The sequence below is a fragment of the Streptomyces sp. SID13726 genome (assembly GCF_010548375.1).
GTDB lineage: Bacteria > Actinomycetota > Actinomycetes > Streptomycetales > Streptomycetaceae > Streptomyces.
In genome coordinates, this window is sequence record NZ_JAAGLY010000001.1 from 172,346 (window position 1) to 226,924 (window position 54,579).

The window sequence follows — 54,579 nt, forward strand, 5'->3', positions numbered from 1 at the left end:
CGGTCAGCAGTTCTTGCAAATCGGATTCCCTGAGGTCACCGACGAGGTACTGACGGCACTGTTGGGCCGGGTCGTTGACGACGCCGCGGGGGAAGGGCAAGCCCGCCGGGGGAGCAGAGATGCCCGTCAACTCGTCTTGAAGGGTGTCGAGGCTGCCGTCGCGCCCAAAGGCTTCTGCGTGACGGTGCTCAAGCCGGACATCGGGCTGGCCGTGGAGCGGGTCCGGGTGGCGCAGACCAAGGACATCTTCTCCGGGGGGCAGATTCTCACTGCCGCCATCGTCTTGTACTGCACGATGGCCGCGCTCCGAGCCAACGATCGGGGGCAGGTACGTCACCAGTACTCCGGGGTGCTCTTTCTTGACAACCCGATCGGCCGGGCCTCGGCCCTCTACCTGCTCCGCCTACAGCAAGCCGTGGCCAAGGCGCTCGGCGTCCAGTTGATCTACACCACTGGCCTGTACGACAAGGCTGCCTTGGACGTCTTTCCGCTCGTCATCAGGATGCGCAACGACGCCGACCTCAGAGCACGGCGCCGGTACCTCTCGGTGGCGGACCGGTTCGTGGGACGGCACATCGCCTCCCTACGGGACGGAGCCGGGGGCGACATCACAGCCGTCCGCTATTTCCAGCGCCCGTCCAGCGAAGCGACGGTCGTGTGATGTCGGGATTAGAGCGTCTGTCCGAAGACCTGCTGGAGAGTCTTCACCGGTGGGCCGAGACGAGAAAGTGGAACGGCTATCGAGCGAAGCAGGTCCGAGTGCCGGAGCTGCTCGAAGCTCTTCGAGCCGTCTATCGGGCAGGGCCTGACAGCGACCCGGAGGAGGAGACACTGCGCCGGTGCCTGGCTGTCCTCGCCTCCTCCGGACGTGTCCGGCTCATGCGCGAGAAGGCGGGAGAGCCGACGGGGATCCACCTGCTTCCCGTGCGCGCGGCGCCGGAACACAGAGGGAGCCGACGGCCCCTGCATCACCCCTCGCTCCATGCGCTGATCAAGGAACAGCGAAAGGCCACTCCGAGACAGGAGACGGCCTACAGGGCCATCAGTAACTGGTTGCACGCGCTGCATGGCCCGGTGCTGAAGGTGCCGCTGAGGGAACGTGCGCTGGAGATCTTCGGGAGGCGTGAGTACACCGCGGAGTTCCCAGAACCTGAGAAATGTCTGGACCACAAGGGGTTTGGTGGTCCGTTGTTCGAGAAGAGTGCTGACTTCTATGAGTTGATCTGTGCTTTCCCTACCGACCCGCCTCTTCTCAACGCCCGTTTTTCCAGGTTCAGTCCGGACGCTCAGAGCACGTCGCTGAGCAGCGGTGACATCCTGCTCGTCGTCGAGAATTCGGCCACGTACACGTCACTCGTACGTCGGCTGCGCGAGCTTGAGCACCAGCACTGCATTGGCTGTGTGGCCTGGGGAGTCGGCCGCTCCTTTACGGCCTCGGTGCGCAGCATCTCGACCCACCATGGTGCCGATGGGCACGCCAGAGAGCGGTTCAGGGAGATCCGCTACTTCGGGGACCTCGACGTCAGCGGTCTGGAGATCCCACTCAAGGCGACGGACGCAGCCATGGACCTGGGCCTGAGGCTGGTTCCCACGCGTGTGCTCTACCAGGACCTGATCACCATGGGCACTCCCCTCCCAGGCAAGGAGTGCAGCCGTACGCGTGAGGAGGCGGAGACGCTGGTGAATTGGCTCGGCAAAAGCCATCACTTCGAACCAGTTGTTGACGTTCTCATGAAGGGGGAGCGATGGGCTCAGGAAGGCGTCGGGCTGCGTCATCTGAGCTCCACCAATGACTGGTTGGCGGACATGCGATGACTGCGGGGGAGCCCGAGTGAGTAATGAGACTGCCGCCCTGCGGGCACGTATTCCTGAACCGGGGCCGGGACGTGGACCGGGCGTTGTACCGCCACGCAATCCGCGTTTCTGGGGGCGACGGCACCACTTGGCCGTGCTGGATCGGCGCCTGTCCCAGGCTCCATGGGGGACGACCGTGCTCGTCGGCCCGTTCGGTGTCGGCAAGCGCCACATCGCCGCTGAGTGGGCGCACCTCAACGCCTCACGGTTCGGATCCGTGCACTGGATCAGTGCCAGGGACGGCAAGCTGGCCCATGAGGACTCAGCGGCGGAGGCAGAGAGCGCACCGGATGTCGGCAGAAGGCCCGCACTGGTGGTGATCGACGGCCTGCGCGGCTGGGCCGACTACGACCGATTCCAGGGAGGTGACACAGCCGGACATGTATTGATCACATCCTCCGGATCGGCGGCCGAGTGGGGTGGATGGGCGGAGGTCGTGCCCGTCGGCCCTTGGGACAGACAGGAGGCGATCGACTATCTCCGTACGAACATCGGCTCGCTCGGTACCGAGGATGCCGGGCGAATCGCGGCTGCCCTCGGCAACCTCCCCTTGGCACTTGCGTACGCGGAAGCCTGGCTCAAGCGCGGCTGCACAGTCGACGGTTTCCTGAATGCGCTGCGTGACCACCCGCGGGCCATCCTCGGGGGAGCCGGCCCTGACCGCTACCCCGGATCTCTCGTCGCCAGAATCGAAGAGGCACGCAACTCCCTGGCGTCTACGGACCGATGGACAGTCCATCTACTGGACGCGGCAGCCTTGCTCGGCCCCACCCCCTTGCCCGCCCGCTCCATCGGCCCGCGCCCGCTGTACCGCCCCGACGATGACACGCTCAGTACGGAGATCGCTCTCCATCCAGCCGAGCTGAGCAAGGCGTTTCCCGTCCTGGGCAAGTGCGGCCTGAGCACGTTTGATGACGCTCTTCTGCACGTCAGCCCGGTGTACTGCACTACCGTTCGAGGGCTCCTTGCACAGGAAGAGAAGCGCAAGGCCGCACGTTGGGCCGATGTCCTGCTAGTGGCGTTGGACCCCCGTGATTCTGTGCCGGACCGGGGTCGCGCGAGGGAGCGATGGCAGCTCGTGCTGCCGTCTTTCCTCGCCTGCCATCCCCAAGAGCTCGTCACTCGTGAGGCCCTGACCGTGCTGGCCGCGGCATACGACCACATGTCCGACCTGGGGCGCTGGCAGGCGATCATGGCTCGGGTTGAGGTGCTGTACCGACGCGGGATGGAGCTCTTTACGCAGGATGATGCGGCTGTGCTGCGCGTCGGTGATGTCCTCCTGCGCGCGTACACATCCGCCCACCGTTATGCCGATGCGGTGAAGCTGGGGGCGGTGTTGAGAGAGCGCCGCATCTCGGTGTGTGGACCCACGGGGCTCGACACGCTGAGGTGCACCTCTGCCATGATCATCCCGCTGGGAAGCTGCGGACACGTCGCGGACGCTGTGGAACTTGCCCAGGAAACGCTCGTCGTGCAGACCACCCGGCTCGGCGCCGATCATCAGGACACTTTGCTCACCAAGAGTCGTCGTGCTGTTGCCGAACGCGTGGCGGGGTGTTGCCGGGACGCCGTGGCGACGGGCGAAGCTGTACTCGCAGCGCAGCAGTACGTCCTGGGGCGGGCGCATCCTGACGTCCTCTCCACCGCCTACGAACTGGCCTGCGCCTACCACGAGTCAGGAGTGCACACGAAAGAGGCACTCGATCTCTTCGCTGAGACACTTCCTTTGCAAGGGCGGGTGTTAGGTGACGACCACCCCGCAACTGCTCGCACGGCGGCAGGCTTGGAACTGGTGCACTTCGAGGCGTACGGGACGTTGCAGAGTGCTGAGCGCTGCTGGGTTGCGTTGGATCGACTCAGGCAGGAGTTCGGAGTGCGGGACAGAGATGTGTATCGGCTCGAGCAGGCTTGCCAGGCGTTGTGAATGAGCTGGTGAAGGAACCTCTGCTAGCGCAGGGCGCCGCCGGCGGGTGCACCATGGCCGCGGCCCGCCTCCTCGCGGCGGTGCTTGGAGGGCACCTCGCGCGGCCGTACGGGGTGCCAGGGACTCCCCATGCCAAGAAGGGTTCACGATGTGTGGGCTTCAGGCGGCCCTCACAGCGTGTTCCCTTCGTCGCGAGTTCCACGAGTTGCGCTTTGGGTGCCTGTCATTGAGTGTCCGGTTCGTCTGATTCATTGAGAAGCTGGGCTGCGAGATCGTCGGCCCATTCCAGAGCCCACGCTCGGAGAGCAGAGATCGCGGCGTCGCTGAGACCGTAGGCAGCGAAGGCTTCGTCGTCAGTCCACTCGGCTCCGGCGAGGTTTGCCTGCAGGTCTTCGAGCTCGAAGCGGCCGCGGGCGTGCCTTCTGCCGAATTCATGGAGATCAGCAGTGTTCCAGCGGCGGGACGCTGCGAACACATCGATGAGGTCGCGCGGCGCGCCACGGTCGGCAAGCGCACGGACCTTGGTCCCGACCACATCCTCCTCCGCCAGGACGGGTCCGTACCGGCTTTGGGTGACTGGCCGCCAGAAGACTTCCTTGAGGATGTCGACCTCGCACTCCTGCCCGGTGGCTGGGTCGGACACTGTGAAGCGGGCGGACAATGGGGCGGTCTCCAGTGCCTGCACCTGCCAGCCCCGGGCTTCCAGACCGGCGCGAACCACGGCCGCGATGTCGGCCATCGGCGCCGGGTTCTCGGTGGCGACATCGAGGTCCTGGCTCGGGCGGTTCACGAGGCGGTGCGCCCGCACGGCGTATCCGCCGGTGAGAACAAGGGGATACGGGGAGCCGAGCGCGATCACATCCGCCAGGAGCCGCGTGTGCAGCTCCGGCATGTCCGTCACGCGGCTGCTCGGGCGCGGGAGGCGAGCTGGGGGAAGGCGTCTTCCCATACGGTGCGCACGGTGCGGCCGACGAGGGTGCGTAGCACCGGCCACAAATGGAGAAGTAGGTCCTGGTTGAGGTAGCGAGGCAGGTCGTCGTCCAGGCCCTCGTGCAGGACGGTGCGGTACAGGCCCATACACTGGCGTGGTTTGCCCAGGTCGTATGAGGTCATCCCGGACCAGGCCATGTGCAGCGGCAGCTCCACGACACCGTGGGTCGGCCCGTGCAGTTCGTCCAGCGACTCCGGCAGGCGGCGGCGGAACTTCTCCCGGTACAGTGCGAAGTCCTCGGCGTCCGTGCCCGAGACGTCCCTCGGGGTGCGTACGGGGTGCTGTGGGCTGGAGCGCATGACTCCATTATGGAGGCCGAAGACTTGGCGCGGGTCATGATGAGCGAGCTGGTGTCTGGAGTGAGCGAGGCGGAGCCTGCTGGATGCTTGTTGTGGCAGCTCGGTCTGCCACGAGTCGGCGGAACGGGCCATCGGCTGTGACGCTCTGGGTGCCCGCACGCAGGGCAGCGGGCCGATAAACCGGCTCTGACCTGGTCGTTTCTGTGACTTGTCCAGGCTGATCCCTTTCCTATGACTCATCATGTGGAGTGTGTGGCGATTCTGGAGCCTGCGACAAAGGGCACCTGACCTGCGGCTTTCTTAGGCCTACGGCTGCTCGCGCCCCGTCCGTCATGCCCGTCGGCCGTGTTGCCTTCCGCTCATCGACTCATCGACACGGAGGGCCATGCCACCGGGACCTCCCACTGCTCCTTGGATGCGACATCCACGAGCTGTTCATGAGGTCCCTGCGGTGAACGTCGATGAAGGTGGCTGGAGGGACGGAGCTTGAGTCTCTCCCCGCGGGAGGGTTCAGGCTCGCGGTCATGAGCAGAGCTGATTTCGACGGATGCTCCGGCGTGGTGGCGGGCGCGAGCAAGGGACTCGGGGTGGCGACGGCGCGCCGGCTCGGTGACGCCGAGGCGTGGGGCGTCGCCATCGCGCGTACGCCGCCGCGGACCGCGGACCCCCTCTTCGTCCGGGCCGACCTGAGCAGCCGCGATGGTGTCGCGCGGCGGCTGCGGCGGTGGGTGAGCTGGTCGGGGTCCCGGATGTCGTGGGCAGCTGCCGTTCCCCGGCCGGTGGGGATGGTGGCGCGCGGGTCGGGCGGCGTCGTCCACGTCACATCCATCCAGCGCCGTATGCCGCTGCACCACTCGACGCTGGCGTACGCCGTGACCAAGAGCGCCCTGGCCACCTACAGGAAGGGACTTGCGAACGAGGTCGCCCCGGCCGGTGTCCGGGTGAACTCGGTCGTGCCCGGGTTCATCCGCGTCGATGGTGCCGAGCACCTGCTCGCGCGCGGGATGAGCGAGCACGGCGTCTCCCGGTGGGCCGCCCTCGATGAGCTGATGCGGGTCCTCGGCGGCATCCCGCCGGTCCGGCCCGCCGAGCCCGAAGAAGTGGCCGAGGTGATCGCGTTTCTCGCCGCGGACCGGGCGAGCGCGGTCACCGGCACCGAACACGTCGTCGACGGCGGCACCATACGGACCCTCTGATTCCCTCCCCGGTACCCCAGCACAGGAGAAGACCATGCAGGACATCCAGGGCTTTGCCGAGGAGTACTTCCAAGCGGCGGTCGACCCCGACCGCGAGCGCTACTTCTCGCTCTTCGGCGACGATGTCGTCGTACACGACGACGGCCGCAGCCACCACGGGCTCACGGCAGTGCGCCGCTGGCGCGCAGAGGTCCCTTCCGTGCGCTATGACATGCGTGAGGTCACCGGCACCTCCACCGAGTGCAAGGCTGTGGCGGAGGTCTTCGGCGACTTCCCCGGCAGCCCGGTCACCCTCCGCTTCGCCTTCACTCGCGACGCGCAGGGGAAGATCACCCAGCTGGACATCGCCCCCTGACACCGAGAGGGCACCCGTCCGGAGGCGGACACCAGGAGGACACCGTGACCGAGCGACTGACCATCGGAGAGTTCTCCCGCATCACGCACCTGAGCATCCGTGCCCTGCGCCGCTACCACGAGCAGGGACTCCTGCTCCCCGCGGAGGTCGACCCGGCCACGGGTTACCGCTACTACACGCCGGCTCAGGCGCGGCCCGCGCTGACCATCAGACGGCTGCGTGAACTCGACCTCCCGCTGGCGGACCTGCGGCGCTTCCTCGATGCCGAGGCCGAGTCCGCCGGTGGGGACGCGATGGGCCAAGGCGCGGCGCAAGAGATCGTCGCGGCCCATCTGCGCCGGCTCGAAGACCGGCTCGGTCGCACCCAGCGAGCGGTCCAGGCACTGCGGGAGCTTCTCGACCCGCAGGCTCAACGGGCCGTGGGCCTTGAGGTTCTGCCCCCTCAGCGCGTCCTCGCCGTCTCCCTGGACGTTCCGCCCGGAGCCGGACTCAGCTGGTACGACGCCGCGATGCGTGATCTCGACGGGGCCGTCGGCAGACGTCCGGTGCTCCCGCCCGGTGGCCGCTACGAACATACGCTCCTCACCGAGGGCCACGGCCGTGCCACCGTCTATCTCCCCGCCGAGCCACCGCCGCTGCCCGGAGCGGCCGTCTCCGTGCGGGAGCTCCATCTGCCGCTGCGGAGCGCCGCCGTCGCCACCCACCGCGGCCCGCACGACGACCTCGACCTCACCTACGCCGCTGTGGGTTCCTTCGTCGCCCGGAACGGTCTGCGCTCCGCCGATCTCGTCGAGGAGGTCTATCTCGTCGGGCCGCGCGACACCGATCAGCCCGATCGCTGGCGCACCCTCGTGGCGTGGTTGCTGACCTCAGACAGCGCTCGACCGTCGGCGTAGAGGCCGTGCGGAGAAACGGGAGAAATGAGAGAAAGGGGGAGGGGAGCGTCTGTTCGGCAGACGCACCCCTCCCCGGGATCGGCAGCCTCGGTCAGCTGCCGGCCTCCGTCGATGCGGCGACGGGGGAGGCGAAGTCCGGCTGAGCTTCGCGCCGGTCGGCTGGATGATGCCGGCCGGTGTTTCGAACGGCCCGCCGAAGGTGCCCTCGATGGTCAGCTCGACGCCCACGATGGTGCCCATCACAGGGAACCGGTGGAGTTCCCGGTGGATGTCGGGCACCACCCGGCTCATCGAGAGGACCGGGTCCCCCAGGCGCTCGCCGCGATAACTCTCCCCGGCCACGACGTTGTTGAACACGCCGTCCTCGGCGAACAGGTCCTTGAAACCCTGGACGTCCAGGACGTCGCCCTTGGCCGCTACGTGGACCGCTTTCGCGCTGGTCAGGGGTCGACTGCGGGGTACCCGTGGAACGCTCCGGCCGCCACTGGGGTCAGCTGTCGCTCGACCTCCTCGGTGGGCATGGCGGCCAACTCGGCACCGATGGGCGCCAACGCGAGCCAGTTCGGCATGCCGGCGGCGCATCGCGTCCGGAAGATCAGTTCCTGCTCGTCGGCTCCCGGAAGGTCCGCCGTCAGCACCCGCACGGCATCCTGGCGGGCCTGGCCGAACTCGCCGACCAGTCGCCCCCACCCCTCGACCAGCCGCCCCCCTCGACCAGTCGCCCCCACCCCTCGGGCGGATCGATTCCGACGCGCGCCACGGTCCGCATCACCGCCAGATCCCGCCCACCGGCCCTCAGCGCACGCAGCACCAGCCGGGCGAACGCGTCCGCCAGCTCGTCCAGCGTCGACGTGACACCCAGGGACTCGACGGCCAGGACCGCGCGTCCAGATGCTGTTGCATCACCCGCTCGATCGCCGACTCGCACAGCCCCTTCAGCGACCCGAAGTGGTAACTCACCGCGGCGACAACGGCGTCGGCCCGGTCCGTGATCTCGCGGAGCGTCAAGCTCTCCTGTCCCCGTTGCGCGAGCAGTTCCAAGGTGGCCGTCAGCAGGCCAAGCAGTGCCGTCGAGGCTCTCGGAAGGCATGCACCGGACGTCGAGCCGCGAAGCTGTGAGCCGACACGGTGTCGGCGCGGTCGCGGTCGGCGCGGTTCCGCACGGCCCGCTCGTGCCCGCCGTTCTCGACTCAGCTCGGATCAGAACGTCCCGTCATCGCGGGTGTAGTTGGAGCTGAGATCCAGCAACGCGGAGACCGCCGGGCTCGGAGCACGTCCCGCGCGCACCGCGAACGACAGCGTGAGCGCGAGCCCCGAGCCGGACAGCGGCCTGACCGTCACTCCCGTCATGTCCGTCGCCTCGAAGCGCGGTATGACGGCCGCGCCGTCGATGGCCCGCACATACGAAACAGCCGTCGCGATGTCCGTTATCTCAACCGATACGCGGCGATTGATGCCGAGTTCACCGAACGCCCGGTCTATGGCGGTGCGGCTGCCGAAGCCGACTGCCCCGTCGACGAAGTTCTCGTGCGCCAGGTCCCTGAGGGTGATGCTCTCCTGCCGCGCCAGTGGATGCCCCGAGGGCACGATCACCGTGTACGGGACGGTGGCGATGTGCCGCAGGTCCAGGTCGTGGGCCTCACCGGGGCCCAGGGCCACGACGCCGACGTCGAGTCGACCGCGTCGCACGTCCTCGGCGATGCCGCCGGACCCGGTGCCGGAGACCTGGATCCGGATGTCGACCAGCGGATGACGCTGCCGGAAGGCTCCGACCAGGCGCGGCAGATCGAGAGCGGTGATACGGGTCATCGTGCCGATCCGCAGACTGCCCCGCAGCCTCTGTGCCGCTTCGCCGACGACCTCTCCGGCTCTCTCGGCAGCCGCGACAACGGTCTTGGCCTCCGGCAGGAACACCGCTCCGGCCGGAGACAGGGCCACCGTTCTGGTCGAGCGGTCGAAGAGCGAGACCTGAAGTTCCTCCTCCAAGGCGCGGACGGCCGCCGACACGGTCGACTGGGCGGCGAAGAGCCTGGATGCGGCGCGGGTGAAACTGAGTTCTTCGGCCACGGCGACAAAATACCGCAATTGCCTTATCTCCACGCGTCAATAATCGTCAGATCCGATAACAGCTGTCAATACATTTCGTTGGACTCGATAGGGCATCGGCACCAACCTGGTTACCGACAAGGGCACTTGCTTCTTTGGAGGGGAACATCATGACGAGCCAGGTCCTCATCGTCGGCGGCACTTCAGGCATCGGCCGGGAGTTGGCCGCCGCCTACGCCGAGCGCGGCACCCACGTGGTCATCGCCGGCCGCGACAGCGCACGCGCGGAGAAGGTAGCCGCAGACCTCGGTGGCGGGGGCGACGGCGGGCGGGTGCGCGGCATCGCCGTCGATCTCTCCAGGCCCGAGGGCATCGAGAAGGCGCTCGGGGACATCGAGCGGGTGGACTCGGTCGTTCTCGCGGGCATGCGGCGCGACAGCAACACGATCGGCGACTACGACATAGCCGGGGCAACGGAGTTGGCCGTGGCCAAGCTGGTCGGCTACACGACCGTCGTCCATGCCCTGCGCTCACGCATCTCGCCCACCGGCTCGGTGCTGCTGTTCGGCGGTCTGGCCAAGGACATGCCGTACCCCGGGTCCACCACGGTCACCACGGTGAACGCCGGTGTGATGGGCCTGGTGGCCACCCTGTCCCGGGAGTTGGCCCCGATCCGCGTCAACGCCATCCATCCGGGCGTCGTGGGGGACAGCCCTTACTGGGCGGGCAACGAGCCGGTCCTGGAAGGCGCCCGTAAGCGGACTCTGACCGGAGTCCTTCCCACCATGCGGGACATGGTCGACGGATCCTTCTTCCTGCTGCACAACCCGGCGGCGAACGGCGTGAACCTCAGCCTCAACGGGGGCGTCGTATGAGCGATGCCCTGCTGGGGGTGGCCGTGGTGGGCCTCGGCCGCCTCAGCCGCCCCATGGTGGTGCGCCTGCGCCGGGCGGGATACGGCGTGACCGTGACCAACCGTACGAAGGAACGGGCGCTGGACGTCGCGGCCGAGACGGGCGCTCAGGTGGCCGACTCGCCACGGGAGGCGGCGTCGTCCGCCGGCATCGTCCTCGTCTCCCTCACCGACGACACGGCAGTGCGCGAGGTCTACCACGGACCCGACGGTCTCCTCGCCGGCCTTCGCCCCGGTACGACGGTGCTGGAGACCAGCACGATCTCCCCTCGTACGGTGAAGTCGCTCGTGCCCCTGGTCCGGGAACGCGACGCCGTCCTGCTCGACACTCCGGTGTCCGGATCGGTCGAGCTGGCCGAACGCGGTGAACTCACCGTTCTGGCGGGCGGTCCCGAGGAGTCCCTGAACCAAGTGCGCCCCGTCATCGACATCCTGGCCACCCGGGTGCTGCACTTCGGGGGCTCGGGCATGGGCAGCGTCATGAAACTGGCGATCAACTCACTGCTCCTGTCGCTGGGTACGGCCCTCGCCGAGTCCCTGGTGCTCGCGGAGCGTGCCGGTATCGAGCGGTCGGACGCCTACGACGCCTTCACGCAGAGTGCGGCCGCGGCCCCCTTCGTGCTGTACAACCGGGAGAACTTCGTACGGCCGCGGGAAGCCGTGACCCACATGACGCTGACTCTGGTGGCCAAGGACCTGTCGCTGATCGACGCGTTGGCCTCATCCGTGGGAGCGCCAATGGCCCAGCTGGCAGCGAGCCGCGGACTCATCGACCAAGCCCTGGCGGCGGGCCTGGGAGACCAGGACGGCTCCGTGCTGGCCGAGTTCCTGCGGCACACGGCGGCGGCGCAGGCAGGCTGATCACCCGAGCGGGCAGCCGGTCGCCGAGAGCCGATGGCTGTCCCGTCCGCGGATCCCGCCTCGGCCGGCGGCACCCGCGACGCGAACCTCGGCACCAGGTCCGGGCCGCGCATTCCTTACCGGTGCGGCGCGCAGCACCAGCGATGACATCGCCACGCCCAGAAAGGCAGGACCACGACATGCCCTCGACCACCGGCCACGGTGACACAGACCCCCAGGACTACCCCTTCGCGGGCGCCGACGCCCTCGAACCGCCCGCCCAATGGGCCGAGTTACGCGAGAAATGCCCCGTGACGTGGGTACGCACCCCAGGCGGTGACGAGACCGCGCTGCTGACCCGCTACGAAGACGTCCGCAAGCTGTTCGCCGACCGCAGGTTCCGCCGGAACCTGGCCGCGGAGGACACCACTCGGCTGGACGACTCCGAGGACGGCGGACTGTTCCACCAGCCCGATCCCGACGAGGAAGGCATGGCGGAGGCCGACTTCGACCGCGCCGACCACACCCGCTGGCGCTCCGTCCTCACCCGGGCCCTGACCGGGCGGCGGCTCGACGAACTGCGCCCGCGCATCGCCGCGAAGGCCGACGAGCTCATCGACGCCATGACCGCCCGCCCGGGTCCCGCCGATCTCGTCGGTGCCCTGGCGCGTCCGCTGCCGCTGTGGGTGATCTGCGAGGCTCTCGCCGTCCCGCACCAGGACCAGGAGCGGATTCTGCGGTGGTCGACGGTCCTGCTCAGCCTCACCCGCCACACGCGGAGCGAGATGGACCAGGCCGCAGGCGATTTCTACGCCTACATGATCGCGCACATCGAGAACAGGCGTGCCGCCCCCGGCGACGACGTCATCAGCGAACTCACCGCGATCGTCGACGCGGGCGACGGACGCTTCGACGAGGCCGAACTGGCGAGTGCGGGAATCGGTCTGCTCGTCGCCGGGCACGAGACCACGTCCCAGATGATCGGCAAGATGACCGCGATGCTGCTCGCCGATCGCGATCGGTGGCGCGAACTGCTGGCCGACCCCGGGCTCGTACCCAACGCGGTGGAGGAAGCGCTGCGTTTCGACGCCAACCACGGCTTCGCACTGCCGCGTTACCTCTCCGCCGACATGGATTTCGGCGGTACGACGCTCACCCGAGGCTGCACCGTGATGGCCGAGATCGCCGCGGCCAACCGTGACGGGACCGTCTTCCCGCACCCCGACCGGATGGATCTACGACGCACCCCGAACCCCCATCTCACCTTCGGGTACGGTCCCCAGATCTGCGTGGGCCGGGAATTCGCCCGCAACGAACTGAGGACCGTCCTCGCCACCCTGCTCAAGAGGCTCCCGACCCTCGAACTCGCGGTACCGGCCCACCAGTTGAAGCGCCGGTCAGGGATTCTGGTCGGCGGTCTGGAGGAGCTGCCGGTCCGCTGGTGACGGCCCACGGCGGAGCAGATGCCCACCGACCCGAAGAGTTGAACGTGTTCAAAAAGAAGGGTTACGCTAGAGGCCGGAAGAGACCGAGGGGGTTCGATGAAGGTAGTGCTGCCGGGCGGCACCGGGCAGGTGGGTGCGGTTCTCGATCGGGCGCTGACGGCGGCCGGGCATGAGGTCACGGTCTTGACGCGGCGTCCCGTGCGGGCGCAGGACGTCGGTTGGGACGGAGTCACGCTCGGTCGCTGGGCCGAGGTCGTCGACGGCAGCGATGTGGTGATCAACCTGGCCGGGCGCAGCGTCTCGTGCCGTTATACGGACGAGAACCTGCGGGCCATGATGGATTCCCGGGTGGATTCGGCGCGGGTGGTCGGGGAGGCCATCGCTGCCGCCGCGCGGCCACCGCGGCTCTGGTTGCAGATGAGTACGGCGACGATCTACGCGCACCGCTTCGACGCGGCCCACGACGAGGAGACCGGGGTGATGGGCGGCTCGGAGGCCGGGGTGCCCGACTACTGGGCGTACAGCGTGGAGATCGCGCGGAACTGGGAACGGGCGCAGGCGGAGGCGCGGACGCCCGCGACCCGCAAGGTGGCGCTGCGCTCGGCGATGGTCATGAGCCCGGACCGCGGCGGAGTGTTCGACGTACTGTCCCGGCTGGTGCGACTCGGGCTGGGCGGACCGGTGGCCGGTGGCGCGCAGTACGTCTCCTGGATCCATGACGCGGACTTCGTGCGAGCGGTGGAGTTCCTGATCGGCCGGGACGATGTCGAGGGGCCCGTCAACCTCGCCTCGCCCGGCCCCCTTCCGCACCGCGACTTCATGCGGGCGCTGCGCACCGCCTGGGGTGTCCCGGTGGGTCTGCCGGCGACCCGCTGGATGGCCGAGCTGGGCGCGCTCGCGCTGCGCTCCGACACGGAACTGCTGCTCAAGAGCCGTCGGGTGGTGCCGGGGCGGCTGCGCGCGGCCGGGTTCACCTTCGGGTACCCCGAGTGGGAGCGGAGTGCCGCGTCCCTCGTGCGGCGGGCCAGGCTGGGTCGTACGGCATCAGCGCGGACCGGCGTATCGCGCGGCCGAGTGGGCTGAGGGTCGGCGGTCATCGAGGTGGCCCCGAATGGACCGGTGACCGTGTCGTCGTGCGCGTTGCGGCAGCCCCGGCGTCTCAGTGCTGGAGCAGACCGCCGACCGGGACAGGGGCGACGTGGCCGGTCGGCGGACGGGTCCGGGCCATGGCCAGACCGACGTCGACCAGCGACGACCGGCGCAGGCGGGCGACCTCGGGGAGCGGGGTCCAGACCGACTCGGCGATGTCGCCGTTCGGCTCGGGCCGAAGCCGGCCGCCCGTGATGCGGACCTCGTAGAAGACGCCGACGTTCTGGTGCGCGGTCCCTGCCCGCGCCTCGGCCGCGGGGATCACTCGGGAGTCCACGCCCAGGAGGCGTTCGACCACGGCGTCGTAGCCGGTCTCCTCGGCGACCTCCCGGATCACCGCGTCGAACGGGTCCTCGCCGTGCTCGACCCCACCGCCCGGAAGAGTCCAACCGGGTTCGCCCGTACGCGACATGCAATGACCGAGCAGCACCTGCCCGTCCTTGACGCACACGGCGTACGCGGCCAACCGGAAGCTCATCCCCACACCTCTCACCGGATCCTTGTCCCGCTCATCCTCGCGAAGAAGACGACCCCTTCACCGGAGCCCGCGTCCCCAGCAGATCCTCCAGCGCCCCCGTCATCCGGCCCGCCAGATCGCGGCGCGGGTCGATGAGCCACTGGAGTTGGAGTCCGTCCCAGAGGGCGACGAGGGACTCCGCCATCTCGTGGTGGTTCCTGGTGTTGGAGATGCGGGCTTCGGTCTGATCCCGGTGGATGGCGGTGGCGACGATGGCGACGACTCGTTCGTATCGGTCACGGAACCACTGGTGGGCGGGGTGATCCGGGGCCGATGACTCCGCTGCCATGAGGGCGAGGAGCCGGAGCATCTCGGGGCGGTCGAGGTTCCGGCGGACGTAGCGCATGACGGCGTACGCGACGCCTTCCGCCCTGCTGTCCGAGTCGAAGGAGTCGCCGCCGGCGAAGTCGGCGTTCTCCAGGACGGCCACGAGGAGGTCGCTCTTGCTCGGGAAATGGTGCACGACGGCGGTCAGGCTGAGATCGAGCTGCTTGGCGATCTCCCGCAGGGACCCGCCCCGGTAGCCGCGCGAGGAGAAGACGGCCGTGGCGGAGCCGATGATCTCGGCGCGGCGCCGGGCGCTCTTGGCGTACGGCCCCCGTCGGGCGGCTGGGCGGATCTCTTCGGTCATGGCACCAACCCTAGGGCGACGTGATGGCGGGCCGACTTCGCCCTGTCGAAAGTATGGCACCTGTTCTGTTTTCGCTGTACCGTCTCGCTCACCCCACACCAGACGTGCGCGGAGCCGCTCACGCATTCATCAGGTGGAGAGGAACGGACCATGCTCTTCAGATCACAGGTCGTCAGGACGTTCGTCGTGGGTTCGGTCGCGGCGCTGCTTCTGGCCGGTTGCGGGCGAACCGACACCCGGCAGAGCCCGGGCTCCGCAAGTGCCCCCATCGACAGCTCACCCGCCACCGGCACCCTCACCGTGTGGGCCATGGGCACGGAGGGCGAACTCCTGCCGAAGCTGGCCGCCGGGTTCGAGAAGGCGAACCCCGGCGTGAAGGTGAAGGTCACGGCGGTGCCGTGGCAGGACTACGGCAAGAAGGTCGAGACCGCGATCGCCTCCGGCGACACCCCTGACGCCACTCTGGTGGGAACTGTCGACATCCCGATGTTCGCGACCACGGGAGGGCTGGAGCAGGTCCCGCCCCAGCTCGTGGACGACTCGGCCTTCTACCCGGGGGCCACCCGCAGCAGTTCCTTCGAAGGGGCCACGTACAGCGTGCCCTGGTACGTCGACACCCGCTCCCTCTTCTACCGCAAGGACATGGCGCGGGCCGCCGGAGTGTCCGCGCCGAAGACCTGGGACGAGTACGGCCCGTTCCTCAAGGCCCTCCAGAAGCAGGGCGCCAAGTGGGGCCTGTCGCTGCCCACCGGCGCGGCGCAGAGCTGGCAGGGCGTCCTGCCGTTCATGTGGCAGGCCGGGGCCCGGCTCACCGACGACGACAACTCGGCGTTCACCTTCGACACCCCCGAGGCGCTCAAGGGGCTGGAGTTCTACCGGTCGTTCTTCACCTCGAAGACGGTGAGCCGCAACGGCCCGGTGAGCCTCGGGGAGATCGAGCCGGAGTTCGTCGCCGGGTCCACCGCGGCCCTCATCTCGGGACCGTGGGAGGAGAGCCTGCTGAAGTCGGCCGGCGGTGCCTCCTTCGTCGCGGACAAGGTGGGGATCGCCCCGCTCCCGGCGGGTCCCGTGTCCGACGCCAGCTACATGGGCGGCGGGCAGTGGGCGGTGTTCAAGGACGCCGAGAACCGTGAGGCGGCCTGGAAGTTCATCCGCTGGATGTCCGGCCCCGAACAGCAGAAGGAGTGGTACGCGCTCTCCGGCGACCTGCCCGCCGTGCAGTCCGCATGGAAGGAGGGCAAGCTCGCGACCGACCCGGCCCTGGAGGTCTTCCGCACCCAGCTGGAGACCGCGCAGCCGGGCCCGACCACCACGACCTGGAAGCAGGTCACCGCGGTGGTGGACGCCGAGATCGAGAAGGTCGCCAAGGGAGTCACCTCACCGAAGGCCGCTCTGGAGGAGATCCAGTCCAAGGCGTCGGCGATCGGCACCGGGAACAAGCGATGACCTCGCCCGCCTCCGTCGAAGCCCCGTGCCGCCCCGCACCGGCGCCCCAGCCGACGGCGCCCGCCAAGGCCGTGTCGGGAAGACTGCGCCGCACGCTGATCGCCTGGGGCTTCTGCTCGCCGTTCGTCGCGCTGTTCGCCACCTTCGGACTCTGGCCCGTGCTCTCCTCGCTGTCGATGAGCGTCACCGACATCACCAGCAGGGACGTGCGGACACCGTTCGGCGTGAACTTCGTCGGCCTCGCCAACTACCGTGACCTGTTCGCCGATCCGGTGTTCGTGCGCGCCGTCTTGAACACCCTCTACTTCGTCGCCGTCGGCATCCCGCTGACGATGGTCATCGCCCTGGCGCTCGCCGTCGCGCTCAACTCCGGTATCCAGCGCGGCAAGGCGCTCTTCCGGGTCGCCTACTTCGCCCCCGTGGTGACGAGCGTCGTGGCCATCGCGGTGGTGTGGCGGTACCTCTACAAGCCGGACGGGATGATCAACTCGGCCCTCTCCGCCGTGGGAATCCACGGCCCGGACTGGCTCAACAACCCGCACTGGTCGATGCCCGCGCTCATCCTGATGGCGGTGTGGCGCCACTTCGGCATCCCCATGGTGATCTTCCTGGCGGGACTTCAGGCCGTGCCCGCCGAACTCCACGAGGCGGCCCGCATGGACGGCGCCACCCGCTGGCGCGCCTTCCGCAGCATCACCCTGCCGCTGCTCCGGCCGGCCACCCTGGTCGTCGCGGTGCTGCTGAGCATCAGCTACCTCCAGTTCTTCGAGGAGCCGTTCGTCATGACGAGCGGCGGTCCCTTGGACAGCACGACGTCGATCAGCTACTACGCGTACGAGCAGTTCGGCTTCGGCAACTACGGTGCAGCCGCCGCGGCTTCCTATGTTCTGGTGATCGCGATCGGGCTCCTCAGTCTCCTTCAGTTCCGCGTCTTCCGAGCGAAGGACTGACATGACGAACCGTCGCATCCTTCTCTACGGCGCCCTGACGGCAGGCCTGTTGGCGACGCTCGCGCCGTTCGCCTGGATGTTCCTCGGGTCGGTCAGGCCGACCGGTGACATCGTCGCCCGTCCCAGCAGCTGGCTCCCCGCCGCCCCGACGCTCACCAACTTCGAGCAGCTGCTGTCGAAGCAGAACTTCGGGCTCTACTTCTTCAACAGCACGCTGGTCGCCGTGGCCTGCGTGCTGGGCAACCTGCTGTTCTGCTCGATGGCCGGATACGCCTTCGCCAAGCTGGAGTTCGCCGGCAAACGCCTGCTCTTCGGGCTCGTTCTCACCATGCTGATCATCCCGGGCGTCACCACCTTCGTGCCGCTCTTCGTCCTGGTCAGCAACATGGGGCTGAGCAACTCCTACCTCGGGCTGATCCTGCCCTTCCTGGTGACACCGCTCGGCGTCTTCCTCATGCGCCAGTTCATCCGGGACGTCCCCGACTCCCTTGTGGAGGCGGCCCGTCTGGACGGCGCGGGCGAGGTGCGGACCTTCCTGCGTGTGATCCTGCCGCTGTGCAGGCCCGCTCTGGCGACCCTCGCGATCCTCACCTTCCTCGCCCAATGGAACAACTTCCTCTGGCCGTTGGTGATCGCGCAGACCGAGGACCACTACACCCTGCCCGTCGCGCTCGCCCTGTTCTCGGTGGGCGCCAACGGCACCGACTACGGCCTGCTGCTCGCCGGCGCGGTGACCGTCGTGACGCCGATCATCCTGCTCTTCCTGGCACTTCAGCGGCATTTCATCCAGGGGATCGCGAGCACCGGCATCAAGTGACCTGCCGCGTAACGACCTATCGCGTGACTCCCACGCGAGGAACAGGAGAACCGACGATGCTTCGTCCGCAGGACGGCCCCACCCGTGAACGCCGTTCCCTGAACGGCCTGTGGAGGCTCCGGCTCGACCCGGAGGGAGCGGGCCGCACCGAGGGCTGGTGGCGCGCCCCGCTCGCCGCCGCCGTGGACATCCCGGTACCGGCCAGCTACAACGACATCTTCCCCGACGTGACGGTCCGCGACCACGTCGGCGACGCCTGGTACCAGACGAGCACCTGGGTGCCGGCCCGGTGGGCGGGGGAGCGGATCGTGCTGCGGTTCGACGCGGCCACACACCGGGCCACCGTCTGGGTCGACGACGCCGAGGTCGTCGTACACGAAGGCGGCTACACGCCGTTCGAGGCGGACGTGACCGAGTATCTGCGCCCGGGGGCCGCGAACCGTGTCACCGCCGTGGTCAACAACGAACTGACCTGGGAGTCGATACCCCCGGGCCGGGTCGAGGAGGGCGCGGACGGCCGCCGCAGGCAGCGGTACTTCCACGACTTCTTCAACTACGCGGGCCTGCACCGCCCGGTCTGGCTCCACACCACACCGCACACCCGCATCAGCGACATCACCGTGACCACGACCTTCGACGGCACGACCGGCGTGGTGGCCTACGAGGTGGACAGCACCGGGGAGACGGACACCGCGGTCCTGGTGTCGCTGCACGACGCCTCCGGCACCGAGGTGGCCACCGCCGCCGGAGCGACCGGTGTGCTGCGGGTGTCCGACGTGCATCCCTGGGCGCCGGGCGACGGTTATCTCTACGAACTCCGGGCCACACTGCGGGACTTGGCGGGGGACCTCGTCGACGACTACCGGCAGGCGGTCGGCGTCCGCACGGTGGAGGCGCGGGGCAGGCAGTTCCTGATCAACGGAACTCCCTTCTACTTCAAGGGATTCGGCAAGCACGAGGATGCCGCCGTGCGCGGCAGAGGGCACGACGACGCCCTGATGGTGCACGACTTCGCGCTGATGGAGTGGACCGGCGCGAACTCCTTCAGGACCTCGCACTACCCGTACGCGGAAGAGGTCCTCGACTACGCCGACCGGCACGGCGTGGTCGTGATCGACGAAACCGCGGCGGTCGGCCAGAACCTCAACATCGCCGGGGGAGTCTTCGCGGGCGGCGAGAAGGCGGACACGTTCTCCGCCGGCACCATCGGGGAGGCCGCCCGGCGCACCCATCTCCAGGCGATCCGGGAGCTGGTGGCCCGCGACAAGAACCACCCCAGCGTCGTCCTGTGGTCCCTCGCCAACGAGCCCGACAACGTCCAGCCGGAGGCCCGCGACTACTTCGCCCCGCTCGCCGCCGAGGCCCGCCGCCTGGACCCGACCCGGCCCATCGCCTACGCCAACGCGCTGATGGGAACGCCCGAACAGTGCGCGGTCACCGACCTGTTCGACGTCGTGCTGCTCAACCGGTACTACGGCTGGTACTTCGGCCCCGACGACCTCGCTGCCGCCGAGACCGAGCTGGAGGCCGAACTGCGGCGTTGGGCCCGGCGGCACGACAAGCCCATCGTCATCACCGAGTACGGCGCCGACACCTACCCCGGCCTGCGCAGCGCCGTGCCCAGCCCCTGGACGGAGGAGTACCAGAGCGCCCTGCTCGACGTGTACCACCGGGTGTTCGACCGGGTCGACGCCGTGGTCGGCGAACAGGTCTGGCACTTCGCCGACTTCGCCACCGCGCCCGGCGTCTTCCGCGTCGACGGCAACAAGAAGGGCGTCTTCACCCGCGAACGCCGCCCCAAGAGCGCCGCCTTCACCCTCCGCACCCGCTGGCGCAAGACCGACTGAAGGTCCCGCCCCACCGTGCGCGCGAGGGCCGGAAATCGGTTGGCCGGGGCGTCCGGAGCGGGTGCAATGACTCCATGACTGCTACGGAGAGCGGGGCCGGCCATGTGGCGTTGAACCGGCGGTACTGGGACGAGCAGGCGTCGGCGTGGCACGGTCCGCTCGCCCGTGACCACTGGCGCCGGACCGAGCCGGGCTGGGGGCTGTGGAACACCCCGGAGTCGCGGGTGCGGGTGTTCCCCGACGACATCGCCGGAATGGACGCGGTCGAACTCGGCTGCGGGACCGCGTACGTGTGCGCACGGCTCGCCCGTGCCGGTGCCCGGCCGGTCGGGGTCGATCTCTCGCGCGAGCAGTTGGACACCGCGCGCTCGATGCAGCGGGAGTTCGGCATCGCCTTCCCGCTCGTGCTCGCCGACGCCGAGCGCCTGCCGCTGCGGGATGCGGCCTTCGACCTGGCCGTCAGCGAGTTCGGCGCCTCGCTCTGGTGCGATCCGTACCGGTGGATCCCGGAGGCCGCGCGGGTGCTCAGGCCGGGCGGGCACCTGGTGTTCGTGAGACGGTCGCCGCTGTTCGCGCTGTGCGCCCCGGGCGACGGCCGGGCCGGACCGGCCCTGCTGCGCGCGCAGTTCGGGATGGGCCGACACGGCGACGGGGAGAGGGCCGAGTTCACCGTGGCGCACGGTGAGATGCTGCGGCTGCTCCGGTCGTACGGCTTCGTCGTGGACGATCTGATCGAGATCCAGGCGCCCGAGTCCGCGCACCGCGACTACCCGGAGGTCGCCGCGGCCTGGGCGCGCAGCTGGCCCAGCGAGGAGATCTGGAAGGCCCGGCTGCGGCCCTGAACGCGCCCCCGGTCAGCAGGAGTTGCTGTACGTGCCGGTGCCGGGGTCGTAGTAGGTCTGGTTGGTGACGCCCTCGAAGGGGGCGTTGCTGTACTCCCCGGTGTACGGGTTGTAGTAGATGCAGACCGCCTTCTCCGCGGAGGCGGGCACTGCGGTCACGACGGTCAGGAACGCCGCGGCGGCGAACACCGCGCCTGCGGTCTGGACGAAACGACGGTTCATCGTCTGGTGGCTCCCTCAACGAGGCATGGTTCTTCGGCGGGTCGCGGGGCGGCCCGTGATATTCATCCTAGCTGATATCGGTAGCCCTGCATTCATTTCAGCTGTCGTGGGTGGTTACCCCCTGCTCTACCGCGTCGTACACGCGAATCCGGTGCTCGACGGCTGGGGTCCGGCGCTGACTCCGGGTAAGGACGACGGCTTCGGGGCGTCGGGGGATCCCGCCAGGCTGACCCGCTCCTCCTGAGACCGCCGGACCGTACCGGCGCGTAAGCTAGGGTGGACGGAAGTCCTGGGTTCGTTCCATCAAGGCTGATGCCGTACCGGAGGGGAGGCCGCACGTGAGTGCCGCCGAAGCGTCTTCGCCGACCACCCTCGCGGAGAAGATCGACGCGCTGTTCCGTATCGTACGGCGGCCCAACCGCGAGCAGTTCAGCCATGAGGAGGTCGCCCGGGCGTGCCGCGAGGCCACCGGGGAGAGCTTCTCCGCCACCTATATGTGGCAGTTGCGTACCGGGCGCCGGGACAACCCGACCAAACGGCACCTCGAAGCGCTCGCCCAGTTCTTCGACGTACCGGTCGCCTACTTCTTCGACGACGCCGAGGGCGCCGCCATCGCCAAGGAGCTGGAGCTGCTGGGCGCCCTGCGGGACGCGGGCGTCCGGAGCGTGGCGCTGCGTGCGGTGAACCTCTCTCCCGAGGGCGTGAGTACGATCAGCGACATGATCGACGTCCTCGCGAGGCGGGAAGGCACGGGCGGCGGCACCGGCGGCTGACCCGGCGCGGCGGTGGACGCGCGGCGACCACGGGGACACGGGGAGAGGGGCAGCGCGTGCGGAGCGACAAGCGCCTGTGGCAACGATGTCGGCGACTGGTGGACGACCTCGACCTGCCGACCCCCTTCGACACGGCCCGGTTCATCGACATGCTGGCGCGGACCCGGGGCCGGCCGATCGAGCTCGTGCCCGTCGCCGCCCGGCCCCACCTCCCGTGCGGACTGCTCGTCACCACCGACCACGCGGACCGCATCCTGTACCCCGCCGACACCACCCCCCTGCACCAGCAGCACATCCAACTCCACGAGATCGCCCACCTGTTGTGCGGTCACCACGAGACCTCGCCCGCCGCGTCCTCCGCGGCCCAGGTCCTGCTGCCGCATCTCCCGGCCTCGCTGGTCCAGCGGGTCCTGGGCCGCACCGTCTACACCGAGCCACAGGAGGAGGAGGCCGAGCTCGTGGCCTCCCTCGTCCTGAACCGCGCCGCGCAGCTCGACCGGGCCGACGCCGCCGCACCCGCGCCGGCCGCGCCGGAGGACGTACGACTGCGGTCCCTCTTCGGCTCGCCCGAGCGGCGGAACCCGGGCAGGACGGAAGCCCGGTCGAACCGGGGCGGGCCCGACGCCCGGCAGAACCAGGAAAGGCCCGACGCCCGGCGGAGTCCGTGGAGAACCTGACCGCGTGTCTCGCGGCCCTGGTCTTCCTGGGGTTCGCCGGACACCGGCTCGTGATCGCGCGCGGCGGGGGAGCGGACCCGGCTCAGCGTGACGTGGCCGGGTTCGCGCTCTGCGTGGGAGCGGCGATGCTCCTCAACGCCCCGGCCGTGCTGGACGCCATGGACCGGTTCGTCCCCTCGCCCGACACCGAGCTGCTCCTCACCTCCGAACTCAAGGCGGCCGCGGGCACCTTCCTCACGCTCGTCGCCCTCGCGCTCGATCCGCCGGGGACCAGACCGGTGCGGCTACGGCGCCGGCGGCGGATCGGCGCCGCCGCAGCCGTCCAGGCCGCCGCACTGGGCCTGTTCCTCGCCGCCGACGTCACCGACGACGGCGCGTGGGCCATGGCCGCGCCCGGCCGGGGCTGGGTCCTGGCCGCCTACAACGTGCTCTTCGCCGTCTACCTCGGCTGGTGTCTGTACACATTGGCGCGCGCCCTGCTCCGGCACGAACGACGGACCCCTCCCGGCCCCCTGCGCACCGGACTGCGCCTGGTCGCGCTGGCCACGGCGACCTCGGTGGTGTGGACGCTGTGGACCCTCGACGACGCCGCCGCCAACCTCGCCGACGGGGGCCAGGGCCTGGGCGAGGACCTGCTGTCCACGACGCTCGGCATGGTCACCGCCGTCCTCGTCGCCGCCGGTGCGACCGCCACCTTCTGGGGCGAGCACATCGCGGCTCCGGTACGACGGCTGCGGGCCCTGGGCGCCCACCGGGGCCTGGAACCCCTGTGGACGGCGATCCACGCCGAGCTGCCCGAGATCGCGCTGGACCCGGAGGCCGCACACCGCCGTCCCGGCCTGCGCCAGGCGGAGTTCGCGCGCTATCGCCGGGTGATCGAGATCCGGGACGGCATCCTGGCGCTACGGCCGTACCAGCAGGCGGAACCCCTCGACTGGGCCGTACGGGCACTGGACCGCACCGGCCTCCCGGCGGGCGACCGGGAGGCGGTCCTCGAAGCCGCGCGGATCGCCGCGGCGCTGGAGAACAAGCGGGCCGGACGGGCGTACGGCGACACACCCGGCCGCAGGACCGCGGAGCAGGCCGCGGCTCCCTCGGCGCGGCTGGAGACCGTCGACGACGAGGCCGCCTGGCTGGTGCGGGTCGCGCGGGAGTTCAGCCGGTCCGGCGTGGTGCGCGACATCCGGGACCGGGTGCGCGCCCAGGTCGCGGCGGACTGAACCGTGCCGGTCACATGCCGGCGAGGCGCTTGACCCCGGAGATCCTGCACGTGACGTTCGAGGAGACCTGGGCCGACCCGCCGGCCGTCTCCTTCGCCCGCTGGTTCGCCGACACGCTGTTCGCGATGGCGGCGCCCTCCGCCACCCTCGTCCCGCCGCCGTCGACGAACTCGACCTTGATGGTGTAAGTGGCCGTGTCGCTGCCGTGGTTGGTCACCGTGAGTTCGGCCTCGGGGATCTTCGTGGCGGTGTCGATCGCGCAGGAGTCGAGCGTCACGTCGGGCGAGACCTGCTTGGCCTTGGCGACGGTGGCCGTCGGGGGAAACGCGGTCGGGGTGCTCTTGTCGCCGCCGGTGAAGGCGGGACCGTCGCCGGACGAGCACGCGGTGAGGGCGGACAGGGCGGCCACGGCGAGCAGGGCCGCGGTGGACATCGTCCTCGTACGGATGCGCAACGGTTCTTCTCTTTCTCTGAGTCCGGGACTTCTGAGTGCGGGGATCTCTGGGTGCGGGACGTCCGAGTGCGGGGACGGAGTGCTACCTGGGCTTGGCCGAGAGCCTGGGGTCCGGTTTCGCGCCGGTCAGCACCGGGCCGAGGTCCCCGACCGCCCACTCGTCGAACAGCACGCGCGGCGAACCGGTGGGCCGCGCGGTCAGCCGTACGACGTGGGAGGCGCCGCCGACGACTTCGGCCCGCGGCCGGGTGAGGAGCTTGGACCAGGGCTCGCCGGCCCTGGCGGACATCGTCGACTTCACCCGCCCCGGCCAGCCCGACGCGAGCGCCTGTGCCGCGCCCTCGCTCTCCGTCGTGACGCAGGCGACCTCGGTGGCGTCGGCGTCGGACCCGGACGGCCGCAGGACACCGACGCCCAGCGGGGTGTCGGAGATGTTCACGTCGAAGCCGATCTGCGCGGCCTCGACCTGGCCGAGGCAGTCCGCGATCCCGCCGACCTCCTCGTTGTCGGACAGGGACCTGGCGCCCGAGAGCGTCTTGTCGATGTCGGCGGTCGCCCCCGCGTGGACGATCCGCTTCGACGAGACCCGTACGACGTTCAGGGCGGTGAGGATGCCGAGCTGCGCGAGCGGGTCCTTCTGGTCGATCTGGTGGTGGTCGCGGATGATCCAGCTGGTCTCGCCACCGGCGAGGGCGTGCTCCTTGTACCCGAGCTTCCGCAGCTTCGCGCCGATCTCCGTCGTGTTGAAGGAGCCGTACAGCACGCCGACCTGGTCGGGTGGGTAGCCGAGCGTGAGGGCGGTCCGGGCCGCGAACGGATCGATGCCGGTCAGCCCGGGGAGCAGGGCCGCGGCGTCGGCCAGCTTCTGTTCGCCGTATCCGAGCAGCGGGTCCCGTGGCGAGGCGGACCCGGCGCCGCTCCGGGCGCGGACCCCGGCCACGTCGCCGAACTCGATCCAGTCCTGCGTCAGATGGGTGTCCTTCACCTGGCTCAGCGCGGTGATCAACGGGGTGTGCGGTCGCTCGACGTGGTCGTCCCCGGCCGTGTCGCTGTTCCCGCAGCCGCTCATGACGACGACGGAGAGGAGCGCGCACGCTCCGCTCGCGCAGCGCGCCGCGCGGGATCGTCCTGCCTTCAAGAGTCTGCCCCCGACTGTGATGATGTGAGCTGAGATTCAAGAGACTACATCATCCATTCATTTCAGCTGACGGAGGTCGCTGTGTGACCGATGAACGACGGTCTTGCTTTGGCTATCGAGTTTCGATAGATTTCCATCGCAACTCGATGGAAGGATGAAGCGTGGGCAAGCTGACTGTGGGTGCCTTGCGTGCCGTGCTCGCGATGGTGCTCGTCGGCACCGTGTGCGTGCAGGTGCTGATGGTGTGGGTGCTGATCAGCGGGAACGATCCGGAGGACGGGTCGATGCCGCTGACCGCGCTGCGGGTCGTCACCGTCCTCGGGATGGGGGCGGTCCAGGTCGCCGCGGTCTGCGTGTGGCGGCTGGTGGCGATGGTCCGACGCGGGACCGTGTTCTCCCCGGCCGCCTTCCGGTACGTGGACGGCGTGATCGGGGCGATCGTCGCGGTCGCGGTGCTGTGGTTCGTGGTCACCGCCGTCAACGCGCCGGGGCAGCGCGACGATCCGGGGGTCACCGTCATCATGGCCGGCATCGGCGTGGCGATCCTGGGGGTCGCGCTCATCGTGCTCGTGCTGCGGATGCTCCTCGCCCAGGCCGTCGCCCGTGATGTCGAAGCGACGCAGATGCAGGCCGAGTTGGACGAGGTGATCTGATGCCGATCGCCGTCGACATCGACGTGATGCTGGCCAAGCGGAAGATGTCCGTGGGCGAACTCGCGGACCGCGTGGGCATCACCCCGGCCAACCTGGCGGTGCTCAAGAACGGCCGCGCCAAGGCGGTACGTTTCGCGACCCTCGCCGCGCTGTGCGAGGTGCTGGAGTGCCAGCCCGGGGATCTGCTGCGGTGGGAGGCGGAGGACGCGGTGGTCGGGTGACGTGTCCCCGGGTCCCTGCTCTGCCTCCCGGTCGCTCGCCCGGGCCGCGCCACCGCCTCGCGGCACTCTCCCTCGCGCTCGGTGAGAATCCAGGCATGGACATCCGGCAGCTGAGGTACTTCCTCGCGATCGTGGACCACGGCGGCTTCAACCGGGCGGCCACGGCCCTGTACGTCTCACAGCCGGCGCTGTCGCAGACGGTCCGGTCACTGGAACGGGACCTGGGTACCGAGCTGTTCCACCGGATCGGCAAGCGAGTCGTCCTCACCGAGGCGGGGACGGCGCTGATCGAACCCGCCCGCGCGGCCGTACGCGGCGTGGAGACCGCGCGGGCGAGCGTCGACGCCGTACGGGACCTGCGCAGCGGCCGGCTCGACATCGCGGCGATGCCGTCCCCGGCCGTCGAACCGCTGACCTCCATGGTCCGCGACTTCACCGGCCGCCATCCCGGGGTGCGGGTGTGCGTCCGCGCCGCCTTCACCCCGCGGGACGTCGTCGACATGGTGCGCACGGGCGCCGGTGAGCTGGGGCTGCTGACCACGCCCGGTCCGCTGCCGGAGAAGGAGGTCGTGTCCTACCCCGTCGGCGTGCAGGGGCTCGCGCTGCTGACCCCGCCCGACGGGCCGTTCCCGGCGGGCCGGGCGGTGACCGGCGCGGAGCTGGCCGGGCACCGGCTGATCATCGTGCAGCGGGGCACCGCTGCCCGGGCCTACGTCGACGAACTCCGAGAACAGGGCGTGGAGTTCACCGTCGCCGCCGAGACCGAGCACCGGGTGTCGGTGCTGCCGCTCGTCCTGGCGGCCGTCGGCCTCGCGGTGGTCACCGACTCCTGGCGCGAGACGGCGGAACGGACCGGGGCGCGGGTCCTCGACCTGGACCCGAACCCCGTGCTGCGCATCGGGCTGATCAGCCGCAAGGGCCAACTGTCGCCCGCGGCCCGGGCGTTCCTGGACAGCGCGCTGGAAGGGGCGTGCGTGTAGCGCCTCATGTGGCCCGAGGGCCTTATAGGGGCGGCTTATCAACGAGATCGGGATCATGTCTTGGACGCGAACCCCGCCCCGCTGCTGCAATCGGCCCCATGACGAACCGGAACCACCGCATCGCCCTCATCCCCGGTGACGGCATCGGCGCCGAGGTCCTCCCGCCCGCCCGGCGGGTCCTGGACGCGGTCGGCCGCCGCCACGGGATCGACTTCTCCTACACCTCGTACGACTGGTCCTGCGAACGCTATCTGCGCGAGGGCGCGATGATGCCCGAGGACGGACTGGACCGTCTGCGCGAGGCGGACGCGATCCTGCTGGGCGCCGTCGGCTACCCCGGTGTCCCCGACCACGTCTCCCTGTGGGGGCTGCTGATCCCCATCCGCCGGACCTTCCGCCAGTACGTCAACCTGCGGCCGATCCGCGTCTTCGAGGGCGTCCCCAGCCCCCTGCGCGCGGCCGTCGCGGGCGAGGTCGATCTGGTCGTCGTCCGGGAGAACGTCGAGGGCGAGTACAGCGAGATCGGCGGCCGGCTGAACCGGGGGACACCCGAGGAACTCGCCGTCCAGGAAGCCGTGTTCACCCGGGCCGGGGTCACCAGGATCGTCGACTACGCCTTCTCGCTCGCCGCCCGCCGCCGGGGCAGGCTGACCTCCGCCACCAAGTCCAACGGCATCATCCACACCATGCCGTTCTGGGACGAGCTGGTCGCCGAACGGGCCCTCCGGCAGCCCGAGGTCGACTGGGACCAGGAGCACATCGACGCGCTGGCCGCCAAGTTCGTCCTCGACCCCGCGCGCTTCGACGTGGTCGTCGCCTCCAACCTCTTCGGCGACATCCTCAGCGACCTCGCGGCCGCCGTGGCCGGCTCCATCGGCATCGCCCCCTCCGCGAGCCTCAACCCCGAGCGGACCCACCCCTCGATGTTCGAGCCGGTGCACGGTTCCGCCCCCGACATCGCGGGCCAGGGCCTGGCCAACCCGCTGGGCGCGATCGGCTCGGCGGCGCTGATGCTGGACCACCTCGGCCACCCCGAGGCGGCCCGGGACGTCGACGCCGCCATCGCCGCCGTGCTGGCCGGGTCGGACGTCCGCACCCGTGACCTGGGCGGTACGGCGACGACCGAGGAGTTCACGGAGAAGCTGCTCGCGCTCCTCTGAGGGCCGTCACGGGCGAAGGGCCGGCCTTGGCCGGTGCTGCTCCGCGCCGACCGCTCAGCCCGCCGATCAGCCTGCGGTGCCGATCAGCCTGCTGTGCGCAGGAGTTCGGAGAGGGTGAGGCGCGAGGTCACGTCGAGCTTGCGGTAGATGCGGGAGAGGTGGGTCTCGACCGTGCGGGGGCTGAGGAAGAGGCGCTCGGCGATCTGCCGGGTGCGCAGGCCGGTCGCCGCCAGTTCGGCGATCTCCCGTTCGCGGTCGCTGAGCAGTCCGAGAGGGTGTGGGGTCCCGTCGCCCTCGGGCAGTTCGGCCCGCAGCCGGGCGGCCTGCTCCAGGACAAGCCCTGCCGTGGCGGCGCGCGCGACCGCCTCGGCCGTGTCGAGACGGCGGAGGGCGGTGGCCGGTCCATGGGCCTCGTGGAAGGAACGGGCACCGCTCGTGAGGGTCCAGGCGTACTCCACCGGCATGTCGGCGGACCGGAAGGCCTCGGCGGCGAGGTCGAAGTGCTTGGCGGCGTCGGGGTGTTGGCCGTCGGCCTGGTGAAGTCGGGCGCGGGCGCACCGTACGTACGCCTCCTGGACCGGCAGTCCGAGCCGTCCCGCCTCGGTCTCCGCGATCCGGACCAGCCGTCCCGCCTCCTCGCGGTCGCCGCACTCCAGGGTGGCCGTGGCGAGCAGCGCGAGCAGGAAGGGGCGGGAGAACGGCCGTACCCGCGGCAGCCGTTCGCCGCCCCCGCTGGTCAGCAGGGTCCGTCGGCACCCGGCGGCGTCACCGGCGAGCAGCCGGGCGTGGGCCAGCAGCCCGGTCGCCGAGGCAGCCCACCAACCGTGACTGGTGGCGGTGGTGCCGGCCACCTCCTCGACGAGCGCGACGGCCTCCTCGGCGTACGACGTTCCCCGCGCCCACACCAGAGTCGTCGCGCTGATCGCCTGCGCGAGGGCGATCGCGGGCTCGGCGCCCAAGCTGCGGGCCAGGGCCTCGGCCTCCCGCGCATGCTTCCGGGAGTCCTCCAGACGGCCGGTCCATTGCTCGGCCATCGCGAGTCCGAGCAACCGGTGCAGCAGGATGGGCCGTTGGGGTCCGGCGTCGACGGTCTCGATACCCCGGCTCAGATGGCGGGCCGCGTCCGTGAAGCGCTCCAGATAGAGCTCCGCGCTGCCGAGCAGGGCGAGGGTCTCCGGGGTCCGCCCGGCCAGCGGGTCCGGCAGGGCGTCGACCAACTGGGCGCAGCGGACCGCCTCGTCCACCGCCTCTTGGAGATCTCCCGCGTGCGTGGCGCACAGGAGGTCGAGCACCCGCAGCACCGTGCGGTCCGTGGCGTCGATCGCGTCCGCGTCGGCCGGGGCGCGCAGGGTCTTCCGGAGCAGGTCCTGTGCCTGGTCGTGGGTACCGCGCAGGACATGGGTCAGCCCGAACTCGATGATCAGCTCGACCGCTTCACGCGACAACGGATCGGGCAGCAGACCCAGGGCGGCCCCCGTGATGGCCGCCGCCTCGGTGTAGCGGCCGAGTTGGCGTTCGGCGTTGGCGCAGACGGCGTGGGCCTGGAGCAACTGGCTCTGGGGCAGGGGAGGTTGTGGGGTGCCGAGGAGCTGGTGTGCGCGGGTGCGGGCTTCGCGTAGCTGTCCGGAGGCGATGAGGGCTCGGCAGTAGGCGAGTTGGAGGTGGGTGCGGGTGGTGGGGTCGGTTGCGGGGAGGGCCTTAAGGGCGGTGCGCAGCCAGTGGGCGGCGGTGGTGGGGTCGTGGGCCGTGGTTTCCGTGGCGGCTTCGGCGAGGGTGTGGGCGGCGAGGGTGGCGTCGGTGCCGAGGAGGTGGGTGGCGTGGCGGGCGCGTTGGTGGGGGGTGCGGGTGGTGAGGTCGAGGGCGTCGCGGTGGGCGCGCAGTCGGAAGGCGAGGCTGGTGCGTTCGTGGGTGATGTGGCCGATGAGGGGGTGGTGGAAGGTGAGTCCGCCGTTCCAGTCGGCGGGGTGGACGAGGTGGGCTGTTTCGAGTTCGGTGAGGGCGTCGAGCGTGGTGTCGAGGTCGAGGGTGGTGAGGTGGGCGATGTCCTGTGGGCGGAAGGGGTTGCCGAGGACGGCTGCGGCGGAGGCGGTGCGGGTGGCGGGTGTGGTGAGGGCGTCGAGTTCGGCGATCAGGGGTTTGGCTTCGCGCAGGAGGGCGGGGGTGTCGGGGCCGGGGCGTTCGGGCCAGTGCTCGGGCTGCCAGCCGGCGGCGGCGAGCAGGCGGAGGTAGCGGGGGTTGCCCTGGGCGGCCGTGCACAGCAGGGCGGGGTCTGCTGTAGCGGGCAGCTGCCATTGCGTGAGCAGGGCGGTGACCGTGTCCGGGGTGAGGGGTCCGGGTTCGATCCGGGTCACGGTCCCCGCCCGTACCCCGTCCTCCAGTGCTTCGCGCAGTCCGGGCGGGCTCTGCGCGGGCCGGTGGACCAGGACGAGCAGCAGCGGCTCGGGCACGACCGCGCGCAGCAGTCGTACGAGAAGAGCCGTCGTGTCGGGGTCGCTCCAGTGCAGGTCGTCGAGGATCAGGACGCACCCGGCGGCCCACTCGCCGGGATGCTCGACCGCTCCGCCCGGGGCGGGGCGTCGGTGCCACGCGTCCCTGAACACCTGCAACGCGGTGGTGTTCCCGCGTACGGCGTGTGCCCGCACGAGGGGCAGCCCCCGCGCGGCGGCGATCTCGGCGAGCGCGGTGGCCAGCCGGGTCTTCCCGATGCCGGGTTCCCCGCTGATCTCGACCACCGCGCCCCGGCCGCCCACCAGGGCTTGGACGGCTCGTGCGAGTGTGGCGAGTTCGGGTTCCCGGCCTACCGGGCGCTCTCCGGCAGCCGGTATCGGCACGTCGGTCATGAGCGCCGTTCTCCCTCTCCCAGGGCCATGTCACAGCAACCATACAGAAGCAGGACAGGAGGCTCGACTTTCGTTATGGAAGCAAAGCGCGTGCTCAGGTAGTGATTCCAAAAGTCAGGGGATGTCCCAGTCGAACCGGTGGACGTGGATGCCGAAGTAGGGGAAGGACTCCACGGCGCGTACCCCGGGGATGGCGCGGACCCTGTCGTTGATGATCTCGGACAGCTCGTCCATGCTCCGGCAGACGACCTCCGCGAAGAGGTCGTGGGCGCCCGCCGTGGCCACGAGGTAGATCACGCTGTCGATGCGCTCCAGGGTGTCGATGATGTCCCGGAGGCCATGGTCCACCTTGATGCCGAGCAGGGCCATGACGGGCAGTCCCAGTTTCAGCGGGTCCGTGATCGCGGCGAACTCCAGCAGTCCGCTCTCCGTCAGGCGCTGCACCCGTGCCCGTACGGCCGGTGCGGTCAGCCCCACCTCGCGGCCCAGGTCGGCGTACGACGTGCGGGCGTCCTGCTGGAGCCGGCGGATCAGTACCTTGTCGACCGCGTCCAGCTCGATACGGGCCGTCATACGAACCTCACTCCTCGCCCCGGGTGTCCGGACGTGACCGTAGCAACCGGATCATCGCCGGGCCGTAGGCGCGGCGGTCACGGAGGGGAGCGGAGACGGTCATGGGCGCTGTTCCGGCGTCCGATCGCCGGGGCCCCGAACTCGTCTACGACCGGACCGGACCGGGCCCCGGCGCCCCCACCACCCGCCGCACCAGCTCCCTCCACGTGGCCTGGAGCCGTGCGGTCGGGACCCGGAGTTCGTCACGCAGGTGGTCCACGGTCTCGAAGTTGGTGAAGACGAGCAGGGCGTGGGCGAGCATGTCGGTGTCGCCCTCGACCCCCGCCTCCCGCAGCAGAGCGGCGACATGCCGGTGGAAGGCGCGGCCGACGTCCGAGCCGTGCCGCCGTTTGCAGGGGACCTCGCGGGCCAGCGCGGCACCCAGGTCCGCCTCGTCGGCGATGCGGCCGATCAGGGCACAGCCGAACGCGGTCAGCCGTTCCCGGGCCGGTGCGCCCGGTCCGAGCGGCGGGGGACCGCAGGTGTACGCGTCGTGGAAGTCGCCCTCGGCGTCGTGGAGGAGGGCCAGCAGAAGTCCGTCGCGGTCGCCGAAGCACCGGAACAGGGTGGCCTTTCCGACCCCGGCCGCCCGCGCGATCTCGTGTGTCGTCACGTGCTCGGCTCCCCGGTCGGCCACCAGTTCAGCGGCGGCCGCCAGGAGCCGGGCACGGTTGCGGGCGGCGTCGGCCCGCTCCCCGGCAGGGTCGCCCGGGCCCGGGTTCACCGCCGGCTCCGGGGCACGCCATGGACGTACACGCGACCGTCCTCGATCTGCACCGGGTACACGGGGACGGGCCGGGTCGCGGGCGGGTCGAGGGGAGCCCCGGTGCGCAGGTCGAAGCGGGAGCCGTGCAGCCAGCACTCGACGGTGCAGCCCGCCACCTCGCCCTCGGAGAGCGAGACGGCGCTGTGCGAGCACACGTCGTGGATCGCGAACACCTGCTTCTCGGCCAGGACGAGCGTGACGGGCACCCCCTCCGCCTCGAACCGCCGTGGCACGCCCTCCTCCAGCACCTCGGACCGGCACAGGTACGTGTAGCCCTCGCTCGGCATCGCTCTCCTCGCGTGATCGTGACCGTCCGCCCACGCTAGCGACGCGCCCCGCGCCGAACACCGGCCCCGAGCCCGAACCGGACTCGGCCCATCGACCTAGGGCCTGTGTGGTGTTGGTGGTGCGAGCCCACCACACGGTGACCTCTCGATACGCCCGAGTTGTCCGGGCTCCCGCACAGACCGGGGCGGGTCTCAGGTGAGGCGCTTACGGCCCCAGAGGAAGAGGAACACCGTGACGGCGGCCGTCAGGGCCAGCAGGATCGACGCGCCGAACCACTGGATGCCGTTCATCTGGGAGACCGGCAGGTAGTCGACCGACCAGCCGACGACATCGGCCTTCTTCATGCACAGGTCATGCGCCTGTTCCGTCTGCACTTCATTGCAGGTGCTCCAGCCGAGGAGCTTCCCGTCGCCGGTGATGTAGGGAGGGTTCGACCAGTTCACCTGGTGCGCGCCTGGGGGCAGCGTCGGCATCACGTGCTGGAACGAGACGCCCTTGTTCGTCGTGATCGTGGCGACGTCGGCGAGCGACAGCAGGAAGTGGGCCAGGAAGTGCGACCAGACAATCTGGACGACGACGGTGAAACCGAGGGTGACCGCCATGGCCGCCAGCGTGCGGCGCAGCATCACGCCGATCGCCACCCCGCCGAAGACGGAGAGGAGGGCGAGGGCGACGGGCACGGGTCCCGTGTTGTTGAAGACGGGTCCGGAGGTCCACGCCGAGCCCGTGGACTCGTCGTAGAGGTTCCACCACCACCCGAACCCGACCGACAGTGCGACCGTGCTCACCACGACCACCAGCGCGGTCAGGGCCAGTTTCGTGGTCAGCCAGCGGGTCCGGCTCACGGACTGGGTGACGACCAGCTTGGCGGTGCCGTTCTCCAGGTCGCCGGCGAACAGCGGGGCACCGAGGAAGACACCGAGCAGGACCGGCATCAGCCGGAGTCCCGTGGACGTGGCGTCGTACCCGGCGGTATGCAGCTGGGAGCGCTGGAAGACGATGAACGCCACGGCGAGCGCGGAGGCGCCGAGGACGGTCCGGAACGCGGCCCGGTGCTGGTGCCAGACCAGCCAGGTCATGCCCTTGAAGGGCTGGGGGAGTCGGGGGAGTCGGCCGGTGCCCGTGGTGCCCGGGGCCGTGGACCTGGTCGTCGTCGAGGTGCTGGCGAGAGAGCTCATGCTGCCACCGTCCGGGTGTTGTACGCCTGGTCGTGGACCTGGGCGGTGGGGGTGATCAGAGAGGGTGCGTCGGGTGAGCGGAGATAGGCGAGCAGGAGTTCTTCCATGCTCGGGCTGTCCGTCTCCCAGGGGCCGGTGGCCGGGCTGTCGGGGCGGATCAGGGCGGTGAACTGCCGTCCGCTGATCCGGGACTCGACGAGGGGGTGGTGCGCGAGGGAGGCGGGCAGGCCCTCGCCTTCCTTGGTGCCGGTGACCATGGTGTGTACGGACAGCAGCTCGTCCACGTCGCCGGCGAGGCGTACTCCGCCGTCGGCGAGGACGACGAGGTAGTCGCACACGTTCTCCAGTTCGGCCAGGACGTGGGTGGACATCAGGACGGTGGTGCCGTGCTCGGCGGCCTCGGCGAGGAGGGTGCCCATCAGTTCCTGGCGCGCGACCGGGTCGAGGTCCGACATCGGCTCGTCGAGCAGCAGCAGGTCGGGGTGCTTGCCGAGGGCGAGGGCGAGGGCGACGCGGGTGCGCTGGCCGCCGGAGAGGCTGCCGACCTTCGCGTCGAAGGGCACATTGCCCGCGCGGACGATGCCCTCGGCGGCGCGCTGGTCCCAGCCGGGGTTCAGTTCCTGCCCCATCCGCAGGGTCTCGGCCACGGTGAACCGGCGGAACAGGGGCTTCTCCTGGGCGAGGAACGAGGTGCGCCCCGGGTCCACCGAGCCCGGTGCCGCGCCGAACACGCTGAGCCTGCCCTCCGTCGGCTCCAGGACGTGGGCCATGATGCTCAGCAGCGTGGTCTTGCCCGCCCCGTTGGGGCCGACCAGCCCGCAGATCCGTCCCGCCGGGAGCCGGAAGGAACAGTCCTTCAGCACCCACCCCCGCCGGTAGCGCATCCCCAGGCCGTGCGCCTCAAGCGCCGGTTCCCCCGCGTACATGCCGTCACTCACCAGTGCTCCTAGTTGTCGTGGCCGCCGTCTCCGTACCGGCGGCGTACTGCTTCGCCATGGCCGAGGCGACCAACGCGGCCACGTCCTCCTGCTCCAGACCCGCCTCGGCCGCCCGGGACACCCACGCCACCAGCTCCCCGTACAGCGGTGAGTCGGTGCTCGCCGAGGGGCGGGCCAGTGTGCGGCGTACGAACGTGCCCTGGCCGGGGCGCGGTTCGACCAGGCCCTCACGCTCCAGCTCGCGGTACGCCTTGAGGGTGGTGTTCGGGTTGACCGCGCTGACCTCGGCGACGTCCTTGGCGGTCGGCAGCCGGTCGCCCGGCACCAGTACGCCGAGCCGCAGGGCCTGCTTGGTCTGCTGCACGATCTGCTGGAAGGCGGGGACTCCGCTCCGCCTGTTGATACGGAACTCCATGATCGCCACCACCATTTCACTACTCGATTAGTGGAATGATGATGGAGGGGTGCGCGGATGGTTGTCAACAGTGATCGGAGGGGCTTTGTGGACAGGGTTTCGGCCGCCGAGCGCGGCCCTCCGTCACGTCGGCGTCCACTTCGACGCCGTATGCGTCGCGGGGATGCGTGCGTTGACCTGGCCGTTGAAGCAGGAGTCGGCGCCGACGCCCGAAGTGCCGTTCGTGGAGGCGGGGTTGGTGCAGGATCGCTGCGTGAAGCGGCGGGTTTGAGGGGCATCCGCCCCGGCGGATCTCCTTCTCGCTGCCGAGCGGGCCGAACTTGTCGAAGGTGGACGCCCAGTCTGGGAAACGGTCCAGTACCTCCTCGGTCCGGTCCAGAAGAGCGGGCCTTGAAGGGGATCGGCGATTAAGGAACGATTGTTCTTGACTGGTCGTTCCTTAACTGCCTACTGTGGTGGTCATGGGCAGGCCAAGAGCATTCGACGAGGACGAAGCGGTGCGTGCCGCTGTGGACCTGTTCGGTGGACGTGCGTATGACGGTGTGTCCGTCGACGATCTCGTCAGCCACCTCGGCGTGCACCGCAACAGCCTGTACAAGACGTTCGGCAGCAAGCGCGGCCTCTACCTGATCGCTCTGCGCCGCCATCTCACCGACGACGTCCGCCCTTTGCTCGACGCCCTCGCCGGCGCGTCGGATGCCGCGGCGGCGCTGCGGCTCGTCACGTCGGCCGACCTCCGCCTGCTGCTGCTCGCGGCGATCGAACGCGCACCGGCCGACGCGGAGGTCGCCTCCGAGGTGAAGGCCGCGTTGGCCGCCCTCGACCAGGCGATCGCCGACGCCCTCGGCGTTCCCGCCGACCTGGCCGCCGCCCTCACCGCCGCCGCGCTGGGCATCCTCCTGCGCGGCAACCCCGACAACGCCACCACCGCGCTGGCCCGACACCTCGACCCACTCCCCTGAAACGGAGACCGACATGGCACTGATACGTATCGACGGCGACGACCTCGTCGTCGTGATCGAGGGTCTCGACAAGCTCTGGTCCTTCAAGGGCAGCCTGACCATCCCGCTGGCCAACGTCCGTGGCGCGACCGCCGACCCCGGTATCGCCTCCGACCCCAAGGGAATCCGCGCGCCGGGCTCCCACGTACCCCGTGTGATCACCGCCGGCACCTTCCACCAGGACGGCGAAAAGGTCTTCTGGGACGTCAGGGATCCGTCGAAGGCGGTCGTGGTCGAACTCGCCGACGAGACGTACTCACGCCTCGTCCTCCAAGTCGACGACCCCCGCGCGACTGTCGCCCTGGTCGAGAACGCCCTTTCCCGATAGGAGACAGGCCGATGTTTCGCCACTTGGCAGCGGCTTTGATGGCACTGGCCGCCGTCACCGTCACCGTCACCCCGGCCGAGGCGACGCCCGGTCTCGTCCCTGCCGCCGACCGCGAGGTCGTCTTCACGGCCGACGGTACGGTCGTGTACGGCACCCTGCACGTTCCCGAGCATCGTGCCGGGCAACGGCTGCGGGCGGCACTGCTGCTGCCCGGCAGCGGACCCACCGACCGCGACGGCAACCAACCGCCCGGGTCCGCACCGGGCACGCTGGCACAGTTGGCCGACGCGCTCGACGGGGACGGAATCGCCACGCTGCGGTTCGACAAGTACGGCACCGGCCGCACCGGACTCGGCGCCTACCGGGACCACCCGGAAGAACTCGACTACCCGGCTTTCGTCCGCCAGGCACGCGCCGCCTACGAGTCGTTGCGCGACCAGCCGGAGACAGACCCGCACGAACTGCTGCTCGTCGGACACAGCGAGGGCGCGATGACGGCACTGCTGCTGGGCGGCACCGTCCGCCCGCGCCCGGCTGCCCTGGCGCTCCTGCAACCCCAGGCGATCCGCATGCTGGACCTGGTCGCGCTCCAACTCAAGGCCCAGATCGCCGAAGCGACCCGGCAGGGCCAGTTCACCCCGGAGCAGCAACGCACCGTCAACGCGGCCGTCGACGCGGCCGTCACCTCCCTGCGCGAACACCGACCGGTCGACACCACCGACCTGCCCGCCGCGATCGCCCGGCTCTTCGAGGCGTTCCAGGGCCCCAACGCCCGGTTCGTGCTGAGCGATGACGCCGTCTACCCGCCGGACACCGCCGCCGCACTCCGGCCGGGAACCAAGGTGCTGCTGACGTGCGGCACGAACGACGCCCAGGTCCCCTGCGTCACGACGAACGCCCTGACGACCGCCCTGCGTCACGCGCATGCCGGTGGACCGGGCCGAGTGACGCTGCCGGGAGTGGACCATCTGCTGCACGACGCCGACCACCCGGACACCCTCGCGCCGCCTGCACTCGACGCCCTGCGCCGGTTCGCTCGACACTGACGCCGACGACGGGACGACCGCAGGGGCCTCAACGGCCGTACCGCTCCGGCAGGTCGGCCTCCATCAAATCCCGTTGCCCACCTGACGGCTTCCGCACCGGACGACCCGATCGAGGCGAAGCCGACAACGGTCCGATCACCTCGCGCGTCTCCTCAGTCCCTCCACTACGACGAACCGCGAGCGGCCCAGCGACCAACTGACAGTGCGGACACGTTCCAGCGCACGGCCGGGAACCGGGTTCAGGAGAACAGAGCCGCTCGTTCGACAAGCCCTGGAGGTCAGGTTCCGGTGGGGCTGAAGCCGTCGATGGACAGCTGGAAGACGCGCTCCGCCTGAACGGCCGGGTCGGTGTGGTTCTCAGTGGCCAGGGCGATTCCGACGACCAGCGTGAGCAGATCGTGGATGGTGGTGTCCGCCCTGACCGCCTGGTCTTCGATGGCCCTGCGCAGCAGGGGGACACCGGCTGCCTCGATAGCTGCCGCGCAGGAGTCCGGGGCGGCCTCGTCCTGGAGGGGCTCGTAGGAGAGAGCGTCGGCCAGGCCACGTGCGGCGAGCGAGTAGGCGAGCAGTTCTCGCAGCCATTTCAGCAGGGCGATGCGGCTGTCGTCCTCGCCGCTGAGCGTATGAGCGAGGTCGCACAGGGCCTGGACGCGCTGTTGGAAAACGGCTTCGAGCAGGGCCTTGCGGGTAGGGAAGTGGCGCCGCACGGTGGCTGATCCGACGCCTGCGATGCGGGCGATCTGCTCAAGAGACGCCTGGGCTCCTTGGGCTGCCACTTCGGCCTTGGCCACGGTGAGGATGTGGGCGCGATTGCGGCGGGCATCGGAGCGCTGGCCGGTCATTGTCTCCCTCGACGTTGATAACTGGCGGGCCTCGCCATATTTTAGCGAAACAAGAAACGGCGGGCCCCGCCGTTTCCGTTGTGCCTGATCGCTGAGGAGATGCACCCATGACTACGGCCGCGACACCGATCCTCGTCACCGGGGCCACCGGCCGCCAAGGCGGCGCCACCGCCCGCGCCCTGCTCTCGCGGGGAACACCGGTGCGTGCACTGGTACGCGACCCGCACACACCGCGGGCAAAGGCGATCGAGGAACTCGGCGCCCACCTGATCGTGGGAGATCTGACCGACCCGGCGACGCTTGAAGCGGCTGTGGACGGCGTGCGGGCCGTCTTCTCCGTGCAGATGCCCGCATACACCGAGCAGGGTGTCGACTTCGATGGCGAGGTCAGCCAGGCGGACAACCTGATGACGGCCGCCAGGGCCGCCGGGGTGGAGCAGTTCGTCCAGTCCTCGACCAGCGGGGTGGGGCAGCACACCCAGGCTCCGGGCTGGGCCGAAGGGCGCTGGGCGACGATGGAAGCCCCACTGGGCACCAAGGCGGCCATCCAGGACCGGCTGCGCGAACTGGACTTCTCCCGCTGGACGTTGATCAAACCGGCGTTCTTCATGGAGAACTTCGAGCCGTCCATGCGGTTCTGCTTCCCCCGCGGAGTCGAAGGGGGGCTGGTCACCGTCATCAAGCCGAGCACGCACCTCGCCCTCGTAGCGGCGCAAGACGTGGGCCGTGCCGCCGCGGCCGCCCTGTCCGCGTCCGACAAGTACCACTGCGTGGAACTGGAACTCGCGAGCGACTACCTGACCATGACGCAGATCGCCGGCATCCTCTCCCGTGCGCTGGCGGTCCCGCTGTCGGCGCCGGACATGACCGAGGACCAGGCCCTCGCGGCCGGCATGCCGGACATGGGCGCCACCCACGAGTTCTTGAACGTGGTCGGCCAGCCGGCCCGCCCGCAGTTCGCCCGCGCGCTGGGCATCGACCTGACCAGTTTTGAACAGTGGACGCGGGACCACCTGCGGTCCACCGCCTGAACGTGCCGCGCCCTGTCGGGCACGGCGCAGTGGCAGGCACTCCAGCAGCACCGAAGTTCCGGGCAAGGGCAGCTCCTTCAGGTCACGCGGGTCCACCAGCGCGGCGTACATCTCCTCGTCAACCGCCTCCAGTGGCCACAGGCCGCACGACCGCAACCCGAACGTGCTCTACGCACAGCCCTGATGGGGCTCCCCGAAACCGAACATCCCCAGCCCCTGCTCGGGGTGCCCTCAGACCTGCTCGTCGGATCTCCCCACCCATGACCGGGGGACCGCCCGAAAGCCCGCCAGGGTCCGGGCGGCGGGAAGTTGCACATGCCGTAGCGGCATGTGGTGTCGTCGAGGGGACCACAGCACGAAAGGCCCCGTCTGCGATGTACCCCTCCGCCACGCCTCCCCGCGAGGTCAAGATCGGCGATGCCGCCGCCTTCGCCGGAACCACCCCGCGCGCCATTCGTCACTACCACCAGATCGGTCTGCTGCCGGAGCCCGGGCGAGGCGGGGACGGACGCCGCCGCTACGCCTACGACGACATGATCCGCCTGCTGTGGATCCGCAAGATGTCCGAGGCCGGCATCAGCCTGGACGACATGCGGGCCGCCTTCGACGAAGCCCGGGACATCGAGGACGTCCTGGGCCGGCTGGAGGAGACCCTGGCCGCCCAGGAGGCCGACATCAAGCGTCAGCGCGCGGCAGTCCAGCGCCTGCGAGCCGTGGGCAGCCCCCTGGGCCTGCTCTCCCCCTTGGTCACGGACCGGCTCAGTCACCTGCCCTCTGACGCACTGCGCCCCTCGGACCTGGACACCCTGCTGGTCACGGAACGGATCTTCGGACCGCTGGGCGCCGCAATCCAGGCCAGCGTGTTCATCACCCTGGCGACCCATCCCGACCTACGGGCCGAGGCGGACCGCCTCGACGCGGCCCACGCCGCCCTCGACGACACCGTCGACCCCCACGACCCGCAGGTCGAGGAACTCGCCGCGCAGCACTGCGCCCACCACAAGGCCCTGGAACAGGCCATGGACGCGGCCGGACTGGACGAGGCCGAGGAGAAGCTCTTCGAGATCTACGACGCCGACCTGACGGGCGACGAGGAGGACACCCGGATGAGCGTCTTCGAAGCGGTCACCAAAATGCCCTACGGCTCCTCCGCGGCCCAGACACGGTGCATGGAACTCACGACACGGCTCCTTTACGGGGACCTCTCCGCAGGCAGCTGATCGCTGCTGTGGCCGTGCGCGAGGATCCCCGACCGCCCACCGACACGAAGCCGGCGTCTCGACGTCCGGACACGGCCCGCACGCTCCACGCGAGGGAAACCCAGGCCTACGACCCGGGTCACTCTCCTTGCCGGACCCGGAAGCGTCCACAGACGGTCGGCCTGGGTGCGCTGATCGGTCAGGACTTCGTCCGCGTCGTCAACTTGTGCCGTCGGAGGAACGCGTCGACGAGCCCGTCGGTGAATGCGTGGCTGATCGGTTCGTCGGTCACCAGCACGCGGTAGTAGAGAGGGCCTACGAGCTGGTCCGTCTCGGCCGCCATGTCGAGGTCCGCAGGCAGCTGGCCCCTGTCCACGGCCCGTTCCAACGGCAGGCGGTCGCGGCGGCGTTGCCCGTCGAGGTATCGGGACCGGAAGTCCTGGGCGAACACCGGATCGTGCTGCGCCTGGGCGATCAGCACCTTGAAGACGGCGCCGGGGTCGGACTCACTGAGGAACCACGCCAGTCGGCGCAGATAGTCGCGCAGGTCGAGGGCGATGTCGCCGGAATCGGGAGCCGTGAGGTCCTCGGTCGCGTCCTGGAGGAAGGCGTCCATCAGGACGTCGGTCTTACTCTTCCACCAGCGGTAGATGGTCTGCTTGGCCACACCGGCCCGTGCGGCGATCCCCTCCATCGTGACGCCCGCGAACCCCTTCTCGGCGAGCAGGCCGTCAGCCACCTGCAGCACCGCCAGCCGGGCCTGTTCGCTGCGTCCGTGCCGGTTGCCGTGGTGACGCCGCCCCGATCCGCCGGTGCCGCTCGCCTCGGCGGCGTTTGCCGCAGATGCCATTTCGCCTCCCGCCGGTCAGCGTATCGCCCCTAGATGTTACGCAACGTTGCGTCTACTCTAGCTCCCATGACACACACCCACACGCTCGCCGACCCCCGCATCGAGGCAGCCCTCGGCCGGATGTTCGAGCGAGCCGAGCAGGACGAAGCCACTGCCGCGCGCGTCAGCGCGCGACTGCCCGGCGGGTTCGCGCCGTTGACACCCCAGGAGCGGGCCGACGCCGTGGCGGAGGTCTACATGCCGATCTCCGCCAGAGGCGGGGAACTGCTGTACAACCTGGTCCGGGCCGTCCGCCCGGCCACGGTCGTCGAGTTCGGCATGTCCTTCGGGATCTCCACGCTGTACCTGGCCGCGGCCGTACGGGACAACGGCACCGGACGCGTCATCACCACGGAACTCAGCAAGGACAAGATCGCCGCAACCCGCCGGACCTTCACCGAGACCGGCCTGGACGACCTGATCACCACGCTGGAGGGAGACGCCCGCGACACCCTCCGCGGCCTCGACGACCCCGCGGACTTCGTCCTGCTGGACGGCTGGAAGGAGCTGTGCCTGCCCGTCCTGCGGCTTCTCGAGCCGCGTCTGCGGCCCGGCACGCTCGTCGTGGCCGACGACGTCGGCCTGAGCAGTCTGCGGCCGTACCTCGACTACGTACGCGATCCGGCGAACGGCTACCAGAGCGTGACGTTCCCCGTCGAGGACGGCATGGAGATCAGCTGCCGCCTGTGAGCGGCGCGGCGAAGCACACGCGGCCGGATCGAGACGAACTGCCGAGCCCGCGCACATCCTCTGCCACCGCTGCGCTGCTGCCGGGCCCGCATGCGGCCGGCGTGACCGGTGCCTCGTGCGAGCAGCCGATTGATCACGACATCACACGGGCCCTGGGCCGGGGCCCGCCCCGCGAGACCGCGACCTCGGCCGGGGTCCGCCCCGCGAGACCCCACGCGGCCCCGGCGGCCCTCCCGCATACCCTCTGAGACCTGGAGCCCTCGAACCAAGTGACCCGGGAGGTCGGCAGCATGAGGATCTCGCGGCGTGCGGAGGCCGTCGCACCGTTCTACGCCATGGAGTTCGGCAAGCAGGCCGCGGCGCTGGAGGCCGAGGGCCACCATGTCGTCAAACTCAGCCTCGGCGAACCGGACTTCGGGGCCCCGCCGGCCGTCCTCGACGCCCTGCGGGACACCGTGGGCAGCAGGCCCATGACCTACACCGGAGCCCTCGGGCTGCCCGAGCTGCGGCAGGCCATCGCGCGGTTCTACGGCGATCAGCACGGCGTCGACGTCGATCCGGGCCGGGTCGTCGTGACCGCCGGGGCCTCCGCCGCGCTGGTCCTGGGCGCCGCCGCGCTCGTCGATCCCGGGGACGAGGTGCTCATCGCCGACCCCTCCTACCCCTGCAACCGGCAGATCGCGGAGAGCTTCGGCGCCCGGGTCACCCTCGTGCCGACCAGCGCCGGGTCGCGGTACCAGCTGGACACGGCCTCCGTGCGCTCGCACTGGACCGACCGCACCCGCGGGATCATGGTCGCCAGCCCCTCCAACCCGACCGGCACCTCGGTACCGGCCGACGAGCTGGCCGCGATCTGCGGGCTCGCCAGGGAGCGGGACGCGTGGCGGATCGTCGACGAGATCTACCTCGACCTCGGCGACCACGACGAGCACGGACGTCCGCCGCGCAGCGTGCTGTCGTACGACGAGGAAGCGGTGGTGATCAACAGTTTCTCGAAGTACTTCGGGATGACCGGCTGGCGGCTGGGCTGGTGCGTGGTGCCCGAGGCGCTGGTGCCCGCGCTGGAGCGGCTCGCCCAGAACTACATGATCTGCGCCTCGACCCCGGCGCAGTACGCGGCGCTGGCCTGCTTCACCCCCGAGTCGCTCGCGGTCTGCGAGGAGCGGCGGGCGGAGTTCGGGCGGCGGCGGGCGCTCGTCCTCGAAGGGCTCGCGCGGATCGGGCTGCCGGTGCCCGTGCCGCCCGACGGGGCGTTCTACGTCTACTTCGACGTCAGCGGCACCGGGCTCACCTCGTGGGAGTTCTGCGGACGGGCCCTGAAGGAGGCGCATGTCGCGCTCACGCCGGGGCGGGACTTCGGGGTGGGCACCGCCGACACACATGTACGGCTGTCCTACGCGGCCTCGGCCGACGAGCTGCGGGAGGGCATGGCGCGGCTCGGGAAGTTCGTCGCCGCACTGCCGCAGGCATGAAGCGGGGCCGGTCCCAGAAGGAACCGGCCCCGCTCACTCGGACACTCAGACCAGGTCGAAGCGGTCCAGGTTCGAGACCTTGACCCACGCGTCGACGAAGTCCTTCACGAACTTCTCCTTGGCGTCGTCGCTCGCGTAGACCTCCGCGAGGGCGCGCAGCTCGGAGTTGGAGCCGAAGACCAGGTCGGCACGGGTGCCGGTCCACTTGACCGCGCCGGAGGCGTCGCGGCCCTCGAACGTGGTCTGGTCCTCGGAGGTGGACTTCCACGACGTGCCCAGGTCGAGCAGGTTGACGAAGAAGTCGTTGGTCAGGACGCCCGGGGTCTCGGTGAGCACACCGTGCGTCGAGCCGCCCTGGTTGGCGCCGAGGACGCGCAGACCGCCGACGAGGACGGTCAGCTCGGGGGCGCTCAGGGTGAGCAGGTTGGCGCGGTCGAGCAGCAGGTACTCGGCCGGCAGGCGGTTGCCCTTGCCGAGGTAGTTGCGGAAGCCGTCCGAGGTGGGCTCCAGCGCGGAGAAGGACTCCACGTCGGTGTGCTCCTCGGTCGCGTCCACACGGCCCGGCGTGAAGGGGACCTCCACGGCGACACCGGCGTCCTTCGCGGCCTTCTCGACCGCGGCGGCACCGCCGAGGACGATCAGGTCGGCGAGGGAGACCTTCTTGGCACCGGTGTTGAAGCCCGCCTGGACGCCCTCCAGGACCCGCAGGACCTGGGCGAGCTCGTCCGGGTTGTTGACCTCCCAGCCGCGCTGCGGCTCCAGGCGGATGCGGGCGCCGTTGGCACCGCCGCGCTTGTCGCTGCCGCGGAACGTCGAGGCCGACGCCCACGCGGTGGAGACCAGCTGCGAGACCGTCAGGCCCGAGTCGAGGAGCTTCGCCTTCAGGGCCGCCACGTCGGCGGCGTCGATGGCCTCGCCCTCGGCCTGCGGCAGCGGGTCCTGCCACAGCAGCGTCTCCGCCGGGACCTCCGGGCCGAGGTACAGGGACTTCGGGCCCAGGTCACGGTGGGTCAGCTTGTACCAGGCGCGGGCGAAGGCGTCCGCGAACTGGTCCGGGTTCTCGTGGAAGCGCTTGGAGATCTCGCCGTAGATCGGGTCGAAGCGCAGCGAGAGGTCCGTGGTGAGCATGGTGGGGAGCTTCTTCGAGCCGCTGTGGGCGTCGGGGATGATCGCCTGCGCGTCCTTGGCCACCCACTGGTTGGCACCGGCGGGGGACTGGGTCAGCTCCCACTCGTAGCCGAAGAGGATGTCGAAGAAGTCGTTGCTCCACTGGGTCGGCTTGGTGGTCCAGGTGACCTCAAGACCGGAGGTGATGGCGTCGCCGGCCTTGCCGGAGCCGTAGGTGGACTTCCAGCCCAGGCCCTGCTCCTCCATGGAGGCGGCCTCGGGGTCGTTGCCGACCGCGTCGGCCGGACCGGCGCCGTGGGTCTTGCCGAAGGTGTGGCCACCGGCGATGAGGGCGACGGTCTCCTCGTCGTTCATCGCCATCCGGCGGAAGGTCTCACGGATGTCGCGGGCCGCGGCCAGCGGGTCCGGGTTGCCGTTGGGGCCCTCGGGGTTGACGTAGATGAGGCCCATCTGGACGGCGCCGAGCGGGTTCTCCAGCTCACGGTCGCCGGTGTAGCGCTGGTCGTCCAGCCAGGTGGTCTCGGGACCCCAGTAGACGTCCTCGTCGGCCTCCCAGACGTCGGCGCGGCCGCCGCCGAAGCCGAAGGTCTCGAAGCCCATCGACTCCAGGGCGACGTTGCCGGTGAGGATCATGAGGTCGGCCCAGGAGATGGACTGGCCGTACTTCTTCTTCACCGGCCACAGCAGACGGCGGGCCTTGTCCAGGTTGCCGTTGTCCGGCCAGCTGTTCAGCGGCGCGAAGCGCTGCTGGCCGCGGCCGCCACCGCCGCGGCCGTCGCTGATCCGGTAGGTGCCGGCGCTGTGCCAGGCCATCCGGATCATCAGCGGGCCGTAGTTGCCGAAGTCGGCCGGCCACCAGTCCTGCGAGTTGGTCAGCACCTCGGCGATGTCCTGTTTCACGGCCGCGAGGTCGAGAGCCTGGAACGCCTCGGCGTAGTCGAAGTCCGCACCGAGCGGGTTCGCCACGACGGGGTCCTTGGCGAGGATCTTCAGGTTCAGGCGCTCCGGCCACCACTGGCGGTTGCCGCCGCCCTGGGTCGGGTGCGGGGCACGCCCGTGCGCGACCGGGCAGCCACCGGTGCCCTCGGTCTTGGCGTCGGTGACGATTGCGTCGGGGTTCTCAGACATTTCAGTCCTTCCGAACTGGGTGGATCAGGGTGCTGAACCAACGGCTTGGGGGGAACACGCGGGGCACAGGCCCCAGTAGATGACCTCGGCCTCGTCGATCGAGAAGCCGCTGTCGTCGGAAGCTGTCAGGCAGGGCGCGTGACCGACGGCACAGTCGACGTCCACGACGGCCCCGCACGACCGGCAGACCAGGTGATGGTGGTTGTCACCGACCCGCCCCTCGTACCGCGCCGGGCTGCCGGGCGGCTCGATGCGGCGTACGAGTCCCGCCGTGGTGAGCGAGTGCAGGGCCTCGTACACGGCCTGGAGCGATATGTGGCCGAGACGGTCGCGCACTCCCGTGGCGACCGCGTCGGCCGCGAGGTGGTCACCGGCCCGGACGGTCTCGAGCAGTGCGACGCGCGCGGCCGTCACCCGCAGGCCGGCACCGCGCAGCTCTTCTGCGGTGTTCGGAAGCTGGGGGGCGGTCATGGACCCCAACCTACCCCCACAAACACGAATGGTTCAAGAAATGGAACCGTTCCAAGTCTGTGTCGCGTCGGATCGCGCCCCGCAGGCGCTCACAAGAGTTCCTTGTCAGGTGTGCGGTCGGTGTAACTCCTGATGAACGGCCCGGGAGACATCTGCGTAATGGGTGTTTCGTACGGTCGTCGGAGATCGAGTCGGTTGAGCTCAGGAGGCGTGCCCGTGGTGCGGACAGTCTGCTCGTACTGCGGCGTGGGCTGCGGCCTGGTCCTCGACATCGGGACCGGCCCGGACGGCAGGCGTACGGTCCTGAAGGCCTCCGGCGACAAGGAGCACCCCGCCAACTTCGGCAAACTCTGCACCAAGGGCGCGACCACCGCCGACATGCTCGTCGCACCGGGACGGCTGACCACGGCCCTGGTACGTCCCGAGCGCGGCGAGGAGCCGGTGCCGGCGACCGTCGGCACGGCGATCACCGAGACCGCCCGGCGACTGCGGGAGATCATCGACGAGCACGGCCCCGACGCGGTCTCCTTCTACGTCTCCGGACAGATGAGCCTGGAGGCGCAGTACCTGGCGAACAAGCTCGCCAAGGGGTTCGTGCGCACCAACCAGATCGAGTCCAACTCCCGGCTGTGCATGGCCAGCGCGGGCACCGGCTACAAGCTGTCCCTGGGCGCGGACGGCCCGCCCGGCTCGTACCAGGACTTCGAGAAGGCCGACCTCTTCTTCGTCATCGGCTCCAACATGGCCGACTGCCACCCCATCCTCTTCCTGCGCATGATGGAGCGGGTGAAGTCGGCGGGCGCCAAGGTGATCGTCGTGGACCCGCGGCGCACCGCCACGGCGGCGAAGGCCGACCTGTTCCTCCAGATCAAGCCGGGCGCGGACCTGGCGCTGCTGAACGGCCTGCTGCACCTCCTGCACGCCGAGGGCCGCCTCGACCCCGACTTCATCGCCGCCCACACCGAGGGCTGGGAGGCGATGCCGGAGTTCCTGGCCGACTACACGCCGGCCGCGGTGGCCGAGATGACGGGCCTGGCCGAGGAGGACATCCGGGAGGCGGCGCGGCTCATTGGATCAGCCACTGAGTGGATGAGCCTGTGGACCATGGGCCTCAACCAGTCCACGCACGGCACCTGGAACACCAACGCCCTGGTCAACCTGCACCTCGCCACCGGCACCCTCTGCCGCCCCGGCAGCGGCCCCTTCTCCCTCACCGGCCAGCCCAACGCCATGGGCGGCCGAGAGATGGGCTACATGGGCCCCGGTCTGCCCGGTCAGCGCTCCGTCCTCGTCGACGAGGAGCGGGCCTTCGTCGAGGACCTCTGGGAGCTGCCCCCGGACACCCTGCGCGCCGACGGCGTCGGCAAGGGCACCGTCGAGATGTTCCGGAAGATGGCCGACGGCGAGATCAAGGCCTGCTGGATCATCTGCACCAACCCGGTCGCCTCCGTCGCGGGCCGCCGCACCGTCATCGAGGGCCTGGAGGCCGCCGAGTTCGTCGTCACCCAGGACGTCTTCACCGACACCGAGACCAACGCGTACGCCGACGTCGTCCTGCCCGGCGCGATGTGGACCGAGGGCGAGGGCGTCTTCGTCAACAGCGAGCGCAACCTCACCCTGACCCCCGCGGTGACCGACCCGCCCGGCGAGGCCATGCCGGACTGGCGGCTCATCGCGGCCGTCGCGTGCGAGATGGGGTACGAGAAGGGGTTCTCCTACGACAGCGCCGAGGAGGTCTTCGAGGAGATCAGGCGGGCCTGGAACCCGAAGACCGGCTGGGACCTGCGCGGGGTCTCCTACGAGCGGCTCCGGTCGACGCCGGTGCAGTGGCCCGCGGCGAGCGAGGACGGGCCCGACCGCAACCCGATCCGGTACGTGGCCGAGGACGGCACCCTCCGCTTCCCCACGGCGAGCGGACGGGCCGTCTTCTACGCCCGGCCGCACATCCCGCCGGCCGAGATGCCGGACGACGACTACCCCTTCGTCCTCAACACCGGGCGGCTCCAGCACCAGTGGCACACCCTCACCAAGACGGCGAAGGTGGCGAAGCTGAACAAGCTGAACCCCGGGCCGTTCGTGGAACTGCACCCGCAGGACGCGGCGACGCTGGGCGTCGTCGACGGCGACTCCGTCGAGGTGGCCTCCCGGCGCGGCCGTGCCGTACTGCCCGCCGTCGTGACGGACCGGGTGCGGCCGGGGTGCTGTTTCGCGCCCTTCCACTGGAACGACCTTTTCGGGGAGTACCTGAGCGTCAACGCGGTGACGAACGACGCGGTGGACCCGCTGTCGTTCCAGCCGGAGTTCAAGGTGTGCGCGGTGTCGCTGACGCGGGTGCGTACGGCGGTTTCGGTGCGGGTGCCTGGGGCGGGGGCGGTGCCTGGTGATGCCGGAGCGGGCGCTACGGCTGCCTCGGTGCCGGTGGTGGTGGACGGTGCTCCCGTCCCCGTCACTGCGGCTGCGGCTGCGGCTGCGGCGAGTGTCTTCGGGCTCGCGCCCGCGCCGCCGCCCGTGCTCACCGCGCAGGAACGCCAGTACCTGGTCGGGTTCCTCGCGGGGATACCCACGGGTGCTCCGGGAGTGCCGGTCCTGCCGCCGGACGCGCCCTTCAGCCCTGAGCACGCGCTGTGGGTGAACGGCACACTCGCCGGGATGTACTCGCGGGCGGCGGCCACACAGATCTCGGCAACACAGACGCCGGCCACATATACGGCGACTACACATGGCTTGGCCGCGCAGCCCTCCGTCACGGTCCTGCGCCGTGAGGTTGTCATCCTGTGGGCCTCGCAGACCGGTACCGCCGAGGAGTTCGCCGCCGCCACCGCCGACCGGCTCACCACCGTCGGCCACAGCACCTCCCTGGTCGGCATGGATGAGGCAGACCTCGGTCAACTGCCGCCCGGTGCCGACCTGTTGCTGATCACCAGCACCTTCGGCGACGGCGACGCCCCTGACAACGGCAGCGGCTTCTGGGACACCCTCGTCGACCCCGGCACCGCCCGGCTGGAGGGTCGGCGGTACGCCGTACTGGCCTTCGGCGACTCCTCGTACGACGACTTCTGCGGCCACGGCCGCCGCCTCGACCAGCGCCTCGACGAACTGGGCGCCCTGCGCCTGGCCCCCCGCACGGACTGCGAGCCCGACTTCGAGGACGCGGCGCACGGCTGGCTGGACCAGGTGCTGACGGCGCTGTCCGACACCCCGGCCGCCGACACCGACACCCCCGCCCCCACGGTGATCCAGGTGACCCCGGCCCCGACCGTGCCCCGGACGGCCCCCACCCCCACCCCAGCCCCGCCCCGCGCGAAGAAACCCGCCCCCGTCCTGGCCCGCCTCACCGGCAACCGCCTCCTCAGCCTGCCCGGCGCCGGCAAGGAGGTCCGCAGATTCACCTTCGACACCCGCGACAGCGAGACCCCGCTCCTGTACGACGCCGGCGACGCCCTGGGCATCCGGCCGCTCAACTCCGCGGACCTGGTCGAGGAGTGGCTCGCGGTCACCGGCCTCGACGCGACGGCCGCGGTCGAGGTGAACGGCGTGGGCGAGGTGCCGCTGGGCGAAGCGTTCCTACGGCATCTGGACATCACCAGGATCACCCCGGCCCTGCTCCGGTTCGTCGCCGAACGCACGCGTGACCCACGGGAGTTGAAGAAACTCCTGCGTCCCGACAACAAGGACGAACTCGCCAAGTGGGGCTGGGGCCGGCAGGCCGTGGACGTGATCACCGAGCACGCCGTGAAGGCCGCCCCGCAGGAGTGGGCGCAGACCCTCGGCCGCCTCCAGCCGCGCCTGTACTCGATCTCGTCCAGCCCGCTCACCGACCCCCACCTCGTCTCGCTGACCGTCTCCGTCGTGCGCTACGAGAACCTGCGCGGCCGCTCCCGCCAGGGCGTCTGCTCCCCCTTCCTCGCCGACGCCGCCACGGACACCCCGGTGCCGGTGCACGTCCAGCGCTCCCCGCACTTCAGGCCGCCCGCGAATCCGGCCACGCCCATGGTGATGATCGGCCCCGGCACCGGCGTCGCCCCCTTCGTCGGCTTCTTGGAGCAGCGCCGCGCGCTCGGCCACCGGGGCCCGAACTGGCTGTTCTTCGGCGAACAGCACCGGGCGACCGACTTCTACTACGCGGACGAGCTGACCGGGTTCCTCGCCGACGGCACCCTCGCCCGCCTGGACACCGCCTTCTCCCGCGACCAGCGCGCCAAGGTCTACGTCCAGGACCGGATGCGCGAACACGGCCCCCTGCTGTGGTCCTGGCTCCAGGACGGCGCCCACTTCTACGTCTGCGGCGACGCCTCCCGCATGGCCAAGGACGTCGACCAGGCGCTCCGGGACATCGCCGCCCTGCACGGCGGCCTCGACGAGGCGGGCGCGGCGGCCTATGTGAAGCAACTCGCCACCGACAAGCGCTATGTGCGGGACGTCTACTGACCCAACCCCTGGGCGGGCGCCCGGCCACACGTGGGAGTATCGGTCGCCATGAGGGCGTCCCCAGCGGTACGGAGCCTGCGCGCGGCGGTGTTCGCCGCGCTGTGTGTGCTGCTGGCCGCCGGGGGACACGCACTGGCGACCGGCATGGCGCCGCCGGTGTGGGCACAGGCGGCCGGGTTCGTGCCGCTGTTCGCGGCCGGCTGGCTGCTCGGCGGCCGGGAACGCTCCCTCGGCGCCATCGGCGGGGCGACCCTCACGTCCCAGGGCGGACTGCACCTGGCGTTCGGCGCGGCCCGCTCGCGCACCATGGGGGCACCGCACGGCATGGCGATGCACCACATGTCGGCGACACACACCATGACCCTCCAGGGCATGCGCATGGCCCAGATGGCGGCCCCGCACCCCCATGCCCTCACCCCGCACGCCACCGCGGCCCACCTCTCCGCCGCCCTGCTGCTGACCTGGTGGCTCCGCCGCGGCGAGGCCGCCCTGTGGTCGCTCCTGCGCCGCTCCCTGGCGCTGGTGCCGGGTCTCGCCGCCTGGTGGCAGGGGTACGGCGAACCCGCCGCCCCGGCCCCCGCGCGTCCGGCCCCCGAGCCCACCTGGACGCCCCGCCCCCTGCTGCTCCGCCACACGGTCCACCGGCGCGGACCGCCCACGACGATCCCGTACCCGATCTGACCCCTGCATCCCTTTCCACCCGTACGGAGATCCCTCACCCATGTCCTCGTCCCACACCGTTCTGCGCCGCGCCGGCCTCGGCACCGCCCTCGCCGCCACCGCGGTCCTCACCGCCGCGGGCGTCGCCTCCGCGCACGTGACCGTCCACCCCGACAGCTACGCCAAGGGCGCCACCGACGGCGCCCTGAGCTTCCGCGTCCCCGACGAGAGCGACACCGCGAGCACCACCAAGGTCCAGCTGTTCCTGCCCACCGACCACCCGCTGCTCGGGGTGCTCGTCTCGCCGCACGACGGCTGGACGGCCGAGGTCACGGACACCAAGCTCAAGACGCCGGTCAAGACGGACGACGGCACCATCACCGACGCCGTCTCCGAGATCACCTGGACCGGCGGGAAGATCGCCCCCGGCCGGTACGAGGACTTCGACGTCGCCTTCGGCCAGCTCCCCGACGACACCGCCCAGCTCACCTTCAAGACCCTCCAGACCTACTCGGACGGGAAGGTCGTCCGCTGGATCGAGGAGGCCGCGCAGGGCGACGACGAGCCGGAGAACCCGGCGCCGGTCCTCAAGCTGACGGCGGCCGGGACCACCTCGGCCACCAAGACGCAGACCGCGTCGAAGAGCACGGCCAGCGCCGCCGAGGCGTCGGCGAGCGACTCCACCGCGCGTGGTCTCGGCATCGCCGGGCTGGTCGTGGGCGTACTGGGCCTGGCCGCCGGGGCCTTCGCCGTCGTGCGGAGCCGCCGTCCGCGGTGAGCGGGATCCTGTGGATTTCCGTACCCACAGGTGAAGATCGGTGCCCGGATGGAAGGATGAGGCGCCATGACGGCAGGGTGGTGTGCGCGCACGGTACGGGCCGCGGTGTTCGCGGCCGTCTGTGTGCTGCTCGCCGCCCTCGGCCACGTCCTCATGTCCGGTGCCCATGTGCCCGGCCGGACACTCGCCGCGAGCCTGGTCCTGACCGGGCTCGCGGGCTGGTGCCTGGCAGGCCGTGAACGCGGCCTGCCGCTGATCGTGGCCGTCGTCGTCACCGCCCAGACGGCCCTGCACTGCGCCTTCTCCCTCGCCCAGTCCACCTCGACGGCGTCGGACATGGGCGGCATGCACATGGAGTCCATGCATATGAGCGGCATGGACTCCATGGAGGCGGCCCATATGGGGGCGTCATCGGGTGTCGGCGCGCTCTCGTACTGGCTGCCGTTCGGGATGTACGCGGCCCACCTGATCGCCGCGCTGCTCACCGGCTTCTGGCTGGCGTACGGCGAGCGGGCCGCGTTCCGCATCCTGCGGGCCGTGGCCGCCCGGCTGGTGGCCCCGCTGCGGCTGCTGCTCGCCCTGCCCGCCACCCCGCACCGCCCGCGGCTGCGGGCCCGCCGCCCCCGCTCGCAGCGGGCACCGCGGCTGCTCCTTCTCGGCCACGCGATCACCCATCGCGGCCCGCCCCCGGGGACCGCTGTCGCCTGACGACAGCCAGTGCCCCGAGCCGCCCCTGCGCGCCTCGGGCCCCGCCCGTACGCCCGCGCCCGCGTTCACGTCCGTGTGCACGTCGGCGCCGTACGGCCGGCTCCCCTCACCGGACCACCCCGCGCCCCCGTGCGCCCAGGTGGCGGTCCGGATCACGGCTGACCCGAGAAGGACACCTGGTGATCACTTCCACCCTGCCCGCCCCGGCCGACCTCCGCGACAAACGGGAGTCCGCCGACGCCTCCGCCACGGCCTGGGCGCTCGCCGCCCGAGCCGGCGACGCGGACGCCGTCGACCACTTCGTCCGTGCCCTGCACCGTGACGTCCTGCGTCTCGTCTCCTACCTGTGCGCCGACCCCCAGGCCGTGGACGACCTCGTCCAGGACACGTTCCTGCGGGCGCTCGGCAGCCTGCACCGGTTCGAGGGCCGTTCCTCGGCCCGGGTCTGGTTGCTGGCCATCGCCCGCCGGGCGGTGACCGACGGCTTCCGGCACGCGGCGGTGCGGCCCCGCCGGTACGACGGTTCGGACTGGGAGGCCGAGGCCGAGCGGGCTCAGCCCCGGGGTGTGCCCGGGTTCGACGACGGGATAGTGCTGGCCGACCTCTTGGGCACGTTGTCCGACGAGCGGCGGGAGGCGTTCGTGCTCACGCAGATGCTGGGGCTGTCGTACGAGGAGACGGCCGTGGTGAGTGGGTGTGCGGTGGGGACGGTTCGGTCTCGGGTGGCGAGGGCGAGGGTGGCGCTGATGGAACTGGTGGTGTGAGGGCGGGTTTGTGCGGCTGTCGGCCCGTCGTGGCTGGTCGCCCTCGCCCTCCGGCTCGGCGGCGTCGGCCTCGCCCCCGGCGCCACCCCGTTCGCGCTCCCCGGCGCCCCCGGGATCGCGCTCGTCGGCAGTTCCGCCAGGTGCACCGCCTCGTGGCCGCCGCTGTCGAACTCGTGGATCTGGGTGCGGCAGCTGAAGCCGTCGGCGAGGACCACCGTCTCCGGGGGCTCCTCCCGGAGACGGGGCAGGAGCACCCGCTCCGCGCACGCCTCGCTGACCTCCAGGTGGCCCGGTTCGAAGCCGAAGTCGCCGGCCAGGCCGCAGCAGCCGGAGTCCAGGCTGGTGGCAGTGGACCTGGGCGAGGGCCTTCGCGGAGTGTTCCGGGACGTGCGGGGGCTCGTAGCCGGGGAGTGCTCGGTGAGCGTGACCGTCTGGTCGCGCAGCCGCCGTACGTCGTGGTCGCCGGGGAACAGCTAGGGCGCGTCCGAGCGGAACACGGCCGTGCAGCTGGGCTCCCACACAG

At 70.4% G+C, this 54,579-nt stretch carries 56 protein-coding genes (2 of these 56 only partly in view); 34 read left to right on the top strand and 22 right to left on the bottom strand.

Annotated features, from left to right (window positions below):
- The 3 genes from G3I78_RS00710 to G3I78_RS53075 all read left to right on the top strand — a co-directional run.
- On the top strand, positions 1 to 661 hold the end of the coding sequence (locus tag G3I78_RS00710) for a hypothetical protein (protein WP_164420732.1). Its footprint begins 3,806 nt before the window's first position; the window shows 661 of its 4,467 coding nt (coding positions 3,807–4,467); its start codon lies beyond the left edge, outside the window; the stop codon is at positions 659 to 661.
- On the top strand, positions 661 to 1,815 hold the full coding sequence (locus G3I78_RS00715) for a hypothetical protein (protein WP_164420733.1): 1,155 nt from the start codon (positions 661 to 663) through the stop codon (positions 1,813 to 1,815). The genes G3I78_RS00710 and G3I78_RS00715 overlap by 1 nt, the downstream gene beginning before the upstream one ends.
- A gap of 175 nt (positions 1,816 to 1,990) precedes the next feature.
- A complete protein-coding gene (locus G3I78_RS53075) occupies positions 1,991 to 3,778 on the top strand; it encodes a tetratricopeptide repeat protein (protein ID WP_164420734.1) in 1,788 nt (595 codons plus the stop codon).
- A 223-nt stretch (positions 3,779 to 4,001) separates the two neighbouring features.
- Here the strand turns inward: G3I78_RS53075 and G3I78_RS00725 are convergent, their stop codons facing one another.
- Together G3I78_RS00725 and G3I78_RS00730 are read right to left on the bottom strand one after the other, a co-directional pair.
- Positions 4,002 to 4,670: a nucleotidyl transferase AbiEii/AbiGii toxin family protein gene (locus G3I78_RS00725; protein WP_203614043.1), complete on the bottom strand. Its 669-nt coding sequence runs from the start codon at positions 4,668 to 4,670 to the stop codon at positions 4,002 to 4,004.
- 5 nt (positions 4,671 to 4,675) lie between these two features.
- Positions 4,676 to 5,068, bottom strand: a complete 393-nt coding sequence (locus tag G3I78_RS00730; protein ID WP_164420736.1) for a hypothetical protein — start codon at positions 5,066 to 5,068, stop codon at positions 4,676 to 4,678.
- Positions 5,069 to 5,592: 524 nt separating this feature from the next.
- On the opposite strand from G3I78_RS00730, the gene G3I78_RS00735 reads away from it, so the two are divergent.
- Genes G3I78_RS00735 through G3I78_RS00745 form a run of 3 tightly spaced genes read left to right on the top strand, consistent with a single transcriptional unit; the run spans position 5,593 to position 7,515 of the window.
- Positions 5,593 to 6,264 carry an SDR family oxidoreductase gene (locus G3I78_RS00735; RefSeq protein ID WP_164420737.1) on the top strand — a complete coding sequence of 224 codons (672 nt, stop codon included), beginning with the start codon at positions 5,593 to 5,595 and terminating at the stop codon, positions 6,262 to 6,264.
- 34 nt (positions 6,265 to 6,298) lie between these two features.
- Positions 6,299 to 6,619 carry a nuclear transport factor 2 family protein gene (locus G3I78_RS00740; protein WP_164420738.1) on the top strand — a complete coding sequence of 107 codons (321 nt, stop codon included), beginning with the start codon at positions 6,299 to 6,301 and terminating at the stop codon, positions 6,617 to 6,619.
- A 44-nt stretch (positions 6,620 to 6,663) separates the two neighbouring features.
- Entirely contained in the window at positions 6,664 to 7,515 is an 852-nt protein-coding gene (locus G3I78_RS00745) for a MerR family transcriptional regulator (RefSeq protein WP_164420739.1), read from the top strand.
- A gap of 440 nt (positions 7,516 to 7,955) precedes the next feature.
- On the opposite strand, the gene G3I78_RS51620 is transcribed toward G3I78_RS00745, so the two are convergent.
- The 3 genes from G3I78_RS51620 to G3I78_RS00755 all read right to left on the bottom strand — a co-directional run bounded on the left by G3I78_RS51620 (position 7,956) and on the right by G3I78_RS00755 (position 9,615).
- Positions 7,956 to 8,243, bottom strand: coding sequence for a hypothetical protein (locus G3I78_RS51620; RefSeq protein ID WP_239157568.1), 288 nt, complete (start codon positions 8,241 to 8,243; stop codon positions 7,956 to 7,958).
- A gap of 67 nt (positions 8,244 to 8,310) precedes the next feature.
- Positions 8,311 to 8,523: a hypothetical protein gene (locus G3I78_RS51625; RefSeq protein ID WP_239157569.1), complete on the bottom strand. Its 213-nt coding sequence runs from the start codon at positions 8,521 to 8,523 to the stop codon at positions 8,311 to 8,313.
- Positions 8,524 to 8,715: 192 nt separating this feature from the next.
- Positions 8,716 to 9,615, bottom strand: coding sequence for a LysR family transcriptional regulator (locus tag G3I78_RS00755; protein WP_343243619.1), 900 nt, complete (start codon positions 9,613 to 9,615; stop codon positions 8,716 to 8,718).
- Between the two features lie 116 nt (positions 9,616 to 9,731).
- Between G3I78_RS00755 and G3I78_RS00760 the strand changes: the two genes are divergently transcribed.
- From G3I78_RS00760 to G3I78_RS00775, 4 genes are all read left to right on the top strand, one after another.
- Positions 9,732 to 10,436, top strand: a complete 705-nt coding sequence (locus tag G3I78_RS00760) for an SDR family NAD(P)-dependent oxidoreductase (RefSeq protein ID WP_164420740.1) — start codon at positions 9,732 to 9,734, stop codon at positions 10,434 to 10,436.
- Entirely contained in the window at positions 10,433 to 11,335 is a 903-nt protein-coding gene (locus tag G3I78_RS00765) for an NAD(P)-dependent oxidoreductase (RefSeq protein WP_164420741.1), read from the top strand. The genes G3I78_RS00760 and G3I78_RS00765 overlap by 4 nt, the downstream gene beginning before the upstream one ends.
- A gap of 179 nt (positions 11,336 to 11,514) precedes the next feature.
- On the top strand, positions 11,515 to 12,759 hold the full coding sequence (locus tag G3I78_RS00770; protein WP_164420742.1) for a cytochrome P450: 1,245 nt from the start codon (positions 11,515 to 11,517) through the stop codon (positions 12,757 to 12,759).
- Positions 12,760 to 12,855: 96 nt separating this feature from the next.
- Positions 12,856 to 13,842, top strand: a complete 987-nt coding sequence (locus tag G3I78_RS00775; RefSeq protein ID WP_164420743.1) for a TIGR01777 family oxidoreductase — start codon at positions 12,856 to 12,858, stop codon at positions 13,840 to 13,842.
- A 76-nt stretch (positions 13,843 to 13,918) separates the two neighbouring features.
- Here the strand turns inward: G3I78_RS00775 and G3I78_RS00780 are convergent, their stop codons facing one another.
- Both G3I78_RS00780 and G3I78_RS00785 read right to left on the bottom strand, forming a co-directional pair.
- Entirely contained in the window at positions 13,919 to 14,386 is a 468-nt protein-coding gene (locus tag G3I78_RS00780; RefSeq protein WP_164420744.1) for an NUDIX hydrolase, read from the bottom strand.
- A gap of 31 nt (positions 14,387 to 14,417) precedes the next feature.
- On the bottom strand, positions 14,418 to 15,056 hold the full coding sequence (locus G3I78_RS00785) for a TetR/AcrR family transcriptional regulator (RefSeq protein ID WP_164420745.1): 639 nt from the start codon (positions 15,054 to 15,056) through the stop codon (positions 14,418 to 14,420).
- Positions 15,057 to 15,206: 150 nt separating this feature from the next.
- Here G3I78_RS00785 and G3I78_RS00790 point away from each other — a divergent pair, with 150 nt between their 5' ends.
- The 5 genes from G3I78_RS00790 (at position 15,207) to G3I78_RS00810 (ending at position 20,958) form a co-directional block, all read left to right on the top strand.
- Positions 15,207 to 16,502, top strand: coding sequence for a sugar ABC transporter substrate-binding protein (locus G3I78_RS00790; RefSeq protein ID WP_164420746.1), 1,296 nt, complete (start codon positions 15,207 to 15,209; stop codon positions 16,500 to 16,502).
- Positions 16,499 to 17,452, top strand: coding sequence for a sugar ABC transporter permease (locus G3I78_RS00795; RefSeq protein ID WP_164420747.1), 954 nt, complete (start codon positions 16,499 to 16,501; stop codon positions 17,450 to 17,452). The genes G3I78_RS00790 and G3I78_RS00795 overlap by 4 nt, the downstream gene beginning before the upstream one ends.
- A 1-nt stretch (position 17,453) precedes the next feature.
- Entirely contained in the window at positions 17,454 to 18,269 is an 816-nt protein-coding gene (locus G3I78_RS00800) for a carbohydrate ABC transporter permease (RefSeq protein ID WP_164420748.1), read from the top strand.
- Between the two features lie 56 nt (positions 18,270 to 18,325).
- A complete protein-coding gene (uidA, locus tag G3I78_RS00805) occupies positions 18,326 to 20,116 on the top strand; it encodes a beta-glucuronidase (RefSeq protein ID WP_164420749.1) in 1,791 nt (596 codons plus the stop codon).
- 74 nt (positions 20,117 to 20,190) lie between these two features.
- The gene (locus tag G3I78_RS00810) at positions 20,191 to 20,958 is read left to right on the top strand and encodes a class I SAM-dependent methyltransferase (protein WP_164420750.1); all 768 of its coding nucleotides are present in this window, start codon (positions 20,191 to 20,193) and stop codon (positions 20,956 to 20,958) included.
- A gap of 12 nt (positions 20,959 to 20,970) precedes the next feature.
- Here the strand turns inward: G3I78_RS00810 and G3I78_RS00815 are convergent, their stop codons facing one another.
- The gene (locus G3I78_RS00815; RefSeq protein WP_164420751.1) at positions 20,971 to 21,180 is read right to left on the bottom strand and encodes a hypothetical protein; all 210 of its coding nucleotides are present in this window, start codon (positions 21,178 to 21,180) and stop codon (positions 20,971 to 20,973) included.
- A gap of 338 nt (positions 21,181 to 21,518) precedes the next feature.
- Here G3I78_RS00815 and G3I78_RS00820 point away from each other — a divergent pair, with 338 nt between their 5' ends.
- From G3I78_RS00820 to G3I78_RS00830, 3 genes are read left to right on the top strand one after another with little or no spacing between them, the layout of a single operon-like run.
- Positions 21,519 to 21,953 carry a helix-turn-helix domain-containing protein gene (locus G3I78_RS00820; RefSeq protein ID WP_164420752.1) on the top strand — a complete coding sequence of 145 codons (435 nt, stop codon included), beginning with the start codon at positions 21,519 to 21,521 and terminating at the stop codon, positions 21,951 to 21,953.
- A 56-nt stretch (positions 21,954 to 22,009) separates the two neighbouring features.
- On the top strand, positions 22,010 to 22,630 hold the full coding sequence (locus G3I78_RS00825) for a ParH-like protein (RefSeq protein ID WP_203614047.1): 621 nt from the start codon (positions 22,010 to 22,012) through the stop codon (positions 22,628 to 22,630).
- On the top strand, positions 22,618 to 23,850 hold the full coding sequence (locus G3I78_RS00830; protein ID WP_164420753.1) for an MAB_1171c family putative transporter: 1,233 nt from the start codon (positions 22,618 to 22,620) through the stop codon (positions 23,848 to 23,850). Before G3I78_RS00825 ends, G3I78_RS00830 begins: the two co-directional genes overlap by 13 nt.
- Before the next feature lie 10 nt (positions 23,851 to 23,860).
- Here the strand turns inward: G3I78_RS00830 and G3I78_RS00835 are convergent, their stop codons facing one another.
- Positions 23,861 to 24,304 carry a hypothetical protein gene (locus G3I78_RS00835; RefSeq protein WP_164420754.1) on the bottom strand — a complete coding sequence of 148 codons (444 nt, stop codon included), beginning with the start codon at positions 24,302 to 24,304 and terminating at the stop codon, positions 23,861 to 23,863.
- Positions 24,305 to 24,386: 82 nt separating this feature from the next.
- Positions 24,387 to 25,442 (bottom strand): hypothetical protein, encoded by a 1,056-nt coding sequence (locus tag G3I78_RS00840; RefSeq protein WP_164420755.1) that lies wholly within the window; start codon positions 25,440 to 25,442, stop codon positions 24,387 to 24,389.
- A gap of 161 nt (positions 25,443 to 25,603) precedes the next feature.
- Here G3I78_RS00840 and G3I78_RS00845 point away from each other — a divergent pair, with 161 nt between their 5' ends.
- From G3I78_RS00845 to G3I78_RS00860, 4 genes are all read left to right on the top strand, one after another.
- Positions 25,604 to 26,095, top strand: coding sequence for a DUF2975 domain-containing protein (locus tag G3I78_RS00845; RefSeq protein ID WP_164420756.1), 492 nt, complete (start codon positions 25,604 to 25,606; stop codon positions 26,093 to 26,095).
- A complete protein-coding gene (locus tag G3I78_RS00850; protein ID WP_164420757.1) occupies positions 26,095 to 26,316 on the top strand; it encodes a helix-turn-helix transcriptional regulator in 222 nt (73 codons plus the stop codon). The genes G3I78_RS00845 and G3I78_RS00850 overlap by 1 nt, the downstream gene beginning before the upstream one ends.
- A gap of 95 nt (positions 26,317 to 26,411) precedes the next feature.
- On the top strand, positions 26,412 to 27,296 hold the full coding sequence (locus G3I78_RS00855; protein ID WP_164420758.1) for a LysR substrate-binding domain-containing protein: 885 nt from the start codon (positions 26,412 to 26,414) through the stop codon (positions 27,294 to 27,296).
- A gap of 98 nt (positions 27,297 to 27,394) precedes the next feature.
- Positions 27,395 to 28,456, top strand: a complete 1,062-nt coding sequence (locus G3I78_RS00860; protein ID WP_164420759.1) for a tartrate dehydrogenase — start codon at positions 27,395 to 27,397, stop codon at positions 28,454 to 28,456.
- An 83-nt stretch (positions 28,457 to 28,539) separates the two neighbouring features.
- On the opposite strand, the gene G3I78_RS52745 is transcribed toward G3I78_RS00860, so the two are convergent.
- The 7 genes from G3I78_RS52745 to G3I78_RS00895 all read right to left on the bottom strand — a co-directional run bounded on the left by G3I78_RS52745 (position 28,540) and on the right by G3I78_RS00895 (position 35,493).
- A complete protein-coding gene (locus G3I78_RS52745) occupies positions 28,540 to 31,296 on the bottom strand; it encodes a LuxR family transcriptional regulator (RefSeq protein WP_164420760.1) in 2,757 nt (918 codons plus the stop codon).
- Between the two features lie 114 nt (positions 31,297 to 31,410).
- Positions 31,411 to 31,869 carry an Lrp/AsnC family transcriptional regulator gene (locus tag G3I78_RS00870; protein ID WP_203614048.1) on the bottom strand — a complete coding sequence of 153 codons (459 nt, stop codon included), beginning with the start codon at positions 31,867 to 31,869 and terminating at the stop codon, positions 31,411 to 31,413.
- A gap of 145 nt (positions 31,870 to 32,014) precedes the next feature.
- Positions 32,015 to 32,632 carry a TetR/AcrR family transcriptional regulator gene (locus G3I78_RS00875; RefSeq protein WP_164420761.1) on the bottom strand — a complete coding sequence of 206 codons (618 nt, stop codon included), beginning with the start codon at positions 32,630 to 32,632 and terminating at the stop codon, positions 32,015 to 32,017.
- Positions 32,629 to 32,961: a non-heme iron oxygenase ferredoxin subunit gene (locus tag G3I78_RS00880; RefSeq protein WP_164420762.1), complete on the bottom strand. Its 333-nt coding sequence runs from the start codon at positions 32,959 to 32,961 to the stop codon at positions 32,629 to 32,631. The genes G3I78_RS00875 and G3I78_RS00880 overlap by 4 nt, the downstream gene beginning before the upstream one ends.
- A 192-nt stretch (positions 32,962 to 33,153) precedes the next feature.
- Positions 33,154 to 34,140, bottom strand: a complete 987-nt coding sequence (locus G3I78_RS00885; RefSeq protein ID WP_164420763.1) for an ABC transporter permease subunit — start codon at positions 34,138 to 34,140, stop codon at positions 33,154 to 33,156.
- A complete protein-coding gene (locus G3I78_RS00890; RefSeq protein WP_164421319.1) occupies positions 34,137 to 35,066 on the bottom strand; it encodes an ABC transporter ATP-binding protein in 930 nt (309 codons plus the stop codon). Before G3I78_RS00890 ends, G3I78_RS00885 begins: the two co-directional genes overlap by 4 nt.
- Positions 35,067 to 35,070: 4 nt before the next feature.
- Positions 35,071 to 35,493 (bottom strand): GntR family transcriptional regulator, encoded by a 423-nt coding sequence (locus tag G3I78_RS00895; RefSeq protein WP_239157570.1) that lies wholly within the window; start codon positions 35,491 to 35,493, stop codon positions 35,071 to 35,073.
- Between the two features lie 461 nt (positions 35,494 to 35,954).
- Here G3I78_RS00895 and G3I78_RS00900 point away from each other — a divergent pair, with 461 nt between their 5' ends.
- Genes G3I78_RS00900 through G3I78_RS00910 form a run of 3 tightly spaced genes read left to right on the top strand, consistent with a single transcriptional unit; the run spans position 35,955 to position 37,868 of the window.
- Positions 35,955 to 36,455, top strand: a complete 501-nt coding sequence (locus tag G3I78_RS00900) for a TetR/AcrR family transcriptional regulator (protein ID WP_164420765.1) — start codon at positions 35,955 to 35,957, stop codon at positions 36,453 to 36,455.
- A gap of 13 nt (positions 36,456 to 36,468) precedes the next feature.
- Positions 36,469 to 36,822 (top strand): hypothetical protein, encoded by a 354-nt coding sequence (locus tag G3I78_RS00905; protein WP_164420766.1) that lies wholly within the window; start codon positions 36,469 to 36,471, stop codon positions 36,820 to 36,822.
- A gap of 11 nt (positions 36,823 to 36,833) precedes the next feature.
- Positions 36,834 to 37,868 (top strand): alpha/beta fold hydrolase, encoded by a 1,035-nt coding sequence (locus tag G3I78_RS00910; protein ID WP_164420767.1) that lies wholly within the window; start codon positions 36,834 to 36,836, stop codon positions 37,866 to 37,868.
- A gap of 278 nt (positions 37,869 to 38,146) precedes the next feature.
- Here the strand turns inward: G3I78_RS00910 and G3I78_RS00915 are convergent, their stop codons facing one another.
- Positions 38,147 to 38,710, bottom strand: coding sequence for a TetR/AcrR family transcriptional regulator (locus tag G3I78_RS00915; protein WP_164420768.1), 564 nt, complete (start codon positions 38,708 to 38,710; stop codon positions 38,147 to 38,149).
- A 107-nt stretch (positions 38,711 to 38,817) separates the two neighbouring features.
- Here G3I78_RS00915 and G3I78_RS00920 point away from each other — a divergent pair, with 107 nt between their 5' ends.
- Positions 38,818 to 39,741: an NmrA family NAD(P)-binding protein gene (locus tag G3I78_RS00920; RefSeq protein WP_164420769.1), complete on the top strand. Its 924-nt coding sequence runs from the start codon at positions 38,818 to 38,820 to the stop codon at positions 39,739 to 39,741.
- Between the two features lie 374 nt (positions 39,742 to 40,115).
- Entirely contained in the window at positions 40,116 to 40,961 is an 846-nt protein-coding gene (locus tag G3I78_RS00925; protein ID WP_164420770.1) for a MerR family transcriptional regulator, read from the top strand.
- Between the two features lie 178 nt (positions 40,962 to 41,139).
- On the opposite strand, the gene G3I78_RS00930 is transcribed toward G3I78_RS00925, so the two are convergent.
- A complete protein-coding gene (locus tag G3I78_RS00930) occupies positions 41,140 to 41,790 on the bottom strand; it encodes a TetR/AcrR family transcriptional regulator (RefSeq protein ID WP_164420771.1) in 651 nt (216 codons plus the stop codon).
- 66 nt (positions 41,791 to 41,856) lie between these two features.
- Here G3I78_RS00930 and G3I78_RS00935 point away from each other — a divergent pair, with 66 nt between their 5' ends.
- Complete coding sequence (locus tag G3I78_RS00935) at positions 41,857 to 42,519, top strand: class I SAM-dependent methyltransferase (protein ID WP_164420772.1); 663 nt, start codon at positions 41,857 to 41,859, stop codon at positions 42,517 to 42,519.
- Between the two features lie 290 nt (positions 42,520 to 42,809).
- Positions 42,810 to 43,991 (top strand): pyridoxal phosphate-dependent aminotransferase, encoded by a 1,182-nt coding sequence (locus tag G3I78_RS00940; RefSeq protein ID WP_164420773.1) that lies wholly within the window; start codon positions 42,810 to 42,812, stop codon positions 43,989 to 43,991.
- Positions 43,992 to 44,036: 45 nt separating this feature from the next.
- Here G3I78_RS00940 and katG read toward each other — a convergent pair whose 3' ends face one another.
- A complete protein-coding gene (katG, locus tag G3I78_RS00945) occupies positions 44,037 to 46,247 on the bottom strand; it encodes a catalase/peroxidase HPI (protein ID WP_164420774.1) in 2,211 nt (736 codons plus the stop codon).
- Positions 46,248 to 46,271: 24 nt separating this feature from the next.
- Positions 46,272 to 46,718 carry a Fur family transcriptional regulator gene (locus G3I78_RS00950; protein WP_164420775.1) on the bottom strand — a complete coding sequence of 149 codons (447 nt, stop codon included), beginning with the start codon at positions 46,716 to 46,718 and terminating at the stop codon, positions 46,272 to 46,274.
- Between the two features lie 159 nt (positions 46,719 to 46,877).
- Between G3I78_RS00950 and G3I78_RS00955 the strand changes: the two genes are divergently transcribed.
- From G3I78_RS00955 to G3I78_RS00975, 5 genes are all read left to right on the top strand, one after another.
- A complete protein-coding gene (locus G3I78_RS00955; RefSeq protein ID WP_164420776.1) occupies positions 46,878 to 51,146 on the top strand; it encodes a bifunctional nitrate reductase/sulfite reductase flavoprotein subunit alpha in 4,269 nt (1,422 codons plus the stop codon).
- A 48-nt stretch (positions 51,147 to 51,194) separates the two neighbouring features.
- Complete coding sequence (locus G3I78_RS00960; RefSeq protein WP_203614049.1) at positions 51,195 to 51,827, top strand: hypothetical protein; 633 nt, start codon at positions 51,195 to 51,197, stop codon at positions 51,825 to 51,827.
- Positions 51,828 to 51,867: 40 nt separating this feature from the next.
- Positions 51,868 to 52,584, top strand: a complete 717-nt coding sequence (locus G3I78_RS00965; protein ID WP_164420777.1) for a YcnI family protein — start codon at positions 51,868 to 51,870, stop codon at positions 52,582 to 52,584.
- A gap of 66 nt (positions 52,585 to 52,650) precedes the next feature.
- Positions 52,651 to 53,292 carry a hypothetical protein gene (locus tag G3I78_RS00970; RefSeq protein WP_203614050.1) on the top strand — a complete coding sequence of 214 codons (642 nt, stop codon included), beginning with the start codon at positions 52,651 to 52,653 and terminating at the stop codon, positions 53,290 to 53,292.
- Between the two features lie 179 nt (positions 53,293 to 53,471).
- Entirely contained in the window at positions 53,472 to 54,056 is a 585-nt protein-coding gene (locus G3I78_RS00975; protein ID WP_164420778.1) for a sigma-70 family RNA polymerase sigma factor, read from the top strand.
- A 473-nt stretch (positions 54,057 to 54,529) separates the two neighbouring features.
- Here the strand turns inward: G3I78_RS00975 and G3I78_RS51645 are convergent, their stop codons facing one another.
- On the bottom strand, positions 54,530 to 54,579 hold the final stretch of the coding sequence (locus tag G3I78_RS51645; RefSeq protein WP_239157571.1) for an FAD-linked oxidase C-terminal domain-containing protein. The gene runs 250 nt beyond the window's last position; only the last 50 of its 300 coding nucleotides appear in the window; its start codon lies beyond the right edge, outside the window; the stop codon is at positions 54,530 to 54,532.

What these genes read in the sequence shown, in the direction of transcription:
- G3I78_RS00715 (WP_164420733.1), top strand. Translation starts at nt 661, where the DNA reads ATGTCGGGATTAGAGCGTCTGTCCGAAGACCTGCTGGAGAGTCTTCAC.
- G3I78_RS00725 (WP_203614043.1), bottom strand. Translation starts at nt 4,670, where the DNA reads ATGCCGGAGCTGCACACGCGGCTCCTGGCGGATGTGATCGCGCTCGGC.
- G3I78_RS00730 (WP_164420736.1), bottom strand. Translation starts at nt 5,068, where the DNA reads ATGCGCTCCAGCCCACAGCACCCCGTACGCACCCCGAGGGACGTCTCG.
- G3I78_RS00735 (WP_164420737.1), top strand. Translation starts at nt 5,593, where the DNA reads ATGAGCAGAGCTGATTTCGACGGATGCTCCGGCGTGGTGGCGGGCGCG.
- G3I78_RS00740 (WP_164420738.1), top strand. Translation starts at nt 6,299, where the DNA reads ATGCAGGACATCCAGGGCTTTGCCGAGGAGTACTTCCAAGCGGCGGTC.
- G3I78_RS00760 (WP_164420740.1), top strand. Translation starts at nt 9,732, where the DNA reads ATGACGAGCCAGGTCCTCATCGTCGGCGGCACTTCAGGCATCGGCCGG.
- G3I78_RS00765 (WP_164420741.1), top strand. Translation starts at nt 10,433, where the DNA reads ATGAGCGATGCCCTGCTGGGGGTGGCCGTGGTGGGCCTCGGCCGCCTC.
- G3I78_RS00770 (WP_164420742.1), top strand. Translation starts at nt 11,515, where the DNA reads ATGCCCTCGACCACCGGCCACGGTGACACAGACCCCCAGGACTACCCC.
- G3I78_RS00775 (WP_164420743.1), top strand. Translation starts at nt 12,856, where the DNA reads ATGAAGGTAGTGCTGCCGGGCGGCACCGGGCAGGTGGGTGCGGTTCTC.
- G3I78_RS00780 (WP_164420744.1), bottom strand. Translation starts at nt 14,386, where the DNA reads ATGAGCTTCCGGTTGGCCGCGTACGCCGTGTGCGTCAAGGACGGGCAG.
- G3I78_RS00785 (WP_164420745.1), bottom strand. Translation starts at nt 15,056, where the DNA reads ATGACCGAAGAGATCCGCCCAGCCGCCCGACGGGGGCCGTACGCCAAG.
- G3I78_RS00790 (WP_164420746.1), top strand. Translation starts at nt 15,207, where the DNA reads ATGCTCTTCAGATCACAGGTCGTCAGGACGTTCGTCGTGGGTTCGGTC.
- G3I78_RS00795 (WP_164420747.1), top strand. Translation starts at nt 16,499, where the DNA reads ATGACCTCGCCCGCCTCCGTCGAAGCCCCGTGCCGCCCCGCACCGGCG.
- G3I78_RS00800 (WP_164420748.1), top strand. Translation starts at nt 17,454, where the DNA reads ATGACGAACCGTCGCATCCTTCTCTACGGCGCCCTGACGGCAGGCCTG.
- uidA (WP_164420749.1), top strand. Translation starts at nt 18,326, where the DNA reads ATGCTTCGTCCGCAGGACGGCCCCACCCGTGAACGCCGTTCCCTGAAC.
- G3I78_RS00810 (WP_164420750.1), top strand. Translation starts at nt 20,191, where the DNA reads ATGACTGCTACGGAGAGCGGGGCCGGCCATGTGGCGTTGAACCGGCGG.
- G3I78_RS00815 (WP_164420751.1), bottom strand. Translation starts at nt 21,180, where the DNA reads ATGAACCGTCGTTTCGTCCAGACCGCAGGCGCGGTGTTCGCCGCCGCG.
- G3I78_RS00850 (WP_164420757.1), top strand. Translation starts at nt 26,095, where the DNA reads ATGCCGATCGCCGTCGACATCGACGTGATGCTGGCCAAGCGGAAGATG.
- G3I78_RS00855 (WP_164420758.1), top strand. Translation starts at nt 26,412, where the DNA reads ATGGACATCCGGCAGCTGAGGTACTTCCTCGCGATCGTGGACCACGGC.
- G3I78_RS00860 (WP_164420759.1), top strand. Translation starts at nt 27,395, where the DNA reads ATGACGAACCGGAACCACCGCATCGCCCTCATCCCCGGTGACGGCATC.
- G3I78_RS52745 (WP_164420760.1), bottom strand. Translation starts at nt 31,296, where the DNA reads ATGACCGACGTGCCGATACCGGCTGCCGGAGAGCGCCCGGTAGGCCGG.
- G3I78_RS00870 (WP_203614048.1), bottom strand. Translation starts at nt 31,869, where the DNA reads ATGACGGCCCGTATCGAGCTGGACGCGGTCGACAAGGTACTGATCCGC.
- G3I78_RS00880 (WP_164420762.1), bottom strand. Translation starts at nt 32,961, where the DNA reads ATGCCGAGCGAGGGCTACACGTACCTGTGCCGGTCCGAGGTGCTGGAG.
- G3I78_RS00885 (WP_164420763.1), bottom strand. Translation starts at nt 34,140, where the DNA reads ATGAGCTCTCTCGCCAGCACCTCGACGACGACCAGGTCCACGGCCCCG.
- G3I78_RS00890 (WP_164421319.1), bottom strand. Translation starts at nt 35,066, where the DNA reads ATGTACGCGGGGGAACCGGCGCTTGAGGCGCACGGCCTGGGGATGCGC.
- G3I78_RS00895 (WP_239157570.1), bottom strand. Translation starts at nt 35,493, where the DNA reads ATGGAGTTCCGTATCAACAGGCGGAGCGGAGTCCCCGCCTTCCAGCAG.
- G3I78_RS00900 (WP_164420765.1), top strand. Translation starts at nt 35,955, where the DNA reads ATGGGCAGGCCAAGAGCATTCGACGAGGACGAAGCGGTGCGTGCCGCT.
- G3I78_RS00905 (WP_164420766.1), top strand. Translation starts at nt 36,469, where the DNA reads ATGGCACTGATACGTATCGACGGCGACGACCTCGTCGTCGTGATCGAG.
- G3I78_RS00910 (WP_164420767.1), top strand. Translation starts at nt 36,834, where the DNA reads ATGTTTCGCCACTTGGCAGCGGCTTTGATGGCACTGGCCGCCGTCACC.
- G3I78_RS00915 (WP_164420768.1), bottom strand. Translation starts at nt 38,710, where the DNA reads ATGACCGGCCAGCGCTCCGATGCCCGCCGCAATCGCGCCCACATCCTC.
- G3I78_RS00920 (WP_164420769.1), top strand. Translation starts at nt 38,818, where the DNA reads ATGACTACGGCCGCGACACCGATCCTCGTCACCGGGGCCACCGGCCGC.
- G3I78_RS00925 (WP_164420770.1), top strand. Translation starts at nt 40,116, where the DNA reads ATGTACCCCTCCGCCACGCCTCCCCGCGAGGTCAAGATCGGCGATGCC.
- G3I78_RS00930 (WP_164420771.1), bottom strand. Translation starts at nt 41,790, where the DNA reads ATGGCATCTGCGGCAAACGCCGCCGAGGCGAGCGGCACCGGCGGATCG.
- G3I78_RS00935 (WP_164420772.1), top strand. Translation starts at nt 41,857, where the DNA reads ATGACACACACCCACACGCTCGCCGACCCCCGCATCGAGGCAGCCCTC.
- G3I78_RS00940 (WP_164420773.1), top strand. Translation starts at nt 42,810, where the DNA reads ATGAGGATCTCGCGGCGTGCGGAGGCCGTCGCACCGTTCTACGCCATG.
- katG (WP_164420774.1), bottom strand. Translation starts at nt 46,247, where the DNA reads ATGTCTGAGAACCCCGACGCAATCGTCACCGACGCCAAGACCGAGGGC.
- G3I78_RS00950 (WP_164420775.1), bottom strand. Translation starts at nt 46,718, where the DNA reads ATGACCGCCCCCCAGCTTCCGAACACCGCAGAAGAGCTGCGCGGTGCC.
- G3I78_RS00955 (WP_164420776.1), top strand. Translation starts at nt 46,878, where the DNA reads ATGGGTGTTTCGTACGGTCGTCGGAGATCGAGTCGGTTGAGCTCAGGA.
- G3I78_RS00960 (WP_203614049.1), top strand. Translation starts at nt 51,195, where the DNA reads ATGAGGGCGTCCCCAGCGGTACGGAGCCTGCGCGCGGCGGTGTTCGCC.
- G3I78_RS00965 (WP_164420777.1), top strand. Translation starts at nt 51,868, where the DNA reads ATGTCCTCGTCCCACACCGTTCTGCGCCGCGCCGGCCTCGGCACCGCC.
- G3I78_RS00970 (WP_203614050.1), top strand. Translation starts at nt 52,651, where the DNA reads ATGACGGCAGGGTGGTGTGCGCGCACGGTACGGGCCGCGGTGTTCGCG.